Genomic DNA, 56,571 nt, shown 5'->3' with positions numbered 1-56,571 from the left:
CCCGCCGGACCTGAAACACGTGCGAGCCAGGCGTCAAGCCGCCGTTCGGGGTGGTGCTGCCTCGGCCGCGCATCGGATCAACGACAAATCGACCATGGCCTTCGCGGTGTAACCGCGGCGGAACATCGGCTCCCTACCCTCGGAGGATGGACACCCCGCCGCTTCCGCCCGAGCCCCCTCCGCCGCCCCCGGTGGCGGCCAGCGCGCAGCGTGCCGTGGCCGCCGCCCTCGACCTCATCGCGACCGCCGACCGGCCCGGGCTGTGGGCCACCCTCCGCGCGGGCGAGGACGTCCTCGTCGACGCCAAGGCCGTTGACGACCACGGCGGCCTCCCGCTCGCGGGGCTGCTCGCGGCCGCCGAGGACACCCTCTCACCCACCGCGGACCCGGTCCGGCGGCTGGCCGAGGCCGGCGCCGTCGTCCTCGGCACCGCCCGCGGCGCGCCGGCCGCGGCCGAGCTGGTGGCGCTCGGGCTGATCGACCTGGCCCTCACCACGCAGGTGCCCCGGCATCCGGACGTCGTGTGCCTCACGCCGACCGCCGGACTGCTCCCCGCGGCCGGCGCCGTCGTCGCCGGGACGCTCGCCGACGGCTGCCGCGCGCTGACCGCCATGACCGACCCCGGCGCCTGGCCCGCCGACGTCCGCCTCGCCGCCGGTGAACGTCCCCGGCTCACCGTCTCGCACCAGCACCGGACCGCGCTGCGCCACGCGGTGGGGGAGCTGCTCGTCGCCGGCGTTGAAGTGACCACTGTGGACACCGGAACCGCGATGGTCCCCATCGGACAGCGTCCCGGGACGTCCGACGGCCCGCAGGTCACCGCGCACGGCGTGCGCTTCCTCGGCCGTCCCTTCGACGACCAGGTGCTCCTCGACCTCGCCGCCCTGCTCACCGGCGAACAGCTGAAGAACCCTTACCCCGCAACGGGAACCGCTCTCATCGTGTTCGGGGCGCACCTGCGCGGTCAACCACGCAACGTCGAGCTGCGCGACCTCGGCGCCCGCTTCACCGGCGACGTCCGCACGGCGCCCCGTTACCGGATGCGAGCCCTCGACGGCCAAGCCGGCGTGCACCCGAGCGACGACGGCGCGGCGCTGCTCGGCGAACGGTGGCTGCTCGCCCCGGGCGGCCTCGCGCGGTTCCGGGCCGCGCTGCCGCCGCCGATGACGCTCGGCCCGGTCGAACTGGACGACGGCGAAACCGCCACCGCACTGCTCAACCACCTGGCACCAGGTCCCGACATCACGGAGTTCGGGGACTGGCGGGCCTACCTGCGTCATCGGACCGCGACCCGGCGAGGGCCCGGTTGATGCCGCGCACCAGCCCGGGCCCGTGCAGGGCGAACCCGGTGTAGAGCTGGATCAGGCTCGCGCCGGCGTCCAGCATCCGGCGCGCGTCGTCGCCGGTCGAGATCCCGCCGACGCCGATGATCGGCACCGTGCCTTCGGTGTGCCGGTGCACGAACTCCACGACCTCCCGCGCCCGCTCGGTGAGCGGCCTGCCGGACAGCCCGCCGGTCTCCGCGCCCACCGCGGCCTCGTCCGCGGCCAGCCCGTCCCGGCCCAGCGTGGTGTTGGTCGCGATGATTCCGGACACGCCGTGCTCGTCGCACACCTCGAGCACCTCGGCGAGCGCGTCGTCGGTCAGGTCGGGCGCGACCTTGACCAGCAGCGGCGTCGCCGGCTTCCCGGCCGCCGCGGCCAGCTCCTCACCGGTGCGGCCCAGCTCGGCGAGCAGCTCGGCCAGCGCCTCCCGGTCCTGCAGCGCCCGCAAGCCGGGGGTGTTGGGGGAGCTGACGTTGATCGCGAAGTAGTCCGCCCACGGGTACAGCGCCCGCAGCGACTCCTGGTAGTCGGCGACCGCCTCCTCCAGCGGGGTCACTTTGGACTTGCCGATCGACACGCCCAGCGGGATGTCCGGTTTCCCCTTGGCGGCCAGGCGTTGCGCGAGCGCGGCCGCGCCGGAGTTGTTGAACCCCATGCGGTTGATCACCGCGTCGCTGTGCGGCAGCGTGAACAGCCGCGGCTTCGGGTTGCCCGGCTGGGCGAGCCGCGTGACGGTGCCCACTTCGACGAACCCGAACCCGAGCGCGGGCCACGCGGCCAGCGCGCGCCCGTCCTTGTCCATCCCGGCGGCCAGGCCGACCCGGTTCGCGAACCGTAGCCCGAACAACGTCACCGGGTCCGAGACGGCGAACCGGCGCCGCGCCGCGGCCAGCGCGGGCGGGACGTCGGCGAGCCGGGACAGCACGCGGAGGGTGCGTTCGTGCACCTTCTCGGGGTCGTTGTCGTTGAGCCGGTAGAGCGCGGGACGGATCAGCCTGTCGAAGAGCACGTCCCCATCTTCGCTCAGCGCCGTTTCCACTCCGACGACAGCATGGCGTAGACGAGCTCGTCGGTCCATTCGCCCTTGACGAGCTCGTTCTCCCGCAGGTGCGCCTCGCGCCGCATGCCCAGCCCCTCCATCAGGGACGCCGAGGCCACGTTGCGGCTGTCGCAGCGGCCGTGGATGCGGTGCAGGCCCAGTTCGTCGAAGCCGAGCCGGAACAGCTCGGTGGCCGCCTCGGCGGCGTAGCCCTTGCCGTGGTGCTGGGGGTGGAACACGACCCCGATCTCGCCGCTGGCGTGTTCGCGGCTGGTCCACCACAGGGTGAGGTCGCCGATCAGCTCACCGGTGTCGATCAGCTCGACGGCGATGGCCAGGTACTCGCCGGGCTCGGTCAGTGTCGAGCGGGCGATCTTGTCCTCGAGGACGGCCGCGGTTTCGGCGCGCGTGCGCGGTTCCCAGTAGAGGTACCGCGTGACGTCCGGACGGGACTGGAAGGAGTGCAGCGCGTTCAGATCCGCCTTCTTGAACGGACGGAGGATCAGCCGTGCGGTCTTCAGCGGGTACGCGGGCTGCAGCACCGGCGAAGGATAGCGCGCCCCGGACGATCTTCGGGGGCGTTTCCCGGCGAATTAGGGGATTGGGGGGAACCCCCGGCGCGACTCCCGACCGTCGTCAGCCGTTCGGGCCCGAGCCGGACCAGTGCTCGGAAACGCCGGGGGGCGGTGGCTGTCTGGTATTCACCAGCAGTCCAGGGTGTGGCATCCGCTAGCGGACAGCCACCTCACGAGTCCCGTTGCTACACAACTTTGGACCACCTCCTTTCCCGTGTACCAGCAACGCTAGGCGTGCCGGTGCCCCTGCGGCAACTGCATTTCCGGGCAGGCGGGCGTGGTCGTTCTCACCCGCCCGGCGGGGCGCCGACGGGAATTTTCCTTCCGCCCCGCCTCGCCCACTGGATCGATCAATGCCGAGGTGCCGCGTTTCGAGCCACCCGGGCAGGTGTACCCGATCAGGTGACCGGGGGGCTGGTCGCACCAACGGGAGAGAATGCGATGTCCACGTCCGTGGTCGTTCTGATCGTCGTCGTCGCGATCGTGGTGATCCTCGGGATCGCCCTGCTGGCCCGCGCCCAGGTGCGGCGCAGGCGCCTGCAGGAGCGGTTCGGGCCCGAGTACGAGCGGGCCGTCGAGGGTGGCAAGAGCAAGCGGGCCGCCGAGCGCGACCTGGCCGAGCGGGAGAAGCGGCACAGCGAGCTGGACATCCGGCCGCTGCCGGAGACCGCCCGCCAGCGCTACCGGCAGCAGTGGTCGCTGGTGCAGCAGCAGTTCGTCGACCGGCCCGGCGGGGCCATCCTGGAGGCCGACCGCCTGCTCACCTCGCTGATGGCCGAGCGCGGCTACCCGACCGAGGGCTACGAGCAGCAGCACCGGGACCTGTCCGTCGAGCACGCCGGCACGATCGAGCACTACCGCCGCGCCCACGACATCACGCAGGGCCACCAGCAGACCGAGGCGTCCACCGAGGACCTGCGCAAGGCGATGGTCCACTACCGGCAGGTGTTCGAGGACCTGCTCGGCGACGCCGACGTGCGGCCGGAGGGGGACCGTCACCATGCGCGCTGAGGACCGCACCGCCGGCGGCCCGGCCACCGACGACCTGGTGGCGCCCCGCACCGGGGAACCGCGGCGGGAAAACCCAGTCGCGCAGCAGGATCCAGTCGCGCAGCAGGATCCAGCGTCGCAGGAGACGCCCGCGCAGCCGATGGCCGAACAGCCGGCCGGGCGCACCCTGCCGGCCGAGGCCGCGGCGAGTCAGGGCGTGACCGAGGAACCGGCCGCCCGGCACGACGATGGCGAGGAGCGGGTCGAGCTGTTCTGCCCCGAGCAGGTCAGCGCGTTCCGCGACCGCTGGCGCGAGGTGCAGACCTCGTTCGTCGACGATCCACAGCGGACGCTGCGGGACGCCGACCAGCTGGTGGCCGAGGTCATGCAGGCGCTCGCGCGGACCTTCGCCGACCACAAGCACGGGCTGGAGGCCCAGTGGCAGCGTGGTGAGGCCGCCACCGAGGACCTGCGGCTGGCGCTGCGGCGCTACCGCACGTTCTTCAACGAGCTGCTGCGCAGCTGAGGCGAGGGCCCGCGCTGGCAGCGCGGGCAGAACCAGGTGGGGCGCGCCTGGACGTCGTGAGGGTCCCGGCCCTGGTCTTCGACCCGGAGCCGGCCCCCGCACCGGAAGCAGCCCTGCCTGGTCCGCTCGTACACCCAGTTCCGGCGGCCGCGGGCGAGGTCGCCTGTGGTGCTCTGCTCGTGCCGCCAGGCGTTGGCCAGCAACAGCTTCCGCGCCAGCCGGACCACCTTCGCTGCGTCCAATTCGGACACCGGTGTCCACGGCGTCACGCCGAGCAGGAAGCAGATCTCGCACTTGTAGAGGTTGCCGACCCCGGCCATCACGCGCTGGTCGAGCAACGCGAGCCCGAGCTCCCGGCCCGGTTCGCTCGTCAGCGCCGCCACCGCGCGGGCCTCGTGCTCGTCGCTCCACTGTGGATCGAGCAGGTCCGGCCCGAGGTGGCCGACCAGGCGGGACTCCTCGGCGGTGGGCAGCAGTTCCAGGTCGTGCACGCGGAACCCGACGACCTGCACCCCCTCGGCCTCCAGCACGACCCGCGCGTGGTGCGCCGGGTGCCGCCAGCGGGAACCGGGCCGGGTGATCTCCCACGAGCCGTCCATCTTCAGGTGGCTGTGCAGGCTCAGGTCCGGCGAGAAGCGGAAGAACAGGTGCTTGCCCACCGTGCGCACGCCGAGCACCGTCGAGCCGGCCAGGTCGGTGGTGGCCAGCGCCGGGTGCCGGAAGTCGGTGCGCGTCAGCACCCGGCCGGCGAGGGCCTTCTCGACCTTCTTGCCGGCCAGGAAGACCGTGTCACCTTCGGGCATCGTCCGCTGTCCGGGCGATCCGGGGGATCGGGCCGGTGCTCTCGGCGGGCTGCTCCCGGTCGATGCGGTGCCGTCCGGCGCGGTTGGAGCGCAGGATCTTGGCCAGCACCATGTTGAAGGTCAGCGCGACCTCCTGGGCGCCGGGGGAGTGCCACTCGTGGATCGGGCTGCACGCGCCCTGCGCCTGCTGCACCGCGAGCCGGTCCGGGATCGCCGTGGGCATCACCAGGCCGCCGAAGGACTCGCGCAGCTCGGCGATGCGGAACTGGTGCTCGTGCGAGCGCGGCCGGAGCCGGTTCACCAGCACCCCGGCCGCCTTGAGGTCCGGGTTGTGCTCGTCGCGGATCCGCTCGATCGCCTCCAGCGCGCGCTGTGCCCCGCTGACCGCGTACATCGTCGGCTCGGTGACCAGGATCGCGCTGTCGGCGGCGACCAGGGCCGACTTCGTCAGCCGCCCCAGCGAGGGCGGGCAGTCCAGGATCGCCAGCTCGTACGGGCGGCCCCGCAGCGGGCGCTCGTGCAGCTCGTCCAGCGCCAGGGAGAGGTTGCCGACCTTGTCGTCGTGCGGCCCCGGCTCGTTGAGCAGTTCGAGTTCCTCCGCGCCGACCAGCACGTCGACCTCGGGGCTCCACGCGCTCGGCGCCACGGCCTGCCGCAGCACGTCGCGGACCGGGGTGGCGAGCACGTCGGCCAGCGTGGCCTCGGTGTAGGGCGGGTCGAGGGTGGCGGTGGCGTTGCCCTGCGGGTCGAGATCGGCCACCAGCGTGCGCGCTCCCCTACGGAGCGCAGCCGAGGCGATGCCCAGCGCGACCGTGGTTTTGCCGACACCACCCTTGAGGCTGAGTACGGCGACCGTGTGCACGGGGTCGAGCGTAGCCGGAGTGCCACGGCGAGCGCCCGGACCGGGCTCACTACGCTGTCCGCCATGCGAACGGACACCGGGACAGCACGCGGCTCCGGCACGGTCTGGCGGGCACTGCGGGCCGAGCTCGACCGGGCGCGGGAACGAGGCACGAGCGAACCCGCCGTCGTCGACGTCGGCGGAGGCAGCGGGGTCTGGGCGGTGCCGCTGGCCGCCGAGGGCTGCCGGGTGACGGTGGTCGAGCCGAGCCCGAACGCGCTCGCGACGCTGCGGCGGCGCGCCGAGGAGGCCGGCGTCGGCGGGGCGATCACCGTCGTCGCCGACGACACCGACGCGCTCGCCGCGCGGATCCCGGCCGGTTCCGCCGACCTGGTGCTGGCGCACGGGCTGCTCGAGGTCGTCGACGACCCGGCCGCGGTGGCCGGTGCGCTGGCCGGGATCGTCGCGCCGGGCGGCGCGGTGTCCGTGCTGGCCGCGAACCGGCACGCCGCGGCGCTGCACCGCGCGCTCGGCGGCCGCGTGCGTGAGGCGCACGCGCTGCTGACCAGCTCCGACGGCGTGCTCGCGGACGACGGGGAGACGCTGCTGCGCCGCTTCGACGCCGACGGCCTGCGCGGCCTGCTGGCGGGCGCGGGCCTGCGCGTCGAGCTGATCCAGGGCGACGGCGTGGTGTCGGACGTGCTGGGGGAGGTCGAGTCGGAGCAGTACACCGCCGACGACCTCGCCGACTTCGAGGCCGCCGCGGGCGCGATCCCGCCGCTGCGCGACCTCGCCAGCCGCCTGCACCTGCTCGCCCGGCTCTGACCGGAATTGTCGGACCCCCTGCGTAGGCTCGTCCGCGATGGGTAGGAACGCGGCCCTGCCGGCCGGATACGAGCGGTTCCGGGTGAGCGCGGGGCACACGCCGGACGACACCGGGTGCGGTCTGCTGCACGTCGACATGGACGCGTTCTTCGCGGCCGTCGAGCTGCGCACGCGGCCGGAGCTGGTCGACAAGCCGGTGATCGTGGCGGGCGCGGGCCCGCGCTCGGTGGTGACGTCGGCGAACTACCCGGCGCGTGAGTACGGCGTGCGCGCGGCCATGCCGGTCGCGGTGGCGCGCCGGCTGTGCCCGCACGGGGTGTTCCTGCCGCCGACGCACGGGCTCTACGGCGAGGTGTCCAAGGGTGTGATGGCGATCTTCCGCGAGCTGACGCCGCTCGTGGAGCCGCTGAGCCTGGACGAGGCGTTCCTGGACGTCAGCGGCGCGCTGCGGCGGCTGGGGGAGACGCCGGCGGGCATCGCCGCGCTCATCCGCCGCCGGGTCCGGGACGAGCACGGCATCACCTGCTCGGTCGGGGTGGCTTCGGTGAAGTTCGTGGCGAAACTGGCCTCGGGCATGGCGAAGCCGGACGGCGTGGTGGTTGTGCCCGCCGGGCAGACCCTGTCGTTCCTGCACCCGCTGCCGATCTCCGCGCTGTGGGGCGTGGGGAAGAAGACCGAGGAGAACCTGCGGCGGCTCGGGCTGGCCACGATCGCCGACATCGCGGCGGCCCCGCCGGCGCGGCTGCGCAAGGCGGTCGGCAACGCCGCGGCCGAGCACCTGCACGCGCTGGCGCACGGGCGCGACGAGCGGGGCGTGGTGGTCGACTCGCCCGAGAAGTCGCTGGGCGCCGAGCACACCTTCGACACCGACCAGCGCGATCCGCGGGTGCTGGAGCGCGAGCTGCTGCGGCTGTCCGAGCGCGTCGCGGAGAGCCTGCGGCGGCGCGGGCTGCGCGGCCGCACCGTGTCGATCAAGGTGCGGTTCGCCGACTTCCGCACGATCACGCGGGCGCGCACCCTGCCCGCGGCCACCGACGTGGCGCGGGTGATCCACTCGACGGCCGTGGCGCTGCTGGCGGAAGCGGTCGCCGGGGCCGATGTCCGCCTGCTCGGGGTGCGGGTGGAGGGGCTGACCGGGGAGGCCGAGCCGGAGCAGCTGACCTTCGACCAGCCCGCGCCGCGCTGGCGGGACGCCGAGCTGGCGGCGGACGTGGCGCGGTCGAAGTTCGGCTCTGCCGCGGTGCGTCCGGCGTCACTGCTCGTGCCGGACCCTGACCCTCCTCGGGGGGAACCCTGAGCCGTGTGAAACGTTGAGCACAGGGACGACGACAGCCCAGCAAGACCACCAGCGCCCAGGCCGGCGGGGAGATTTGAGCCAAACGGGGCACAGGTTGGAGCGGGATCGGGTAGTCCTGATCGCGAAGGACTCGTATCCTGGAGAGTGACACCACTAGGGGTGTCTGTTGGGTCCAGGACGTTGCGCGGCCCGGCGCCCGCGACAGCTGTGCCGGAGGAGGAAAGATGCCACTCTCCGAGCATGAGCAGCGGCTGCTCGACCAGATCGAGCGCGAGCTCTATGCCGAGGACCCCAAGTTCGCGTCTACGGTGCGCGGTGCCCGGTTCCGCCGGCCCGCCCGCCGCCGCCGAATCCAGGGGATCGCGCTGTTCGTCGTCGGTGTCGCCCTGCTCGTACTGGGTGTGATGGTGCGGGCTCTGTGGGTCGCCGACGTGCCGTTGATGAGCGTGTTCGGTTTCGTCGTGATGTTCGCGGGCGTCCTGCTCGCGGTCATGTCCGGACGTGGTGGGGGCGACGGCAAGCAGGGCGGTGCCAAGGCCGCCAAGGCCAAGAGCTCCTTCACACAGCGGATGGAAGAGCGCTTCCGCCAGCGGTTCGAAGAGCAGTAGTTCGTCTCCGCGAGGTGCCTACGCCCGGACGGGCGTAGGCACTTTCGCATGGTCGCCCTCAGCGTGACGCGGGACGGCGCCGCCGGTGCGCGACCGCGGCGCCGAGCACGCCCGGGGTGGCTCCGGGTGGAGGCTGGTCTTTCGCGGCGCGGCCGGGAGTGCGGCGCTCAAGACCGCGCGCGGGTGCTGGTCCGAACCGTCAGGCGCCAAGTCCCGCTGTCCTGCGCGTCCGCGCCGAGGGCGATCAGCGCGCACGCCCGGCCCTGGTCGTGCAGCGACTGGGTGATCGTCGTCAGGCCTTCCCGGTCCGCCTCCGGTCCGTCGTCCCACCCGCCCACCGCCACGTCCGCCGGCACGCGCAGCCCGCGGCGGCGTGCCGCGTCGAGGACGGCGAACGCGAGCTGGTCGCTCATCGCCACCACCGCGTCGGCGCCGGTGTCCAGCAGCGCGTCGGCCTGCGCGGCCGCTTCCGCCCGGTCGTTGCGGGCCACCACGGCCACCGGCAGCGCGCGGATGTCCAGGCCCGCGTCCCGGCAATGCTCGACGACGCCGCGGAGCCGGTCGCGCGTCACCGGGAACTCCACGCCCTCCGGGTCCGGCCCGGTTGCCATCCGCGCGGTGCGGTCGCGGCCGAAGGGGAAGCTCAGCACCGCGGGCCGTGCCGCGCCGGCGAAGACGTGCGCGGCCAGTTTCCGCGCCGAGGCCCGGTTGTCGATCGTGACCACCCGCGCGCCGTCCACGGCCGGGCCGCCGTGCACCGCCACCGGCTTGCCCCGGCCGGTCACCACGGGGAGCACCGGATCGCTGTCGGCGGTGGTCCAGAGGATGTAGCCGTCCACCGACGCCGACGTCACGCGCTCGACGTCGGTGTCCTCGCCGGTGGTCGGGATCAGGTTCAGCCCCGTCCCGCGCTCCCGGCAGACCTCGGCGACCCCGGTCAGGAAGCTGCGGGCCTGCGGGTCCTCGAAGGCGTAGGCGAGGTGCTCGCCCAGCACCACCCCGATCGTGCCGGTGCGACGTCGCCGCAGTGACCGCGCCGTCGGGTCGGGGCCGCGGTAGCCCAGCTCGGCGGCGACCGCGCGCACCCGGCGCAGCGTCTCCGGCGCGACGCGGTCCGGCTGGTTGTAGCAGTACGACACCGTCATCGGCGAGACGCCGCTGCGGCGCGCCACCTCGGCCATGGTGACTCGGGACGTTCCCGGGCTGGACATGCCCCAAGCCTATCTGTGTATCGTTACACAATGCGAGCCGGAAGGACGAGCGTGGCGCTCTCGACGCTCAGCGCCGCGTGCTTCGTGTCCGTGACCTCGGAAAACCTGCCGGTCGCCCTGCTACCGCAGCTGGCGGCGGGGTTCGGCGTGCCCGGCTCTGCCGTCGGGCTGCTCATGACCGGCTACGCGGTGGTGGTCGCGGTGTCGGTCGTCCCGCTGGTCGCGCTGACGACCCGCTGGGACCGCCGCACGGCCGTGCTGGTCACGGTCGGGGCGATCGCGGTGTCGAACCTGTTGCTGGCGCTCGCGCCCGGGTACGCCGTCGCGGTGCTCGCCCGGGTGGTCGCGGCGGCCGGGCACGGGGTGTTCTGGTCGGTGGTCGCGCCGATGGCCGCCCGGCTGCTCGGGCCGGACCGGGCAGGCCGCGCCACCGCGGTGGTCTTCGCCGGGAACTCGCTGGCGTTCCTCTTCGGGCTGCCGCTGACCTCCTGGCTGGCGGGAACGATCGGCTGGCGGGCCACGGTCCTCGCGGTGGCCGCCGCGGCGGCGCTGTCGGCGGTGGTGATCCGCGCGACGGTCGAACCGATGCCTGCCGGGCCGCGGACGTCGCCGCGCGGGTCGCTGAACCGTGCCCTCCTGCCGGTCAACCTGACCACGCCGGTGGTGGTGACCGGGCACTTCGCCGTGTTCACCTACATCACCGCGATCATCGCGGAATCCGTTCACCTCACCGGCCCGGCGATCTCGGGCCTGCTGTTCGCGCACGGTGTGGCGGGCCTGCTCGGCCTGGTCCTGTTCGGCAGGCGGGTGGACAGCCACCCGCGCGGCACCGCGCTGCTCGTCACGGCCGGTCTCGCGGCGACCATGCTCCTGCTGCTGTGCGCCGGATCCGGGGTGGTCGCGGCCGCCGCGGTCGTGTTGTGGGCGGTGCCCGCCGGCGGTATCGGCGTGGTGCTGCAGGCCGCCGTGCTGCGCGTGGCGGACCGGCCGGACCTGGCGTCCGCGGTCTACATCGTCGCCTTCCAGGCCGGCATCGCCGGGGGCGCCGCGGTGGGCGGCGCCGCCCTCGACCACGGCGCCCTGCCCGCCGCGACGGCGCTGGCCGCGGGGTGCGGGCTCGCCGCCACCCTCGTCGTCCGCCGGACCGCCGCGTTCCGGCGAACGTGACGAGCCGTCAGCGCCTGCGGAAGACCGACCGCGGGAAGAGCCGCCCGCGCCAAGACATCGGCGCGTTGCGCTGCAGGCTGCGGCGCAGGCCCTCGAACGCCGCGGCGAAGTCGTCGCCGGTGGACTGGCTGGGGGAGTACCACGAGCGCTCCACCGCGCCGACCACCGTGCGCAGGTCGTTCTTCCCGGCGTCGTCCAGGTTGTGCTGCACGGCCACCTTCTGCGCCGCCGAGCGCACCGTGTCGCTCGCCGGGATCGGAATGCCACGGTCGGCGCACTCGTCCATCAGCTCCGCCCACGCCGCGTCCGCCGCGCCCGGCTGGTGGGACGTGATCGCGGCCAGGCGGCGGCGCCGGTGGATCTCCCGCAGCACCGCGGGGGCCAGCCCGGCCACCGCGACCAGCAGCAGCACCAGCGCCAGCACCCAGTGCACCAGCCACGCGGTGAGCACCACGGCGACCAGCCACGCCGCGGCCGCGGCCAGCGGCAGCCAGGACGCCGTCCGCCCGCGGAGCCTGCGGATCGCGACGAACGCGCCGACCGTCAGTGCCACCGCGATCAGCACCAGCACCAGCGCGATCCACCCGGTCCAGCCAGGCGCCGAGCCCGCGGGAGCGGCCTGCGTGCCGCCCGGGTTGGCGGCGCTGCCCTGGGTCTCGGGCGCCCCGGTCGGCGCGACCCGCGTGGTCGACACGCTCGGCACGTCCTGCTCCTCCGAGTCCGAGGACCCGCTGGAGGTGGTGCCGGACTGCAGGTAGGGCGGGACGTAGCCGCGGCCGTCGGAGCGCGGCGTCGGGTCGAAGCTGACCCAGCCCAGGTCGCCGAAGTACACCTCGACCCAGGCGTGCGCGTCCTGCGAGGTGATCATGCGCGAGTCGCCGTCGGCGTAGCCGGAGGTGAAACCCACCGCGACCCGGGACGGGATGTTCAGCACCCGCAGCATCACGGCCATCGCGGAGGCGAACTGCTCGCAGAAGCCGCGCTTGCCGTTCAGCAGGAAGTCGGCCAGCGCGTCGCTGTCGGTCGCGGCCGCTGTCTCGGTGTCGTAGGTGAACCCGTTCTCGGCGCTGAAGTACCGCCAGATCGCGCTCGCCCGGTCGAAGTCGGTGGTCGCGCCGGCCGACAGGTTGTGCGCGAGGCTGACCACGCGCGGGTCGACGCCGGTGATCTGGCTGTAGCTCGCCGGGATGTCGGCGCCGCGGGCGGTGGCCGACTCCAGCTGGTCCTTCGTCGGCTCGGCCAGCGACGCGGTCTCCACGTAGGCCGGGATCCGCTGCTTGCGCTCGCTGAACACGGCGCCGCTGGTCGGGTCGTAGTACCAGCCCTGGCCGACGCCCTGCAGGCCGCGCAGCTGCCCGTACACCGGCATCCACACGTCGACCCAGTTCAGCGGCTCGATCTGGATCTGGCGGGCCTCGCCCGCGCCGTCGTCGCCGGGCGCGGCGGGCAGCGGCTGGTTCGCCGGGAAACCGGCGGGCATGGGACCGTCCGGCAGGCTCCAGCCGCGGTTGGGCCGGTACGTGTCGAGCGTGAACGCGCGCAGGAGGCGCTTGTCGTTGCCGAGGCCGCGGACGCGGAACAGGTCCACCGTGCTGCCCTGGTCGAGCATGCCGCGCAGCGAGGTGAACGGGTTGACGCCCAGCCCGCCGGAGCCGGCGCCCGCGCCGCTGCGGCCGCTGCCGGGCAGGCGCCCGACGGTGCCGACGGCGGTGAGCGCGGTGCCCGCGACCAGGCCCAGCACCAGGGCGACCGCGACGACGGCCACCGGCGCGGACGCGGCGGCAGGGGCGTTGCCGAGGCCGGGGGCGTCGCGGTTGCGCCAGCGGCGGTGGCGGTGGTTGCCGTCGACGGCGAGCAGGCCCGCGAAGGCCGCCGCGCCGAGCAGGAACGTCCACCACGGGAGCATGTCGTCGGCCAGCGAGGCGGGCACCGCGTAGACGCACAGCAGCACCAGGCCGGTGGCGGCGGGCGCGGAGGCGGCGACCGCGAGGGTGTCGACGAGCACCGCGACCAGGCCGATCGCGATGGTCACCAGGCAGAGGATCGGCGGGGTCGACTCGACCGGCGGCAGGCCTGTGCGGATCTGCTCGAACGCCGCGGTGAGCACGCCGTTGATCTCGCCGAACGCGGCGGGGCCCGGGATGACGCCGAGGATGCCGCTGCTGGTGAACACGCCGGTGATCAGCAGCAACAGCACGACGAGCTGGGCCAGCCCGACGACGGCGGTCGGGGTGCGGATGGCCCGCAGCGCGAGCCCGGTGGCGGCGACGAGCACGACGGCGACCGTGACGTACCCGAGCCAGCCCACCCCGCCGACGACGCCGGTCAGCGAGGTGGAGGCGCACAGGGTGGCCACCCCGGCGGCGATCGGCGCGAGGACGGAGCCCCGCCACTGCGGGGGCGGCTCGACGACGCGCTGCGTGGGCCGGTGCAGCTCCGGCTGCCCCGGCGGCGGGGCGTCGGGCTGCTGATCGGGCCGCGGCGGGCGGCCGGTCAGGGTGGTCACAGCGTTCCCCCGAAGATGCGGTGTGCTGGAGCGGAGCGCTCCGGCCGTGCGGAAGCAGGCGCCCGGCGCGCCGGACGGAGAACTCGCGCGCTTGGGCGTGGGATTCGCGGCGCTGGGTGTGGGATTCGCGCGCGGAGGGCGCTCGCAGGGCACCTCCGATCAAGGAGTCCCGCCCGGCGGGCCGAACGGGGAACTCGCGCGTTTGAGCGCAGAACTCGCGCACCTGAGTGTGGGATTCGCGGCGCTGGGTGTGGGATTCGCGCGGGCAGGGTGCTCACAGCGCACCTCCGACCGAGAAGTCCCGCCCGGCGGGCCGAACGGGGAACTCGCGCGTTTGAGCGCAGAACTCGCGCACCTGAGTGTGGGATTCGCGGCGCTGGGTGTGGGATTCGCGCGGGCAGGGTGCTCACAGCGCACCTCCGACCGAGAAGTCCCGCCCGGCGGGCCGAACGGAGAACTCGCGCGTTTGAGCGCAGAACCGCGGCGCTGAGCGTGGGACTCGCGCGCGGAGGGCGCTCACAGCGCACCTCCGATCAGCGAGCCTCGCCCGGCGGCCGTGCGGCACAGGTCGGCCCACACCTGCGGCATCGAGGTGTTCGGGCCGGCCACCACGACTCCCCAGCCCGCCGCGCGCAGCAGTGCCGCCGATTCCTCCGTCGCCGCCGCGCGGTGCTCGGGCGCGCTCACCCCGCCGGACCACGCCGGGGTGTCCAGCAGGACCGCCAGGCTCCGGATGCCACGCGGCCGGAACCGCGCCAGCTCGGTCACCGCCTGGTTCGACACGGTCCCCAGGATCGCGATCAGCTCCTGCCCCTCGGCCGGGTCGTGGCCTGTCGTCAGGTCGCGCTGGTGCGCCGGCTGCAGCGCGGCGAGCGCGTCGAGCAGGACGTTGTCGTAGCCCTCGCCGCCGTCGCCGGGCACGTCCGCCAGCGGTTTGCCGTGCTCGGTGACCAGGCGGACCCGGTGCCCGGCCCGCCGCACGTGCAGGCACACGCTCGCGGCGAACGAGATCGCCCACTCCAGGCTCGCGGCCGGGCCGGTGCCGTGGTGCGCGGCGGCCCGGTGGTCCAGCAGGACGGTGGTCCCGCCGCGCCACGGCCGCTCCTCGACCCGCACCATGATCTCGTCGCGCCGGGCGGTGGAGCGCCAGTGCACCTTGCGCAGGTCGTCGCCCTGGCGGTACTGCCGCACCACCACGTCGGTCTCGCCCTGGCCGGCGCGCAGCCGCACGCTGCCGTCGTCGCCCGCGCCGATCCCGGCGCCGCTGGGCAGCCCCCACAGGGACACCACCTTCGGCACCACGACCAGCCGCGAGTGCGCGATCAGCTCGCGGTCGAACTCGCACAGGCCGAACGGGTCGGTCAGCGTCGCGCGCAGCGGGCCGACCTGCTGGATCCCGCGCATCATCGGCTGGATCGGGTAGCGCAGCGCGATGACCCGCCCGTGCGGCAGCCGCTCCACGACGAACCGCGGCCGCGAACCCAGCGCGTAGGGCACGCCGTCCTCGAGCAGCACCTCACCGGCCGGCAGCTTGCCGTCGCGCCACAGCGCCAGCTCCACCTCGCCGGCCGAACCGGCCGAGACCCGCTCGGGCAGCAGCTGCGGGACGCGCCGATGCGCACCCGCGACGCCGCGATGAACAGGGCGACCAGCAGCGGCAGCGCGATCACGAACACGGCGACCCGCAACAGGTCCCGCTCGTTGAGCACCACCGCGCACACCGCGGCCGCCACGCCGGCGGCGAGCAGGCACCGCCCCCGCGTGGTCAGCCCGGACAGCGACCGGAACACGGCCGTCTACCGGCGGCCGGCGGTCTGCGGGTGACCGCCCTGGGGCACCGGGACCCGGTGCAGCACCGCGCGGACCACGTCGGTGGCGGAGCGGCGGGCCGCGTGCGCCTCCGTGGTCAGCACCAGCCGGTGCGCGAGCACCGGGACGGCGACCGCGTGCAGGTCGTCCGGGACGACGAAGTCGCGGCCGGACAACGCGGCCTGGGCGCGCGCCGAGCGGACCAGCTGCAGCGTGGCCCGCGGCGACGCGCCGAGCCGGATCTCCGGCACCTGCCGCGTGGCGGCCACCAGGTCGACGGCGTACTTGCGTACGTCCGGCGCGATGTGCACCCCGCGGACCTGCTGGATGAGGCGGTGCAGGGTGGCCGCGTCGGACACCGGCTGCAGGTCGGCCAGCGGGTCGTGACCGGAGTGCTCGTCGACCATGGCCAGCTCGGCCTGCTGGTCCGGGTAGCCGATCGACACGCGCGCGGTGAACCGGTCGCGCTGCGCCTCGGGCAGGGCGTAGGTGCCCTCCATCTCGATCGGGTTCTGGGTGGCGATCACCATGAAGGGGTCGTCCAGGCGGTAGGTCGTGGTGTCGACCGTGACCTGCTTCTCCTCCATGCACTCCAGCAGCGCCGACTGGGTCTTCGGCGACGCGCGGTTGATCTCGTCGCCCACCACGATGTTGGCGAACACCGGGCCGGGCCGGAACTCGAAACCGCCGGTCTGCCGGTTGTAGATGGACACCCCGGTGACGTCGCTGGGCAGCAGGTCGGGCGTGAACTGGATGCGGCTGACCGTGCAGTCGATCGACCGGGCGAGCGCCTTGGCCAGCGAGGTCTTGCCGACGCCCGGCACGTCCTCGACCAGGAGGTGGCCCTCGGCCAGAAGCGTCACCAGCGCGACGCGCACCACCTCGGGCTTGCCGACGAGCACCCGCTCGACGTTGGCCGCGATCCGGCGCATGGTCTCGTGCAGCTCACCGTGCCCGTTGTGGCTGATGGGCAGGCCGTGCGCGGGGCTCGCGCCGCCGGGGTGGTACGGCGCTTGCCCGGGCGCCTGCTCGCCGGTGTACTCCCCGGGCGATGCAGGCTGTGTCCTCGACGTCACTCGACCTCCTGGTGCCGAAGCCCTTTTTCAAAACCGGAACACGGGTGCGGCCCGCCTGAACCGCGCCGCGGCGCGGAAGGATCTCACAGCCGGGGACGGAGGTGACGCCCGCGGTCGCCCGCCCCGGCACCCAGCCTGGCATCCAGTGTGTCAAACCCCGGCCAAGTCGGTCCAAGAACCCTGAAATCGATTCGGGCGCTATGCTGCGTTCCGGAACCGGTCGGCTACCGAGAGGTGCGAACAGAACCGATGACCGACACGCGCGGCGGCCTGAACGTGAACGCGGGGGCGTTCGCGGTCTCGCCCGAGCTGGCGGCCGGGGCCTACCAGCAGATCAGCCAGCTGCAGGACGTCGTCGGCGAAATGGTGCGCGAGGCCAGGGTGCTGGGCCGCACCGTGCCGCTGGGCGGCGGGTACGCCGGCGAGGTCGGCGAGTTCATGGCCCGCTACGGCCTGGGCGGTCCCGGTTCGGCCGCCGACTCGCTGATCCGGTTCGGCCAGGAGCTGGAGACGCTCAAGACGAACATCCGCCGCGCGCTGCAGCGGTACTCGGACAGCGACGACGACGCCGCCGAGGGCGTCGACTGCAGCGGTGGCTGAGCGGATGCGCGGTGTGGTGGTCGTGCTCGCCGGGGCCGGGCTGCTGCTCGCCGCGTGCGGGCAGCCGGCTTCGCAGCCCGCGGCGCCGCCGTCGTCCGCGTCCGTGCCTTCGTCGCCGAGCGCGCCGCCGTCGCCGCCCGGGCTGGCCGGGTTGAAACCGTGCGAGCTGCTGTCCGCGACCGACCGCTCCACCGCCGGGCTGACCTCGCTGGGCGAGGAGAAGACGATCGGCGCGGACCGGGCCTGCGACTGGACCGAGCCCGGCACGTTCGGCGTCACCGTCACGCTCGCCGAGAACGCCCCGCTGAACTCGCTGGAGATCGACAAGGGCACCGGCAAGCGCGTGACCGTCGGGGCGCACAAGGGTTTCCGGGTGTCCGACCGCAGCGCCGGGGACGGCACCTGCGCGGTCCTGCTCGGCGTGGGCCAGGAGGCCAGCGTGCAGGTGGACGTGACCAACACGGGCTTCGAGGACACCCCGCTCGCGTGCGAGCGGGCCGACACCGTGGCCCGGCTGATCGAGCCGAAACTGCCCTGAGGGAGCCAGCGTGAACCAGGTGCCCGAGCCGGCGCGGCGGTACGAGTCCTACAGCCACGAGGCGATGGCCGCCGAGGTCGCCGACGGCAACGACCCGGCCACGGCGGGCCGGATCGGCGAGCAGTGGGCGGGGCTGGCCGCGCGGCTGCGCGAGTCGGCGCAGGCGCTGGGCGCGATCTCGGCGCGGGCGGGCGAGGCGTTCGACGGGCCCGCCGGGGAGGCGCTGCGCCGGACCCTGGCCAAGGCCGAGAGCTGGTCCGGGCACGCCACCGAGCTGTCGCTGTGCCTGTCCGACGCGGTCGGGCGCCAGGCCGGGATAGCGGCGCGGGCGCGGGACGAGATGCCGCCGCCGGTGCCCTACGACCCGGCGGCCATGATCCGGGAGGCCGCGGCGAGCGGGAGTTTCGCGGCGCTCGCCGGGCTGTCGGACGCGATGGAGCAGCGGCGGGCGGCCGCCGAGGAGGCGCGCCAGAAGGCCATCGACGTCCTCAACGCCCGCGACGCCGCGCTGCGCGAGTCGGTGCCGGGCCGGTTCTTCGACGAGCCACCGGAGCTGGGGGAGCGGTGATCCGGGTCTCGGCGTCCGCGTTCGACATCCTGTGGCACGACCTCGGGCACGGCCGGGTGCCGTCGCCGCTGGAGGTCCGCAGCGTCGGCGTGACCGAGGCGGAGCGCGCCGAGATCCGCCGCGCGGTGCACGCGAACCTGGCCGAGCGGGGATTGCTGGAGGGCGGCCGGCTGGACGCCGCGCTGGAGTCGCGGCTGGCGACGCTGGCGTCCGCGGAGGTCTACGTCGAGTGCGAGGCGCTGCCCGAGCTGGACGCGGAGGCGCCGTTCCGGGCGGTGGCCGCGGCAGGCGCCAGGCGGGGGGTGCTGGCGGCGCAGCCGAGCCGGACGATCGGGCTGTCCGGGATCCGCGACACGGAGATCTTCACGGCGGTCGTCGACCTGCTGCCTCCGCTGGAGCCCGGGCCCGGCTACGGGGTCAGCCTGCCGGCCGACGCCCTCGCCGGGGAGGGCGGTTCGCGTGCCGCCGCACGCCAGTTGGCGGAGGTGCGGGCGATCCAGTCGCGGCCGGTGCTCGGGGCGGGCCAGTTCACGGTGCGGGCGCGCGCGGGTGGACGGCCGCGGCGGGTCGGCGGGGTGAGCTGGTTCCGCACCGATCAGGGGGCCTACCTGGGCACGGTGGAACCGGGCCGCGGGGGAGCCGCCTGGGTGAACGTGGTGCCCACCGACTCGGCCCGGCTCGCCGCCCGGCTGGCCGACCTGGTCGGCTGAGGCCGGTCGCGGCACCGGCTGCGCGGGCAGCACCCGCTGCGCTTGCCAACCGGGTGGCAGCGGGAAACCCGCGGGGCGAATCCGACCGCGCCCCCACCGCGTCCCCACCTCGCTCCACCACCCTCCCCACTTCCTCCCACCACGGCCCCCACTTCCTCCCACCGTCCGCCCCACCGGGCCCCACGACGGCCCGAAAACGCCCGCGACCGGACCCATGAGCTAACCGGCCCGGGGGAGGGGCGCCGGCGCCCCCCACCTTCTCCCCACTTCGCCCCCCACGCGTTGACCTGCGAAAACGCTGAAACGTTCGCCCGGTCGGGCCTCTCCGTGGCGTTGACTGTGGGGAAAAGTGGGGTACGGTGGTGCCCAGTGGGGCGGAAGGGAGGCCCCAGGGGCCGCATCCGGTGGAGCACCGGGGGCGGTGGGGAGGTGAGTGCCGGTGTTCCTCGGCACCCACACCCCCAAGCTGGACGACAAGGGGCGGCTCACGCTGCCCGCGAAGTTCCGCGACGCGCTGGCAGGTGGGCTGATGGTCACCAAGGGGCAAGATCACTGCCTCTTCGTCTTCCCGCGCGCGGAGTTCGAGCAGCTGGCCCGCAAGGTCGCGGAGGCGCCCTTCACGAACGAGGCGGTGCGGGCCTACCAGCGGTACCTGTTCGCGGGCACCGACGAGCAGCGTCCGGACGGCCAGGGGCGCATCGCGATCGCGCCCGAGCTGCGGCGCTACGCCGGGCTCAACAAGGAGTGCGTGGTCATCGGGGCGATCACGCGCTTGGAGATCTGGGACGCCCAGCGCTGGGAGTCCTACCTGGAGGAACACGAGGACAGCTACGCGCAGGCCCAGGAAGAGGTCCTGCCGGGGGTCTTCTAGTGACCCGCGCCGTCGGGGGGCGCGGGTGGCGAAACGCAAGTGGGGGCGGGATCCGGCGACGGATGTCGTGAGGCCTCTGTCCGCTCAGCGGCCCTGGTGCACCTTCCCCGGCACCAGGTCCGCAGCGGGCGGGCGGGGACCTGACGGCATCCGGACGACGGTGTAAGGGGGTGGGAGAAGTGGCAGCCGAGGCCGCGCACGTGCCGGTCATGACCGGGCGCGTGCTGGAGCTGTTCGCTCCCGCGCTGGAAGGCCGCCCGGCCGTGGTGGTCGACGCGACCACCGGGCTCGGCGGGCACTCCGAGGCGCTGCTCACCGCTTTCCCGCAGCTGAAGCTCATCGGCCTGGACCGGGATCCGCACGCGCTGGAACGCTCCGGCGCGCGGCTGGCGAAGTTCGGCGACCGGGTCGAGCTGGTGCACGCGGTCTACGACACCCTGCCGGACGTCCTCGCCCGGCTGGGACTGTCCCGTGTGGACGGCGTGATGTTCGACCTCGGCGTGTCCTCCATGCAGCTGGACGAGGAGGAGCGCGGGTTCGCCTACGCCCGCGACGCCCCGCTGGACATGCGGATGGACCCCACGACCGGGCAGACCGCGGCGGATGTCCTCAACACCTACGAGCCCGGCGAGCTGGTCCGGATCCTGCGCGAGTACGGCGAGGAGCGGTTCGCCCAGCGCATCGTCAAGGCGATCGTCGCGGAGCGGGCGCGGCAGCCGTTCGACCGCAGCGAGCGGCTGGTGCGGCTGCTCTACGACGCGGTGCCGGCGGCGAGCCGCCGCACCGGCGGGCACCCGGCCAAGCGCACGTTCCAGGCGCTGCGCATCGAGGTCAACGGCGAGCTGGAGGTGCTGCGACGGGCGATCCCCGCGGCGCTGTCCGCGCTGGCCGTCGGCGGCCGGATCGTCGTCGAGTCCTACCACTCGCTGGAGGACCGCATCGTCAAGCAGGCCTTCGCGGAGCTCGCGAAGTCGCGGACCCCGCCGGGCCTGCCCGTCGAACTCCCCGGCCACGGGCCGGAACTGAAGCTGATCACGCGCGGCGCCGAGAAGGCGAGCGAGGAAGAGATCGAACAGAACCCGAGGGCGGCGTCCGTGCGGCTGCGGGTGGCGGAACGGATCAAGGAGGCGGACGCATGACAGCGCCTACGCGGACACGCAGGCAGGCCGGTGCCGAGCCGCGACGGCGCCCGCGCCGTTCGGACACCCCCGCCGAGGAAGGCCTGGGCACACCGCTACCGGCCAAGCGCCGCCCCCGGCGGCAGCCGGCCCAGCGCACCACCGCCGCCGAGCGCGCCTACGCCCGGCGGGCGCAGCGCGCCGAGGGCCTCAAGCGCACCGCGCCCGAGCCGCAGCGCGAGAAGACCCGGCTCAAGCTGCGGGTGCCGCGGTCGCGCGCCACGTTCGTGCTGCTGGTGATGGTGCTGCTCGCCGCCGGTGTGGTGGTCACGCTGCTGCTGTCCACGCAGGCGATCGCCGACTCCTACCGGCTGGAGCAGCTGCGTGACGACAACGCCGCGCTGGCCGAGCGGGTCGAGCAGCTGCAGCAGGACGTCAGCGGCGCGGAGTCGCCGTCGTCGCTGGCCGAGCGGGCCAAGGCGCTGGGCATGGTGCCCGCGGAGGACCCCGCGCACCTGGTGCTGAACCCGGACGGGTCGGTGACCGTGGTCGGCGAGCCGAAGAAGGCCGAGGGCGCCCCGGTCGCCCAGGAGCAGACCGCGCCGGTGGTGCCGCAGGGCACCCCGGTGGGCGGCCGCCCGATCGAGGGTGACGTGCCGCAGGGCGACAGCCAGGTCGTCCAGCCGCAGGACCAGGCGCAGGTGCCGCCTGCCGGCGGGCAGACGCAGGCGCCGGGACAGCAGACCACGGGAGGGCAGTGATGGCCCGTCCGGGACGCCGCAGCTACGGCGCCCGCATGCGCCAGGTGGCCGGCCAGCCCAACGCCGCCACCGGCAAGGGGCGCTACGTCGGCGTGCGCATCGCGCTCGTCGCCGTGCTCGTCCTGGCCGGTCTCAAGCTCGTGCAGGTGCAGGGCTTCCAGGCCGCGGCCCTGTCCGCCAAGGCGGAGAGCCAGCGCAGCACCACCATCCCGATCCCGGCCAAGCGCGGGTCCATTGTGGACCGCAACAACGTCAAGCTGGCGTTCACCGTGGAAACCCGCGCGCTGTCGGTGAACCTGCGCGCGATGCGCAAGGCGTGGGACGAGGTCGCGGCGAAGAACCCGGCGGGGGGCCAGAACTACGAGACACGCGCGGCGGACGCGGCGAGGTTCATCGCCGCGAAGCTGCCCGGCCGGGTCACCGAGGCCGAGCTGCTCGCCGACTTCCGCAAGACCACGTCGTTCACCTACCTGGTCGACGGGGTCGAGCCGTCGATCGCCGAGGAGATCACCAAGGCCTTCCCGGAGATCGGCGCGGAGGTGCGTGCGGCCCGCGAATACCCGGGCGACACGCTGGCCTCGAACGTCGTCGGGCTGGCCAACTGGCGGATGGACGACCCCGACGTGTCCAAGCACAGCCTGCAGGGCCTGGCGGGGCTGGAGTACACGCTCAACGCCGACCTGGCGGGCCAGCCGGGCCGTTACGTCGCGGACACCAAGCAGGGCAACGACAACGTCATCATCCCCGGCACCGAGCGGGACGTGCAGCCGGCGACCCCGGGCAACGACGTCGTGCTCACGCTCGACTCGGACACGCAGTACTTCCTGCAGAACGCACTGGCCGACTACGTGCGGCAGTCGCACGCCAAGGGCGCCAGCGCGGTCGTGATGGACGCGAAGACCGGCGAGATCTACGCGATCGCCGACGACGCGACGTTCGACCCGTACGACAACAAGACCTACACGCAGTCGCTGATGGACCTGCAGGCCGTGTCCACGCCGTTCGAGCCGGGCTCGGTGAACAAGATCGTGACCGCCACCGCGGCGATCGACCAGGGCCTGGTGACGCCCGAGTCGGTGCTGCAGGTGCCCGGCTCGCTGAAGGTCGCCGACCACACCGTGCACGACGCGTGGGTGCACGGCACGCAGAACTTCTCGGTCACCGGCATCTTCGCCAAGTCGTCGAACGTCGGGACGCTGCTGCTGGCCCAGCAGCTCGGCCCGGACAAGTACCTGGACTACCTCAAGCGCTTCGGCATCGGGCAGAGCGCGGGCCTGGGCCTGTCCGGGGAGAGCCGCGGGTTCGTGCCGCCGCGCAACACCTGGACCGGCACCACGTTCGGCAACCTGCCGATCGGGCAGGGCCTGTCGATGACCGTGGTGCAGATGACGGCGATGTACCAGGCGATCGCGAACAACGGCCTGCGGGTGCAGCCGAGCATCGTCAAGCAGGAGATCCGCCCGGACGGCACCGTGGTGCCGAAGGCGGCGCCGGAGACGACGCAGGTGGTCAGCCCGGAGACCGCGACGACCGTGCGGAACATGATGCGCGCGGTCACCCAGACCGGGCGGAACGGCAACAGCGGGACGGCGCCGACGGCCGCGCTGGAGGGCTACCAGATCTCCGGCAAGACCGGCACCGGCCAGCAGGTCAACCCGGCCACCGGGGCGTACAGCGACACCCTCTACAACATCACCTTCGCCGGGATCCTGCCCGCGGACAACCCGCGGTTCGTCGTGGGCATCCGCCTGGACGCGCCGGACACCACGCTGCCCGCGGGCCACTCGGCGGCGCCGCTGTTCCACGACATCGCCTCGTACCTGACGCAGCGGTTCCAGATCCCGCTGTCCGACGGCACGGCGCCGTACGTGCCGCTCGTGCTGCCCTGAGGTCCGCCCATCAGCGGTGGAGCCGCCCCGCCACCACCCTCGCCCGGCGAGGCGTCGTGGGGATTCCCGTCGCTGTCCAATCGAGACACACGGCCTAGGAGTACCGGCCCGCAAGCGGGGAATCCCGGCTCGGTAACCTTCCGTGCTGTGTCGGTGGAAGCGTCTGGAAGCAGCACCATGTCGCAGGAAGCGAAGGGGCGGGTACCGGACAGCCCGGTGAAGGCGGCGGTGGCGCCGCCACGGCCGACCCGCATCGAGCCGGTCCCGCTCACCACGCTCGTCGCGCGCGCGGACGCGCGCCTGGTCGGCGAGCCGCACTGGCCGGGCGACACGGTCGTCACGGGGGCCACCCTGCGGGCCCAGCACGTCCTGCCCGGCGACCTGTTCGCCGCGCTGCCCGGCGCGCGGGCGCACGGGGCGGACTTCGCCGCGGAGGCCATCGCGGCCGGGGCGGCGGCGGTGCTCACCGACGAGGCGGGCGCGGACCGGCCGGCGCTGCGCGAGGCGGGCGTCCCGGTGCTGGTGCACCCGGACCCGCGCGGGGTGCTCGGCTCGATGGCCGCCTGGATCTACGGCGAGCCGTCGCTGGAGCTGGCCGTCCTCGGCATCACCGGCACGTCGGGCAAGACCACCACGACCTACCTGGTGGAGTCGGGCCTGCGCGCCGCCGGGCACGTGACCGGCCTGATCGGCACCATCGAGACCCGCATCGCCGGGGAGCGGCTGGCCAGCGCGTTCACCACGCCCGAGGCGCCGGACCTGCAGGCGCTGCTCGCGGTGATGGTCGAGCAGGGCGTCACGCACGTGCCGATGGAGGTGTCCAGCCACGCGCTCGCGCTGGGCCGCGTCAACGGCACCCGCTTCGCGGTCGGCGCGTTCACCAACCTCTCCCAGGACCACCTGGACTTCCACCGCGACATGGAGGAGTACTTCGCCGCCAAGTCGCTGCTGTTCGACGGCCGCTCCACCACCGAGGTGGTGTGCATCGACACCGCGTGGGGCCAGGCGCTGGTCACGCCGCACACGATCACCGTGACCACCGAGCCGGGGGTGGACGCCAGCTGGACCGCCACCGACTTCGCCACCACGCCGACCGGTGAGCAGAGCTTCACGCTGCACTCGCCTGCCGGCCGCACCGCGCGCGCCACGCTGCCGCTGCCGGGCACGTTCAACATCGCCAACGCGCTGCTGGCCGCGGCGATCCTGGAGACCTGCGGCGTGACGCTGGAGGAGACGGTCACCGGCCTGGCGCACGTGGAGGTCCCCGGCCGGATGGAGCGGGTGTACCTGGGCCAGGACTTCACAGCCGTCGTCGACTACGCGCACAAGCCGGCCGCGGTGGCGCAGGCGCTGGACGCCCTGCGCGCCCGCACCGAGGGCCGGATCATCACCGTCCTCGGCTGCGGTGGCGACCGGGACACCGCGAAGCGCCCGATGATGGGCGAGGCCGCCGCGAAGCGCAGCGAGGTCCTCATCGTCACCGACGACAACCCGCGGTCGGAGGACCCGGCCGCGATCCGCGCCGCGATGCTGACCGGGGCCCGCGCGGCCGGTCACGACGCGGGCGAGGTGCTGGAGATCGGCGACCGGCGCGAGGCGATCGTCAAGGCCGTCGAGCTGGCCGGGGCCGGGGACGTCGTGCTGATCGCGGGGAAGGGCCACGAGACCGGCCAGGAGGCCGCGGGCGTCGTGCACCCCTTCTCCGACCGCGACGAGCTGGCGGCGGCGATCCGGCGCCGGCTCGAAGAGAACCAGGAGACCCGTTGATCCCGCTGACCCTGGAGCAGATCGCCGCCGTCACCGGCGGGCGGCTGCACCGCACCGACGGACGCGAGACGGTCACCGGCAGCGTCGAGTTCGACTCGCGCCGCCTCACCCCGGGCGGGCTGTTCGTCGCCCTGCCCGGCGAGAAGGTCGACGGGCACGCCTTCGCCGCCAAGGCGGTCGAGAGCGGCGCCGCCGGTGTGCTGGCCGCGCGCGAGGTCGACGCCCCCGCGGTGATCGTGCCGCCGCTGCCACCCGGCCAGGCGCACGAGCGCGCGCTGGCGCTGACCGGCGACAAGGACGGCTCCGGCGCCGCCGTGCTGGCCGCGCTGGCCAAGCTCGCCCGGCACGTGGTGATCGAGCTTTCCCGCGGCGGCCTCACCGTCGTCGGGGTCACCGGCTCCTCCGGCAAGACCTCCACCAAGGACCTCATCGCGCAGCTGCTGGAGCCGATGGGCGAGACGGTCGCGCCGCCCGGATCGTTCAACAACGAGCTGGGCCACCCGTGGACCGCCCTGCGCGCCGACGAGCGCACCCGCCACCTGGTGCTGGAGATGTCCGCCCGCGGGCCCGGCCACATCGCGCACCTCGCGGAGGTCGCCCCGCCGCGCATCGGCGCGGTGCTCAACGTGGGCAGCGCACACGTCGGCGAGTTCGGCTCGCGCGAGGCCATCGCCAAGACCAAGGGCGAGCTGGTCGAGGCCCTGCCGTCGGCGGAGGAGGGCGGGGTCGCGGTCCTCAACCTGGACGATCCGCTGGTCGCGGCGATGGCGAGCCGCACGACGGCCCGCGTCGTCGGCGTCGGCGAGCACCCGGACGCGCAGGTGCGCGCCGAGGACATCACCCTCGACGAGCAGGCCCGCGCCTCCTTCCGGCTCATCACCCCCGCCGGGGAGGCGCCCGTGACGCTGTCGCTGTACGGCGAGCACCACGTCGGCAACGCGCTCACGGCCGCCGCGATCGCGCTCGAACTGGGCGCGACCGTCGAGGAGGTCGCGCAGCGCCTGTCGGCCGCCCAGCGCCGCTCCGCGCGCCGCATGGAGGTCACCACCAGGGCCGACGGCGTCGTAGTCATGAACGACTCCTACAACGCCAACCCGGAGTCGATGCGCGCCGCGCTCAAGACACTGGCCTCGGCCAGCCGCGGCAAGCGGTCTTGGGCGGTCCTCGGTGTGATGGGCGAACTCGGTGCCGATAGCGTGTCCGCGCACGACGAGATCGGCCGCCTCGCGGTCCGGCTCAACATCAGCAGGCTCGTGGTGGTCGGAGACGAGGCCGCCGCGATGCACCAGGGCGCCAGCCACGAAGGTTCGTGGGGTGAGGAGTCCGTGCTGGTGCCCGACGCCGCCGCCGCGATCGACCTCCTGCGCGAGCAGCTGGAACCCGGTGACGTCGTGCTCGTGAAGGCTTCGAAGGTCGCCGAGCTCTGGCTCGTCGCTGACGCACTGCTCAAGGAAGGTGTTGCGTGATCAGCATTCTGATCGCGGCCGCGATCGGTCTCCTGGTCTCCATCCTGCTCACGCCCTACCTCATCCGGGTGTTCTCCCGGCAGGGCTTCGGCCAGGAGATCCGCGAGGAGGGCCCGCAGGGCCACAAGTCCAAGCGCGGCACGCCCACGATGGGCGGGGTCGCGATCATCATCGCGATGGTGGTCGGCTACTTCGCCGCGCACCTGATGAACTGGATCGGCTCCGGCAGCTCCGCGAACGACGGCCCGTCCGCGTCCGGCCTGCTGGTGCTGTTCCTCGCGGTCGGCCTCGGCGTGGTGGGGTTCCTCGACGACTTCATCAAGATCCGCAAGCAGCGCAACCTGGGGCTGAACAAGACCGCGAAGCTGGTCGGCCAGCTCGTGGTCGCGGTCGCCTTCGGCATCCTGGCGCTGCAGTTCGCCGACCGCTACGGCCTCACCCCGGCCTCGCGGAACCTCAGCTACGTGCGTGACCTCGCGCTGATCACCTTCCCCGCGGTGATCTTCGTGATCTTCTGCTACGTGGTCATCTCCGGCTGGTCGAACGCGGTGAACTTCACCGACGGCCTGGACGGCCTGGCCGGCGGCACCTCGGCGATGGTGCTCGCCACCTACGTGGTGATCGCGTTCTGGCAGGCCCGCCTGTCCTGCGTGGTGACCCCGCAGGCCGCCTGCTACGACGTGCGCGACCCGCTGGACCTGGCCGTGGTCGCGGCCGCCGCGGCCGGCGCCTGCGTCGGCTTCCTGTGGTGGAACGCCGCGCCCGCGAAGATCTTCATGGGGGACACCGGTTCGCTGGCGCTGGGCGGCCTGGTCGCGGGCCTGTCCATCACCACCCGCACCGAGCTGCTCGCCATCGTCATCGGCGGCCTGTTCATGGTCGAGATGATCTCGGTGGTGCTGCAGATCGCGGTGTTCCGCACGACGCGCCGCCGCCTGTTCCGGATGGCCCCGTTCCACCACCACTTCGAGCTGGCGGGCTGGGCCGAAACGACGGTGATCATCCGGTTCTGGCTGCTCGCGGCCATCTGCTGCATGTTCGGCCTCGGCCTGTTCTACTCCGAACAGCTGGGCGCGGGAGGCTAGAGATGGTCCGAAGCGGCCTGCGAAGCGGTGCGGGTGGCGGAACCTCAGACGCCCCCTCGCTCCGGGATCGCCTCCTCATGAATGCCAATTCACCACGTCGGCGCTGTCCTCGCGAGGAGACGCCCGCCCGTCTCCCACCACCACCCTCAACCGACGCGCTCCGCGCGGCTGAGCCCGCTCAGAACCCGCGGCGGTGCGGGTTGACGGCCCACTCCGAGCGGCTCCGCCGCGCAGAAAGCGAGTGATGGTGTTCGCCGGACGCAACGTGCTCGTCGCCGGCGCCGGGGTCACCGGCAGGTCGGCCGTGCGGGCCCTGACCGAGCGCGGCGCCCGGGTCACGGTCACCGACGGCAACGCCGAGCGGCTGGCCGAGCTGGACGGCCTTGGCGCCGAACTGGCCCCGGGCCTCACCGAACCGCCCGCGGGCACCGACCTGGTGGTCACCAGCCCCGGCTGGCGGCCGACCGCGCCGCTGCTGGTCGCCTCGGCCGCCGCCGGCATCGAGGTGATCGGCGACGTCGAGCTGGCCTGGCGCGCCTCCCGCGACCTGCCGAACCCGGCCACCTGGCTCGCGGTCACCGGCACCAACGGCAAGACCACCACGGTCGGCATGCTGGAGTCGATGCTGCGCGCCGGCGGGGTGCACGCGCTGGCCTGCGGCAACATCGGCCTGCCGGTGCTGGACGCGGTGTTCGAGGGGTACGAGGTGCTGGCGGTGGAGCTGTCGAGCTTCCAGCTGCATTGGTCCTCGACGCTGGCGCCGCACGCGTCAGTGGTGCTCAACCTCGCCGAGGACCACCTGGACTGGCACGGCACGATGGAGTCCTACGCCGCCGCGAAGGGCACCATCCACGCCCACTCGAACGTCGTCGTGCACAACTCCGACGACCCGTGGTCGGTGCGGCTGGCCGGCGAGTACGCCCCCGCCGGGGCGAAGCGCGTCGGGTTCCGCCTGGACACCCCGCGGCCGGGTGAGCTGGGCCTGGTCGAGGACCTGCTGATCGACCGCGCCTACGGCCCGGACCCGCAGCACTCCGCCGACGAGCTGATCTCCGCGAGCGAGGTCCGCCCCGCCGGCCCGCACAACCTCGCCAACGCCCTCGCCGCGGCCGCGCTGGCCCGCGCGTACGGCATCGACCCCGCTGGGGTCGCCAAGGGCCTGCGCGAGTTCCAGCCGGGCGCGCACCGCGCCGTCGAGGTGGGCGAGTTCGGCGGGGTCCGCTACGTCAACGACTCCAAGGCCACCAACCCGCACGCCGCGGCCGGGTCGCTGCTCGCGCACTCCAGCGTGGTGTGGATCGCGGGCGGGCAGCTCAAGGGCGCCGCGGTCGACGAGCTGGTCGAGGTGGTCGCCGGGCGGCTGCGCGGGGTGGTGCTGATGGGCACCGACGCCCCGGTGATCGCCGCCGCTCTCGCGCGACACGCGCCGGATGTCCCCGTCCACCGGGTCGCCTCGGGTGACGATGGGGCCATGAACGAGGCGGTCTCGGTGGCCAGCGACCTGGCCCGGCCCGGTGACGTGGTGCTGCTGGCGCCCGCCGGGGCGTCCCTGGACATGTTCCGCAACTACGCCCATCGGGGTGACGCCTTCGCCGACGCGGTCCTGGCCCGTGCGACGGGGTCTGCCGATGACGGTCGTTGAGGACAAGGAGCAGGACAGCGCGCCGCGCAGACGGGACCGGGGGGACCGGCAGAGCCCGGCGCGCGCCACGTTCACCGCGCTGACCGCGTGGCTGTCGCGTCCGCTGGCCGACTTCCACCTGGTGCTGGCGCTGACCGGCCTGCTGACGTCGATCGGCATCGTGATGGTGCTGTCGGCGTCCTCGGTCGCCTCGGTCGACCCGGACACCGGCTCCGGCGTGTACGCGCTGTTCAAGAAGCACCTGATCTTCGTGCTCACCGGGTCGGTCGTGTTCTGGGTGGCGCTGCGGATGCCGCTGAAGCGGACCCGCGCGCTGTCCTCCATGGCCGTGGTGGTGTGCCTGGCGATGCTGGCGCTGGTGCTGACGCCGCTCGGTTCGGCGGGCGGCGGCGCCCAGCGGTGGTTCGTGGTGGGCGGCTTCTCGGTGCAGCCGGTCGAGTTCACCAAGGTCGCCTTCGCGCTGTGGGGCGCGCACGTGCTGGTCACCAAGTACCACGTGCTGCACCAGTGGCGGCACCTGATGGTGCCGGTCGTGCCGGTCGCGCTGCTGATGTTCGCGCTGGTCATGGCGCAGCCCAACCTGTCCGGCACGATCACGCTCGGCGTGGTGCTGCTGTCGCTGCTGTGGTTCGCCGGCGCGCCCAAGCGGCTGTTCGCGGTGATCCTGGCAGGCGGCGTCGCCGGTGCGGTGGTGCTGGCGCTGACCGCGTCCTACCGCATGTCGCGGGTCATGTCGTTCCTCTCGCCCGGCTCGGACACCAGCGGCGCCGCCTACCAGGCCACGCAGGCCAAGTACGCGCTCGCCGACGGCGGCCTGTTCGGCAAGGGCCTCGGGCAGGGGCCGTCGAAGTGGTCCTACCTGCCCAACGTGCAGAACGACTTCATCTTCGCGGTGATCGGCGAGGAACTCGGGTTCATCGGCTGCATCGTGGTCATCGGCCTGTTCGTCGGGCTCGCCATCGTGGGCCTGCGCATCGCCATGCGTAACCTGGACCCGTGGATCCGGATCACCGCCGGCACGCTGACGGTGTTCACGGTGTCGCAGGCCGGGATCAACATCGGCTACGTGGTCGGGCTGCTGCCCGTCACCGGCGTGACGCTGCCGCTGATCTCGGCGGGCGGCACGTCCATCTGGGTCACCATGTTCCTGATGGGCCTGCTGGCCAACGCTGCCCGGCACGAGCCGGAGTCGGTCGCGGCGCTGCGGTCGCAGGGTCCGGGCAAGTTCGGCCGTCTCCTGCGCCTGCCCGCCCCCGAGGTCTACCGGCCGCCGGCGCGGCGGCGGGGCAGCGGCCGTCCGGCACCCCGCGGTGACCGGCCCTCGGGCCGCGGGGCACGATCGGCGCAGGCGCCCGAGCGCCGGCGGTCGACGCCGGCCAGACGGGGAAGTTCAGTGCGGAGAGGGACGTAGGAGCAAGTGAGCAAGGCGGTTACCGGCGTGGCTCCCACCGTGGTGGTGGCGGGCGGCGGCACGGCCGGACACATCGAACCCGCGCTGGCGCTGGCCGACGCCGTGCGGCGGCTGCGGCCGGACGCCACGGTGGTCGCACTCGGCACGTCCCGCGGGCTGGAGAACAAGCTCGTCCCGGCGCGCGGCTACCCGCTGGAGCTGATCCCGCCGGTGCCGCTGCCGCGCAAGCCGACCACCGATCTGCTGCGGCTGCCGCTGAAGATCCGGGACTCGGTGAAGCAGACGCGCGAGGTGCTGGACCGGGTCGGCGCGGACGTCGTGGTCGGGTTCGGCGGTTACGTGTCGCTGCCGGCGTACTTCGCCGCGCGCGGCCGGGTGCCGATCGTGGTGCACGAGGCCAACCAGTCGCCGGGCCTGGCCAACCGGGTCGGCGCGCGCTTCGCGAAGCGGGTCGCGGTCGCGGTGCCGGGCACGCCGCTGCCGGGCGCGGAGGTGGTGGGCATCCCGCTGCGGCGGTCGATCACCTCGCTGGACCGGGCGGCGCTGCGGGCGGAGGCCCGCGCGCACTTCGGGCTCGACCCGGACGCGCCGACGCTGCTGGTGTTCGGCGGTTCGCAGGGCGCCCAGTCGATCAACAACGCGGTGTCCGGCGCGGCCAAGGAGCTGGCCGAGGCCGGGATCGGCGTGCTGCACGCGCACGGGCCGAAGAACAGCCTGGTCGTGCAGGAGTTCCCGGGCCGCCCGCCGTACGTGCCGGTGCCCTACCTGGAGCGGATGGACCTGGCCTACGCCGCCGCCGACGTGGTGCTGTGCCGGTCCGGCGCGATGACCGCGGCCGAGGTGTCCGCGGTCGGGCTGCCCGCGGTGTTCGTGCCGCTGCCGCACGGCAATGGCGAGCAGGCGATCAACGCCAGGCCCGCGGTGGACGCCGGCGCGGCGCTGCTGGTGCCCGACGCCGACCTGACCCCGGCGAAGGTGGCCGAGCTGGTCGTCCCGCTGGTCACCGACGCTGCCCGGGTCGCTCGGATGGGGTCGGCGGCGGTCGGGCTCGGCCACCGCGAGGCCGACGAGGTGCTGGCGCGGATCGTCCTGGAGGTGTGCGGAAAGTGAGCGACGTTCCCGCCGAGCTGAGCCGGGCCCACCTGATCGGGATCGGCGGCGCCGGCATGAGCGGCATCGCGCGGATCCTGCTGGCGCGCGGCGCCCGCGTGTCCGGCTCGGACGCCAAGGACTCTCGCGCGTTCCTGACGCTGCGCGCGCAGGGCGCCGAGATCGGCATCGGGCAGCGCCCGGAGAACCTGGACGCGCTGCCCGGCGGCCCGTCCGCGGTGGTGGTGTCGACCGCGATCAAGGAGAGCAACCCGGAGCTGGTGGCCGCCCGCGAGCGCGGCATCCCGGTGCTGCACCGGGCCCAGGCGCTGGCGCTGCTGATGGCCGGGCACCGGGTCGCCTGCATCGCGGGCACGCACGGCAAGACCTCGACCACGTCGATGCTCACGGTGGCGTTGCAGCACTGCCGGCTGGACCCGTCGTTCGCGATCGGCGGCGACCTCAACGAGTCCGGCGCGAACGCCCACCACGGCGAGGGCGGCCTGTTCGTCGCCGAGGCGGACGAGAGCGACGGGTCGTTCCTGAGCTACTCGCCGTCGGTCGCGGTCGTGACCAACGTCGAGCCGGACCACCTGGACCACCACGGCACCGCCGAGGCCTACACCGCCGTCTTCACGCAGTTCACGCGCCGGATCGAGCCGGGCGGCCTGCTGATCGTGTGCGCCGACGACGAGGCCGCCAACGCGCTGGGCGACCACGCGGCGGCCGCGGGCGTCCGGGTGCGCCGCTACGGCCGGTCGGTGACGGACCCGGGCGACGCGAAGGTGCTGGACTACCGGCCCGCCGACGGCGGCGGGATCATCCGGATCGCGCTGGACGGCCGGGAGACCGACGTGCGGGTCGCGGTGCCGGGTGAGCACATGGCCTTCAACGCCGTGGCCGCGCTGCTGGCCGGGCTGGAGCTGGGCGCGCCGCTGGACGGGCTGGCCGAGGGGCTGGCCGCGTTCGGCGGAGTGCGGCGGCGGTTCGAGTTCAAGGGCCGCGCCGGGGACGTGCGGGTCTATGACGACTACGCCCACCACCCCACGGAGGTCGCCGCGCAGCTGCGCGCGGTGCGGCACGCGGCCGGGAACGGCCGCGTGGTCGTGGTGTTCCAGCCGCACCTGTACTCGCGCACGAAGCTGTTCGCCGCGGAGTTCGCCGAGGCGCTGGGGCTGGCCGACGAGGTCGTGCTGCTGGACGTCTACGGCGCGCGGGAAGAGCCGGAGCCGGGCGTCAGCGGCGCGCTGATCGCGGAGCAGATCACCGGCGCCGGGGTGCACTACGAGCCCGCGTTCGACCGGGCCGTGGCGCTGGCCGCGGACCTGGTCAAGCCCGGCGACCTGCTGGTCACCATGGGCGCGGGCGACGTGACGCAGCTGGGGCCGGAGATCCTGGCGGAGCTGGACCGGCGGGCCGGGGGCTAGGTGGCGACGCGAGCGCGGAGCGAGGAGCGCAGCAGGCCGTCCACGCGGCGGTCGTCGTCGGCGGTGCGCAGCCGCCGGGGACGGCGCCCGCTGACGGCTCGGCGGCGCACCGGCACGGGCGTCTCGCGGCGCCGCGCGCTGCGGCGCCGCTGGGTGGCGCTGCTGACCGTGCTGACGGTCGCCGGCCTGACGTACGTCGTGTTGTTCACGTCGCTGCTGGGTGTGCGGTCGGTGGAGGTGCACGGCGCGAACAGCGTGCCGGGGGACCAGATCCTGGCGGCCGCCGCGGTGCCCGACCTGAAGCCGATGCTGTTGCTGGACACCGACGAGATCGCCGCGCGCGTGACGGCGATCCCCGGGGTGGCCACTGTGGACGTCTCCAGGTCGTGGCCGTCCACTGTGGACATCACGGTGACGGAGCGGACGCCGATCGGCTTCACCGCCGCGGCCGACGGGTTCCACTTGGTCGATTCCGGCGGTCTGGACTACAAGACGGTGCAGAACAAGCCGGAGGGCCTGCCGGAGGTGCAGGTGGCGGCGGTGGCCCCGGACGACCCGGTGACGCGCTCGGTGGTGGCGGTGCTCGCGACGGTGCCGGCGCCGCTGAAGGGGCAGATCACGGTCGTGCGGGCCAAGACCCCGGGCGGCGTGGAGTTCACGCTGGCCGGCGGCAAGACGGTCCGCTGGGGGAACGCGGAGAAGGCGGACCGCAAGGCGCAGGTGCTGAACGTGCTGCTGACCCGCGAGGGGCAGGTCTACGACGTCGCGAGCCCCGAGCTGCCGACCGTCTCCTGAGGACGGACTCGCGGTCGCACATCGTCGAGGATGTGCGACCGCGGGGCCACTGCCTTTCGCGGGCTCAGTCGAGCGCCGCGTCCAGCGTGATCGTCGTGCCGGCCAGCGCCTTCGACACCGGGCAGGTCTGCTCGGCCGTCTTCGCCAGCTCGGCGAACTTCGCCGCGTCCACGCCGGGCACGCTGGCGCGCAGGGTGATCGCGATGCCGCTGATCTCGAAGCCGCCGCCCGCGGCGGGGCCGAGCGTGACCTCGGCGCTCACGTCGATGGACTCGGCGCGCAGGTTCTGCGACTCCAGCACGCCGGACAGGTTCATCGCGAGGCACGACGAGTGCGCGGCGGCGATGAGCTCCTCCGGGCTGGTCTGGCCCTCCGGGTTGCCCGCGCGGGTCGGGAACGACACGTCGAACTGGCCTGCGTTCGACGAGTCGAGCGTGACGTGGCCCTCGCCGTTCTGCAGGCCGCCTTCCCAGTGGGTGGTGGCGTCGCGACTGGGCATGGTGTTCCCCTTCCGTCGGGTGAAGATCCTTCCACCAACGAACATAGCGGGCAATTCAATTGTGCGCAACACATCCACTGTGGAAAGCTGGCGGTCGTGATCAGAACCGAGCCGGCCTTCGACGGCGGCGAGCGCGAGCAACTGGGCGCCTTCCTGGACTTCCTGCGCGAGGCCGTCGTGCTCAAGTGCGCGGGCCTGACCGACGAGCAGGCCCGCCGCAGCCTCGTGCCGAGCGAGCTGACCACGATCGCCGGCCTGGTGGGCCACCTGACCTATGTGGAGCACCACTGGTTCGAGGTGGTCCTCGCCGGCCGTCCCAGCCGGTGGGAGGAGAAGCTGGCCGCCGATCGCGACGCGGACTTCCGTGAGGCGCTCACGATCCCGCTCGCGGACCTGGTGGCGGCATACCGCGCGCAGTGCGCGGTCAGCCGCGAGATCGCCGCCGGGCTGGCGCCGGAGACCCTCGTGTCCTTCCGGGACGGCTCGATCAACCTGCGCTACGTGCTGATCCACATGGTGGAGGAGACCGGGCGGCACGCCGGGCACCTGGACCTGCTGCGTGAGCTGACCGACGGCGGGACCGGCGAATGACGCGTCCGGCGCGGTGATTTTGCAACGCCACGGCCGACACGCGGCGTGGCTACTGGATTCCGCTTCGCCGGATCCCTACCTTCGGCGGACGGAGCGGGGAGTTGACATAACTCTGAACCTTGAGTTTAGGTTGAGGGTTTTTTCGCTCCCGGTGAGCGGTACGAGGAATTCACGATAGGAAGGCGGACCCGATGACGCCCCCGCACAACTACCTCGCGGTGATCAAGGTCGTCGGCATCGGCGGAGGCGGCGTGAACGCCGTCAACCGCATGATCGAGGTCGGCCTCAAGGGTGTCGAGTTCATCGCGATCAACACGGACGCGCAGGCGCTGCTGATGTCCGACGCCGATGTCAAGCTCGACATCGGCCGCGAGCTGACCCGCGGCCTTGGCGCCGGCGCCAACCCCGAGGTGGGGCACAAGGCCGCCGAGGACCACCGCGAGGAGATCGAGGAGGTGCTCAAGGGCGCCGACATGGTCTTCGTGACCGCGGGCGAGGGTGGTGGCACCGGCACCGGCGGCGCGCCGGTGGTCGCCTCGATCGCGCGCAAACTCGGCGCGCTCACGATCGGCGTGGTGACCCGGCCGTTCACCTTCGAGGGCAAGCGCCGCGGCAAGCAGGCCGAGGACGGCATCCAGGCGCTGCGCAACGAGTGCGACACCCTCATCGTCATCCCCAACGACCGGTTGCTGCAGCTCGGCGACATCGGCGTCAGCCTGATGGACGCGTTCCGCTCCGCCGACGAGGTCCTGCTCTCCGGTGTCCAGGGCATCACCGACCTGATCACCACGCCGGGTCTGATCAACCTGGACTTCGCCGACGTGAAGAGTGTGATGTCCGGCGCGGGCAGCGCGCTGATGGGCATCGGCTCCGCCCGCGGCGAGGGCCGGGCGGTGCAGGCCGCGGAGAAGGCGATCAACTCACCGCTGCTGGAGGCCTCGATGGAGGGCGCGCACGGCGCGCTGCTGTCCATCGCGGGCGGCTCCGACCTCGGCCTGTTCGAGATCAACGAGGCCGCCTCGCTGGTGCAGGAGGCCGCGCACCCCGAGGCGAACATCATCTTCGGGACGATCATCGACGACTCCCTCGGCGACGAGGTGCGCGTGACGGTGATCGCGGCCGGGTTCGACTCCGGCTCGCCCACCCACAAGAAGCTCGAGCCGCCCGCCGTGGGCAACCGCTCGTCCACCGCCTCGGCCGAGGCCGGGCAGGTCCGCACACCGGCGCCCGCGGCGTCGGCGCAGCCCCCGGCCCCGCCGGCGGGTGGCGGCTTCCCGGTGACGCCGCCGCGGACGCCGCCGTCGGGCACCAACTACGGCACGCCGTCCAGCGGGCTCCCGCAGGCCGGCGGTGGCAGCCGCAGCTACCCGGCGCCGCGCACGAGCACCAGCCAGGGCAGCCTGCCCAGCCGGGCCGTCCCGGTGACCGACGACCCGTCCGACGACGACGTGGACGTCCCGCCGTTCATGCGGCGCTGAGCCGGCGCCGGGCCTGACGCGTGGTCAGGCCCGGTGGTACCGCTCGATCTCGTCGACGGCGAGCGCGAGCACCCGCAGCTCGTCGTCGTCCAGGGGCCACGGTGGGTTCGATTCGGCCGCTTCCAGGCGTTCGCGCGCCAGGATCGCCAGCAGGTCCGGCACCCCCGTGCCGAGCAGCATCTCGATGAGCGGGGCCGACCAGTGCGGGTAGGGGAACCGCGCGGCGTGCCGGCTCGCCTTGGCTTCCTGCCAGATCTTCCGCGCCGCCTCGGGCCCGTCGTGGTGCGCCGCGTCGTGCAGCAGGCGACACCAGCCGATGTCCGAGCGGTGCGCGGCGCCGCTGAACTCGCCCCACACGTCGGCCTCGGCGACCTCCCGGAACAGCCGCAGCGCCGCGTCGCGGTCGCCCGCCTCGTACCGCGCGTGCGCCTCCTCCAGTTTGATGTTCAGCCGCCGCTCGGCGGTGGCGCCGTGCTTGGCGACGTACTCCTCGTGGTCGCGGGCGAGGTGCGCGGCGTCCTGCACCCGGTACGTGAAGTCCCAGAGCTCCTGGACCTCCTCGTCCGGGACGCCGTGCTCCAGTGCTTCTTCGATGAGGGCGACCGCGCGGTCGTTGTGCTCGTGCATCTCGCCGGACTCGAGGAACTCGATGTCGTCCAGGTGGCCGTAGGCCCCGGCGAGCGCGAACGCGCCGCGCACCGCCGGGTCCACCTCGTCCAGGCGCTCGTCCACGGCTTCCGCGATGCGGGTCCACCGTTCCTGTCCGGGCGGGGTGAACAGCGCGGCCAGCTCCGGCGGCAGCTGCCCCGAGGTGGCCAGCGCGCGGACGCTCGGGGGCACGGGTGGCAGGTCCATGGCGGTGAGACCGGCCGAGCACCGCGTCCGGTTCCCAGTAGGCTCAGGGGAAACCAGGCGAGTGGAGGTAATGGGACTTGCGCATCCGTCGGGTGGTCACGACCAGGGCGGGTGGCGTTTCGGCGCCGCCGTACGACACGTTCAACCTCGGCGACCACGTCGGTGACGACCCGGCCGCGGTCGAGGCCAACCGCAAACGGCTGGGCACCGAGCTGGGTGTGGAGCGGGTGGCCTGGATGGAGCAGGTGCACGGCCGCACGGTCACCGTCGTCGACGGCAGCGAGACCGCGCCGGCCGAGGCCACCGACGCGCTCGTGACGAAGACCCCCGGCCTGCCCGTCGCCGTGCTCGTCGCGGACTGCGTGCCGGTGTTGCTCGGCGACCCGGAGACCGGTGTGGTGGCCGCGGTGCACGCCGGCCGCGTCGGCGCCCGCGTCGGGGTGCTGCCCGCCGCGCTGGAGGCGATGGTCGAGGCGGGCGCCGAGATGGGCCGCATCGAGGTGCTGCTCGGCCCGGCCATCTGCGGCGAGTGCTACGAGGTGCCCGCCGAGATGGCCGCCGACGTGGACAAGCACCTGCCCGGCAGCGCGACCCGCACCCGCGCCGGCAAGCCGGGGCTGGACCTGCGCGCCGGGCTGTGGCGCCAGCTCGCCGAGGCCGGCGTCGGCAAGGTCGGCGTCGACCCGCGCTGCACGGCCGAGGACCCGACCCTGTTCAGCTACCGGCGCGACGGCACCACTGGTCGCATCGCCGCGCTGACCTGGGCCGAGCCGGAATGAGCGACGAGCAGCGCCGGGAGGAGATCGCCAAGGCCCTCGCAGCCGTGGAGGCGCGTGTCGCCGACGCGTGCGCGGCCGCCGGACGGCCGCGCGCCGAGGTGCGCCTGCTCGCCGTCACCAAGACCTTCCCCGCGACCGACGCGGCCCTGCTCACCGACCTCGGCCAGACGGACCTCGGGGAGAACCGCGACCAGGAGGCCGGTCCCAAGGCGGCGGAGCTGCGCGCGCTGCGGCCGGACGCGCGGCCGCGCTGGCACATGATCGGGCGGTTGCAGCGCAACAAGGCGCGGTCGGTGGTGCGCTGGGCCGACGAGGTCCAGTCCGTCGACTCGGTCCGGCTCGCCGACGCGCTCGCCAAGGCGCTGCGCAACGCGCGCGAGGCGGGGGAGCGGTCGGCTCCGCTGGACGTCCTGATCCAGGCCAGCCTCGACGACGATCCGTCACGAGGCGGCTGTCCGCTCCCTCACCTGGGTGAGCTGGCCGATCACATCGCCACGCTGGACGGGCTGCGGCTGCGCGGGCTGATGGCGGTCGCGCCGCTGGGTGCGGACCCCGCCCCGGCCTTCGCGCGCCTGGCCGCCGCGGCCGCTGACCTCCGCCGGAGCCACCCGGACGCGGTGGAGCTGTCCGCGGGGATGAGTGGTGATCTTGAACCCGCCATCGCGCACGGTTCGACATGTGTGCGTGTCGGAACCGCGTTGCTCGGCGCGCGCGGTCTAGCCTCGCCGTAGCGAGATCACCCGGAAGTGAGCGATCGCGTCCGGGTAGTCAGGTGAGGGAGCGGCTAGGGAGAGGCATGAGCGCGCTGCAGAAGCTGAAGGCCTACTTCGGCATGATCCCGGCCGACAGTGACGGTTACGACGGCTACGACTCCTACGAGGCCGCCGACCGGTACGACGAGGACTACCGCCGCGACTACGCGGACGAAGCCTACGACGGCTTCGACGAGGAGCCGCTGCCGCGTGCCCGCCGACGGTACCGCGACGGTTCCGACTACGACGAGGAGGGCCCGCTCCGCGCGCGGCCGCGGTCGCCGGAGCCGTCGGTGCACGGCGCGCTCGCGGTCGAGCGGCAGCCGGAGCCGGTGGCGCGGCTTCGCCCGGTGCCGGAGCCCGCCAGGGCGTCGGCGCCGCGGGACGCGCTCGGGCGGATCACCACGCTGCACCCGACGAGTTACGTCGAGGCGCGGGGGATCGGCGAGGCCTACCGCGAGGGCATCCCGGTGATCATCAACCTGACCCAGATGGAGAACGCGGACGCCAAGCGCCTCGTGGACTTCGCGGCCGGGCTGGCGTTCGCGCTGCGCGGCTCGATGGACAAGATCACCAACAAGGTGTTCCTCCTCTCGCCGCCGGACGTGGAGGTGACCGCGGAGGAGCGCCGCCGGATCGCCGAGGGCGGGCTGTTCCTCCGTCACTGAGCGCGACCGCCTGTTCCGGGAAATGGGGTGGAACAGTGTGATGGCACAACTACAGGTCGTAACAATTTAGGCCGAACGGGTGAAACCGTTGGCTAAATCACAGTTCGATTACGTGACCCGGGCAGACCGGGCGTTCCGGGTGCTCCCGGGGTCACGGCGATGTGGCAGAGTGGTGTTCGTGGATGCGGTCCGGCTAGTCCTCTACTACGTGCTGTTCGTCTTTTGGCTGCTGCTCACAGCGCGTGTCGTGGTGGAGCTCGTGCGTGCGTTCGCACGGGATTGGCGCCCCGCCGGCGGGGTTGCGGTGACGCTGGAGACCATCTACACAGTGACCGATCCTCCGGTCCGCGTGGTGCGGAGGATCATTCCGATGGTTCGCATTGGCGGCGTCGGACTGGACTTATCGATTATGGTGCTGCTGTTGGTTGTGTTCATACTGATGCAACTGGCGCTTCCTGGGTGACTTCGGGGGAACCCAGGTGTCGGAGCAGGCCATGGAGTGCGTGAGGTGATCTGATGTCGTTGACCCCCGCTGACGTGCATAACGTTGCGTTCAGCAAGCCACCCATCGGCAAGCGGGGCTACAACGAGGACGAGGTGGACGCGTTCCTCGACCTGGTGGAGACCGAGCTCGCGCGGCTCATCGAGGACAACAACGAGCTGCGCCAGCAGGTCGAGCAGCTCGACGCCGAGCTCGAAGGCACCCGTGCCGACCTCGAAGCCGCCCGCGCAGGCGCCGGCCCGCAGGAGCGCCGCCTGGCGCCCGTGCCGCCGCCGTCGGCCGCCGAGCAGACCCAGGCCCACCCGATGTCGGACGGCGGCGAGCCGAACGTGCAGGCGGCGAAGGTCCTCGGTCTGGCCCAGGAGATGGCCGACCGGCTGACCGCTGAGGCCAAGACCGAGTCCGACGGCATGCTCGCCGAGGCTCGCGCGAAGTCCGAGCAGCTGCTCTCCGACGCCCGCACCAAGGCCGACTCGATGGTCAACGAGGCGCGCACGCGAGCGGAGAACATGCTCAACGACGCCCGCACCCGTGCCGAGACGCTGGAGCGCCAGGCGCGCGACAAGGCGACGACCATGGAGCGCGAGGCTCAGCGCAAGTACACCGAGACCATGAACACGATGAACAGCGAGAAGACCGCGCTGGGCAAGAAGATCGAGGAGCTGCGCACCATCGAGCGGGAGTACCGCACGCGGCTGCGCGGGTTCCTGGAGTCGCAGCTGCGCGAACTCGACGACCGCGGCTCGGCCGCACCGGCGTCGGCGTCCTCGAACTCGGGACAGGCGGGCGCCGGATCGGGCAGTGGCCAGGGCTACTCGTTCGGTCCGCGGGCCGAGGCGGGCTGAGCTTCCCGGTGACGGTTCCGGCACTCCGCGTGGGAGGGTCGGAACCGTTCCGGGCGTGGTTCGTGTTGTAATTCAGCGTGCTCTTCATCGTTCTGGTCCTGGTTCTGGCCGCGCTGGGGTTGCTGATCGCGGCCCTGATCACGGCGAACTCGCTGTGGGCGTGGATCTCGATCGGCCTGTCGGTCGCCGCCGGGCTGCTGCTGGTGGTCGACTTCGTGCGGCGCCGGGTGGCCCGTCGCCGCGCGTCCGCGGTGGCGGAGCAGGCCGAGGAGCCCGCGGCGGGAGCGTCGACGGACGACGACGAGCCGTCGACGCCGGAAGCCACGACGGTGGAGAAGCCGGCGGACGAGCCTGCCCCGGAGACCCCGGCCGCGGAGGTCGAGGACGCGCCGGCGGACCAGACCGCGCTGATCCCCACGGCGGGTGAGCTCGTCGGCACGGCCGAGGAGGGCGAGCCGGGCGAGGAGTCCACGGACCCGGCGGACGCGGAGATCGTGGACGAGCTGGACGTCGAGGTCGTGGTCGTGGACGAGCACCCGCGCTACCACCTGACGGACTGCGGCTGGCTGGCCGACCGCGACACCATCCCGATCTCCGTGAAGGAAGCCCGGGACCTCGGTTTCACGCCGTGCGCGCGCTGCACCCCGGACGCCCACCTGGCCGAGGCGCACCGCGCGAAGGCCTGATTTGTCGCCCGGCGGCGGGCGTGCTCGGCGGCCGGGTGTTCTGTCCGTGGCGGGCTGGACGCGCATTCGCGCCGTCTGTGCTGCGTGCCGACGCCCCCTCGCCGAGGCGCACCAAGACAAGGCGAGTCGTCGCGCGGATGTGGGCGTGCTCGGTAGCCCGACAGTCAGTCCGTGGTCCGGATGCCCAGCCGGTCTGCGAGGACGTCCGCACCGCTCTCCGTGAGTCTCAGCGCCCGGTGCCCGGGCCGGCGCCTCGTGACCCACCCCTGCTCCACGAACCGCTCGGCGAGCGCCGCGCCCAGGGCGCCTGCCAGGTGGTGCCGCTGTTCGGACCAGTCCAGGCAGAACTTCAGCATCGGCCGCCGCCCGCGGGCCGCCTCGACGGCCGTCACGTCCAGTCCGAGCGGCCCCAGCACCTCCGGCGCCGCGGGGCCGATCGCGTACGGGTGCTCGGCCAGCGGCTGCGACAGCCGGTCGTCCGGGCGCCGTCCGGTGCCGTCGACACCGTCCGTCGTGACCAGCGCCCCGCGCTCCACGAGCGCCGCCGTCACCTGCACACCCAGCCTGCCGGCGAGGTGGTCGTAGCAGGTCCGGGCGAAGCGCAGCGCCTGCGCCCGCGTCCCCGCCCGGAGCGAGGTGACCGGCTGGGCGGGGGAGTGCCGGGCGAGCGTCTCCAGGATCTCCACGGCGTCCGGCCGCAACCGGTAGAAGCGGTGCCGCCCGGATCGTTCCGCCTCGACCAGTCCCGCCTCCCGCAGCTTGGCCAGGTGCGCGCTGACGCCCGGCGCGGACAACCCGGCTTCCCCGGCCAGCACGGACGCCGCGAGCGCCCGCCCGTCGGCGAGCGCGGTGAGCACCCGGACCCGCGCCGGATCCGCGAAGAGCGCCGCGGTGCGCGCGATGTCGACGTCGCCTCCGCTCATGCCTCCATCATGCCCCGCGGACACTTCCGCCGCCGCCGAAGTGTCCTCTCCTTGATCGTCGCTTGTGGACACGCTGTCCGGTGAGTCGATCTCGTGGTGCACGGGGACCGGATTATTACTTGGCTGTCGGAAAACTCGTCGGTTCAAGGTCCACTGTGGATTGCCGTCCAGGTCTTGCGGGCGGCCCGGCCGACTTGCAGACTGGGGTGAGCGGGACCTCCCGGAGGCCTGGTTCGGTTCCACGGGAGTGATTCTTCCTTGTGCCGCAACTGGAAATCCGGACAAACAGGGTGATTCCATGGCGTTCACCGGTTTGCGGCGAGCGGTCCGTCACGCCACCAGCCGGCGCGACGAGCAGGCCGCCGCGCAGTACGCCGACCCCGACCTCGTGCGCGGCTACGCCGAGGCGTACGAGTCGGGGCGCGCCACCCGGTACTTCCAGTCGCGGCTGCATGCCGTGGACGAGGCGCTGCGCCCGGTGTCCGGTGCGCTGCTGGACGTCGGGTGCGGGCCGGGCATGCTGGTGCGCCACCTGCTCGACACCAGGCCGGGCGACTTCCGCATCACCGCATGCGACCGGTCGGCCGCGATGATCGAGGCCGTGGCCGAACGCGCGGGGACCAGCGACGTCGGGATCTTCGTCGCCCGCATCGAGGACATGCCGTTCCCGGACGCCAGTTTCGACGTGGTCGTCGCCATGGGCGTGCTGGAATACGCCCGCGCCCGCGAGGGTGTGCGCGAACTCGCCCGGGTCGTGCGCCCGGGCGGGCTGGCCGTGGTGAGCATGCTCAACCCGACCAGCCCCTACCGCCTCGTCGAATGGTGCCTCTACTGGCCGTTCCTGCGCCTGCTCGCGCAGGTGGAGCGCCTGGCGGGGGTTCCGCCGGGGCGGCGGCACACCGTGCCCAAGAGCGGCATCCGGGCGGTTCCGGCGCGCTGGCTGCGCCGCATGCTCCGCGGCGCCGGGTTCGAACCGGCCGACCTGCTGTACTACGACGTGACGCCGTTCGTGCCGCCGCTGGACAAGGTGATCCGCGAGCGGCGGCAGGGCTGGCGGGACCACATCGACCGGACGGTCAGCCGCGGGCCAGGGCGGTGGCTGGGCACCGGATACCTGATGACCGCCCGGCGAGCCGGGCACGCGCCGGGGCGTGCGGTCCGCCGGGCTAGCGTCGCGTCCGCATCGCGAGCCTGACCGGGCACGCCTGGCGGGGGAGCGCGACGAGCAGCCGCACCGCGGCGGCGAGGTCGTCGGGCCCGCCCGCGGACCCCGCCGCGTCGTCCCACCCGAGGTCGAGCGCGGACACCCGCACGCCGCGCGGTCCTTCCTCCTCCCGCAGCATGTCGGTCACCACCGACAGCGCGGCCTTGCTCGCGGCGTAGGCGCCCCGTTCACCGGGCGAATCCGCGACCCCGGGCGAGTTCACGACGATCACCAGCCCGCCCGCGGCGCGAAGGGCGGGCAGCGCGCGGGCGGTGAACCGCGCGACGTCGAACACGTTCGCCTCGAACAGTTCGCGCCACGTGTCCACCGGCGTTTCGGCGAGCGGTCCGGCCGCGTACTCGTCGATGCAGTGCACCAGGACGCCGATCCGCGCCGGACCCGGGCCCTCGTCCGGCCACGGTTTCGCCGGCGGGCAGGCCGCCGCAAGGCCGGCGGCGCTCCGACCGCCCGCGCCGGCGACCCAGACCTCATGGGTGTCGGCCAGCGCCCGGACGACCGCGGCGACGAGCGGTCCGGACTCACCGGCGACGACGGCGACGGGATCGGATTCCACCGCTGCCACCTCCACGGCACGCGAGAATGCTCGACCGTTCCCCCGATCGTAGTTCTGTGACGCGAGAATTGCGCGGCGCCGCAACACTTCCACGCCGGTGAAAGCGAATCCGCGGTCTCCTGGGGCGATGTCCGACAAGCGATCGACCGTGCTGTTCACCCAGTGCGCCGGGATGTTCCTGGTCCAGCTCGACGTCACGGTGGTGAACGTCGCGCTGCCGAGCATCGGCGCCGGGTTCCACGCCGATGTGCCCGCGTTGCAGTGGATCGTCGACGGCTACACCGTCGTGCTCGCCGCGCTGCTGCTGACCGGCGGGGCGCTCGGTGACGTGATCGGCCACCGCCGGGTCGTGCTCGCGGGCCTGGGAATCTTCGGGCTCGCGTCCGCCGGGTGCGCACTGGCGCCGGGCGCCACGGCCCTGGTCGCCGCCCGAGTCGCGCAGGGGGCCGGGGCCGCGCTGCTGCTCCCCGGGACCCTGGCGGTGATCACCCGCACCTTTCCCGGCCGCCGGGAACAGGCCAGGGCGCTCGGCGTCTGGGCCGGGGTCTCCGCGCTGGCGCTTGCCGCAGGCCCGCTGCTGGGCGGACTGCTCGTCACGGCGACCGGGTGGCGCTCGCTGTTCTGGATCAACGTGCCGCTGACCGCCCTCGCGGCCGCCGGCACCCTGCTCGTGCCCGCGGACCCGCCCGCCCGCGGCCGGGTGGACGTCATGGGCGCCCTGACCGGCGCCACCGCCCTCGGCGCGCTGGTCTACGCGGTCATCCAGTCCAGCGCGCCGGCCGTCGTGCTCGGCGTCGCCGCCGCCGTGGCGTTCCTGGTGATCGAACGCGGCGGCCGGGCGCCGATGCTGCCGCTCGAACTGCTGCGCTCGCGCACCTTCGCCGCGGCCAACGTCGTCGCGGGCGCGATGAACTTCGCAGGCCTCGGCACGATCCTGCTCGCCACCCTTTACCTGCAGGGCGTCCGCCACGCCACCCCGCTGACCGCCGCGCTGGCGATGCTGCCCGGGTTCCTGCCGCTGTCGCTGCTGGCCCCGGTCGCCGGGCGGCTCACCGCGCGCTTCGGCCCGCGCCCGGTGATGATCGCCGGGTTGCTGACCGGCGCGACCGGCCTGCTCGGCCTGCTGCGGATCACCGCGGACAGCACCGTGGCCGGTGCGTTCCTGCCCGCGTTCGCCCTGCTCGGCGTGGGGCTGGGCCTGCTGACCGCGGCCGTCGTGGCCGCGGCGGTCGGCGGCGTCCCGGCGGGCAAGGCGGGCGTGGCCGGCGGCGTCAACAACACCGCGCGGCAGGCGTGCGGCGCGCTCGGGATCGCCACGTTCGGGGCCATCGCAGGCAGCCCGGCCCACCCGGCCGCGTTCGTGCACGGGCTGCACGCCGCCGGTCTCCTGGGCGCCGGGATGTGGCTGGCCGCCGCCGTGCTCACCGCCGCCGCGGTCGGCCGACCCTGCGCGAAACCGGGTTGCGGGAGGCGGCTAACCTGGAAGGACACGGCGTAGATCCGGCCATCACCGGGGAGCCTCCGGAAGAACGGGACCAGGTGGTCCTCAGTAGAACCGGACGGGTGCGGCCCGTCACAGCCGTCAACGAAGGGGCCCGCTCGGTGAGCGGGCAAACGGGGTGGTACCGCGGAAGCGGCGCTCAGGTGGCGCCTTTTCGTCCCCGTGCTGGATCCCCGGCGGATCCGCCACGAGAGCGACGAGCACCCGCGAGGAGCGCACCGATGTACCCGAAGGCTCAGCTCGGCGACGGGCCGGCAGGCCAGGTCCCGTCCCAGCCGTCCTTCCCGGCGCTGGAGACCAGCGTGCTGGCCTACTGGGAGTCCGACCGGACCTTCCAGGCCACCATCGACGCGCGCGAACCGGGGACGAACGGCAGCAACGAGTACGTCTTCTACGACGGCCCGCCGTTCGCCAACGGCCTGCCGCACTACGGTCACCTCCTGACCGGTTACGTCAAGGACATCGTGCCGCGGTACCAGACCATGCGCGGCCGCCGCGTCGAGCGCCGCTTCGGCTGGGACACCCACGGCCTGCCCGCGGAGCTGGAGGCCGAGCGGCAGCTCGGGATCACCGACAAGTCGCAGATCGACGAGATGGGCATCGCCGCGTTCAACGACGCGTGCCGCGAGTCCGTCCTGCGCTACACGAACGAGTGGCGCGAGTACGTCACCCGCCAGGCCCGCTGGGTCGACTTCGACCACGACTACAAGACGCTCGACGTCACCTTCATGGAGTCGGTGATCTGGGCGTTCAAGCAGCTGTGGGACAAGGGCCTGGTCTACAAGGGCTACCGCGTGCTGCCCTACTGCTGGCGCGACGAGACCCCGCTGTCCAACCATGAGCTGCGGATGGACGACGACGTCTACGCCAGCCGCCAGGACCCGGCGCTGACCGTCGGGTTCCGCGCCGAGGGCAACGGCACCGACCTGGACGGCACCTACCTGCTGATCTGGACCACCACGCCGTGGACCCTGCCGTCGAACCAGGCGGTCGCGGTGCACCCGGACGTGGACTACGTCGTGGTCGAGCGGGACGGGAAGCGGTTCCTGCTCGCCGAGCCGCGCGTCGCCGCCTACGCCAAGGAACTCGGCGAGGAGCCGGCCGTGGTGGCCCGGTACCGGGGCGCCGACCTGGCCGGCGTGAAGTACGCGCCGCCGTTCCCGTACTTCCTCGGCAACGAGAACTCGCACCAGGTGCTGCTGGCGGACTTCGTCACCACCGACGACGGCACCGGCATCGTGCACATGGCCCCGGCCTACGGTGAGGACGACAAGGCCGCCGGCGACGCCGCGGGCATCACCCCGGTCACCCCGGTCGACGCGCGCGGCCGCTTCGACTCGACCGTGCCGGACTACGAGGGCCAGCAGGTCTTCGACGCCAACCCGGACATCATCAAGGACCTCAAGTACGGCACCGGTTCCGCGGCCCGGCAGGGCGCGGTGCTGCTGCGGCACGAGACCTACGAGCACTCCTACCCGCACTGCTGGCGCTGCCGGAACCCGCTGATCTACCGCGCGGTCTCGTCGTGGTTCGTCAAGGTGACCGCGTTCAAGGACCGCATGGTCGAGCTGAACCAGCAGATCACCTGGTACCCCGAGCACGTCAAGGACGGCCAGTTCGGCAAGTGGCTGGAGAACGCGCGCGACTGGTCGATCTCCCGCAACCGCTACTGGGGCACGCCGATCCCGGTGTGGATGTCCGACGACCCGGCGTACCCGCGGATCGACGTGTACGGCTCGCTGGACGAGCTGGAGCGCGACTTCGGCGTGCGGCCCACCGACCTGCACCGCCCGCACATCGACCAGCTGACCCGGCCCAACCCGGACGACCCGACCGGGAAGTCCACCATGCGCCGGGTGCCCGAGGTGCTGGACGTGTGGTTCGACTCGGGTTCGATGCCCTACGCGCAGGTGCACTACCCGTTCGAGAACGCCGAGTGGTTCGAGCACCACTACCCGGGTGACTTCATCGTCGAGTACATCGGGCAGACGCGCGGCTGGTTCTACACGCTGCACGTGCTCGCGACGGCGCTGTTCGACCGGCCGTCGTTCCGCACCTGCGTCTCGCACGGCATCGTGCTCGGCTCCGACGGGCAGAAGATGTCGAAGTCGCTGCGCAACTACCCGGACGTGACCGAGGTGTTCGACCGGGACGGCTCCGACGCGATGCGCTGGTACCTGATGGCCAGCCCGATCCTGCGCGGCGGCAACCTGATCGTCACCGAGAAGGGCATCCGTGACGCGGTGCGCCAGGCCGTGCTGCCGCTGTGGAACTCCTACTACTTCCTCGCGCTCTACGCCAACGCCGAGGGCGTGGAAGGCCGGTGGCGCACGGACTCCACGCACGTGCTGGACCGCTACATCCTGGCCAAGACCGGTGAGCTGGTCACCGACGTGCAGTCCGCTTTGGACATCTGCGACGTCGCGGGCGCCTGCGCCACCGCGCGGGACTTCCTGGAAGTGCTGACGAACTGGTACGTGCGCCGGTCGCGCGAGCGGTTCTGGGCCGGTGACCAGGACGCGATCGACACGCTGCACACGGTGCTGGAGGTCGTGTCGCGGACGATGGCGCCGCTGCTGCCGCTGACCACCGAGGTGGTGTGGCGCGGGCTCACCGGCGGCCGGTCGGTGCACCTGCAGGACTGGCCGCTGGTCGACGAGCTGCCCGCCGACGCGGCGCTGGTGACGGCGATGGACCGGGTGCGCCAGGTGTGCTCGTCGGCGCTGTCGCTGCGGAAGGCGAACAAGCTGCGCGTGCGGCTGCCGCTGGCGAAGATGCTGATCGCGGCCGACGACGCGGAGGCGCTCGCGGACTTCACCGACATCATCGCCGACGAGGTCAACGTCAAGTCGGTCGAGCTCAGCACGGACGTCGCCGCGCACGGCCGGTTCGAGGTCGCGGTCAACGCCCGCGCCGCCGGGCCGCGCCTCGGCCGGGACGTGCAGAAGGTGATCAAGGCCGTCAAGGCGGGCGACTGGACCACCTCGCCGTCCGGGGCCGTGGTGGCCGCCGGCATCGAACTGGCCGAGGGCGAGTACGAGCGGCGCCTGGTCGCCAAGGAGGAGGGCGCCACCGCGGAGCTGCCCGGCGGCTCCGGCCTGGTGCAGCTTGACACCGCGGTGACCCCGGAGCTGGCCGCCGAGGGCGTGGCGCGCGACCTGGTCCGCGTCGTGCAGCAGGCGCGCCGTGACGCCGGGCTGGACGTTGCCGACCGGATCGCGCTCACCGTGGACGCGCCGGCGGACGTGGTCGCCGCGGCCAAGGCCCACGAGGAGTTCGTGGCGGGCGAGACCCTGGCGAACTCGGTGTCCTACGGGCAGGTGGACGGCGGTTTCGGGGGCGCGGTCGGCGACGGCGACAAGATCACCGTGGCGGTAACGAAGGCCTCCTGATCACCGACAGACCGGGAAACACCAACAGGGGGTTTCGCCGGTGACTTGGCGCGGGTGGGTGCTGGCGGGTGGCGCGGCAGCGGTCGTCGCGATCGTCGTGGTGGCCGTTGTCGTCGTGTGGGGCGGGTCCTCGCCGGACAAGCCCCAGGCCAGCGGCTCCGGCGCCGAGGACTCGGGCACCGTGGCTTCGCGGTTCCTGCTCGCCTTCGCCGAGGGCAACGCCGACGCGGCGGCGGCGCTGACCGACGACCCGCGCGCGGCGAGCGTGCTGCTCGCCGACGCCCGCCGCGGCCTGGCCCCGGTGTCCGTTTCGGCGCGGCTGGGCCAGGTCACGCCCGCCGCCACCCGCGCCACCGCGACGTTCCAGGTCAGCTGGACGATCGCGGCCGGGCAGGTGTGGTCCTACGACAACAGCCTCGACCTGGTCGCCGCCGGCGGCCGCTGGCTCGTGCACTGGAGCCCCGCGGTGGTGCACCCGAAGCTGCGGGCCGGTCAGCAGCTGGCGGTGCGCACGCGCGCCGGCAAGAACGCCGTGGTCGACCGCAACGGCAGGCCGGTCCTGACCTGGCAGGCGGCGGGCACGCAGCCGGCGGAGCCGGGGGTGGCGCCGCTGCTGGTGCCCGCGTTGCAGCGGACGGTGTCCGGGCGGTCGCAGGGCGGCTGGTCGGTGGTCGCCACGGATGTCGACGGCGAGGTGCAGGAAACCCTGTTCGGCCAGGGCGACGTCGAGGTGGCGCCGCTGACCACGACCCTGAGCCTGCCCACGCAGGCAGCGGCGCAGCGGGCGGTCGACTCGGCCGCGTACCCGGCGATGCTGGTGGCGATCCAGCCCTCCACCGGCGACCTGCTCGCGGTGGCGCAGAACGCGGCGGCCGGGGCCGAGCCGAAGGCGCTGAACGGCCTGTACGCGCCGGGGTCGACCTTCAAGATCGCCACGGCGGCGGCGCTGCTGGAGTCGGGCGCGGCCACCGCGGACACGATCGCCGACTGCCCGGCCACCGCGCGCATCGGCCAGCGCACGATCCCCAACGACGACCAGTTCTCCTACCCGCCGCTGCCGCTGCACTCCGCGTTCGCGCACTCGTGCAACACCACCTTCGCGCAGCTCGCCTCGACGTTGCCGCCGGACGCGCTGGCCGACGCGGCCAGCGGGTTCGGCCTCAACGCCGACTTCACCATCCCGGGCATCACCACCGAGGCGGGCAAGGTGGTCCCCACCACCAGCGGCGCCGAGCAGGTCGAGTCCGCGATCGGGCAGGGCACCGTGCAGGCGAGCCCGTTCGGACTGGCCCTGATGGCGGCCACCGTCGCCCGTGGCGACGAGGTGACGCCGCGGCTGTGGCAGGAGCTGGCGACGTCGGTGAACACCGGCTACCGGGCGCCGTCCCGGGAAGTGATCGCCGCGCTGCGGACGATGATGCGCGAGGTCGTCACCGGCGGCACCGCGACCGGGCTGCGCGGCGACGGTGTCGTGTACGGCAAGACCGGCACGGCGCAGTTCGGCGACGGCAGCCGGGCGAACGGGTGGTTCGCCGGGTACCGCGACGACGTGGCGTTCGCGGTGCTGCTGCTCGGGTCGGACTCCTCCAAGCCCGCCGTCACGGTGTCCTCGGCCTTCCTCGGCGCGCTGAGCTGACGTTTCGGCCGCGGCCGAACGGTGCGGCCACTAGCGTGGCGGGTGTGGAGACGATCGCACTGGCCGAGGTGGCCGCGGTGCTCGCCGACCCGAGCCGGGCGGCCATGTGCCTCGCCCTGCTCGACGGGCGGGCGTGGACCGTCGGGGAGCTGGCCCGCACGGCGGGGATCGCGCCGTCGACGGCGAGCGAGCACGTCAGCCGCCTGAAGGAGGCGGGGTTCGTGGCGGGGGTGAAACAGGGGCGGCACGCCTACGTGCGGATCGCCGACCCGCGGGTGGCCGAGCTGATCGAGCACCTGGCGCAGCACGCCGGGCACCGGTCCGCCTCGGGCTTGCGCGAGTCCCTGCGCGTGCGGCGGCTGGCGTTCGCGCGCACCTGCTACGACCACCTGGCCGGCACGGTGGGCGTGGCCCTGCGTGACGGCATGATCCGGACGGGACTGGTGTCCGACGGGGACGGCCTCGCGCTGACCGAGCGCGGTCGTTCGGTGCTCGGCGAGCTGGGGGTGACGATCCCGGCCGGGCGGCGCCCGTTGCTGCGGGCGTGCCTGGACTGGACCGAGCGCCGCGATCACCTGGGCGGCGCGCTCCCGGCGGCGCTGTTCGAGCGCGGGGTGGAGGCGGGCTGGTTCGTGCGGCGGCCCGACCGGGCGGTGGTGGTGACCGAGGCCGCCGGGGAGCCGCTCGCGCTCCTGGGCGCGCAGCTGCCCGCCGACCGCCCCGGGGCGGCCTGACGCTTGGGTGCTCCTGCGGGGCTGCACTGGCCACTCGTCGTCATCGTGTGCGCACCTGCCGTCGAATCCACCCGCCCGCGTCCATGTTGCCGGGGAAGGGAAACGCGGGCGCGACAGCCCGTCGGGCTGCTGCGGGACCCACCGGGGCGCGGCAGGTCACCCCGCCTCCTTATCCTGAATGCCTGACAAACCGGGCAGGGGAGGTGCGGGTGGGCGAGCTGCCGGTCGTGCTGGGGCTGGGCTCGGCCGTCCTGCTCGCCGCCGTGCTCGCGGTCCGCTTCTCCACCCGTCTCGGCCTGCCGTCGCTGCTGCTCTACCTCGTGATCGGCGTGCTGCTCGGCGAAGCCGGGTTCGGCATCCAGTTCTCCGACCCGTTCCTCACCCAGGCGCTCGGCCTGGCCGCGCTGGTCATGATCCTCGCCGAGGGCGGGCTGACCACCCGGTGGTCGGCGGTGAAACCCGCGCTGGGGCAGGGAGTGGCACTGTCCACAGTGGCGGTCGGGCTGAGCATCGCGATCACGGGGCCCGCCCTGCACTGGCTGCTCGGCCTGGACTGGCGGATGGCGCTGCTGTGGGGCGCGGTGCTGTCCTCCACCGACTCGGCCGCGGTGTTCTCCGTGCTGCGCGGCGTCGGCGTGCCCCGGCGGATCGTCGGGGCGCTGGAACTGGAGTCCGGGATCAACGACGCCCCCGCCTACATCGCGGTCGTGGTGCTGGCCGAGGGGACCCGGATCGACTGGTCGCTGCCGCTGCTGGTGGTCTACGAACTCGGCGCGGGCCTCGTCCTCGGGCTGCTGCTCGGCCTGGCCGGGGCGTGGGCGCTGCGCCGCGCCGCGCTGCCCGCCACCGGCCTCTATCCACTCGCGACGGTCGCGGTGTGCGTGGTGGCCTACTCGTCCGGGCAGCTGCTGCACGCCTCCGGGCTGCTCGCCACGTACGTCGCGGCGGTCGTGCTGGGCAATTCCCGGCTGCCGCACCGCTCGGACACGCTGTCCTTCGCCGAGGGGCTCGGCTGGCTCGCCCAGATCGGGTTGTTCGTGTTGCTGGGCCTGTTCGCCTCGCCCGAACGGCTGCTGGAGTCGATCGTGCCGGGCCTGATCGCCGCCGCGGTGGTGCTGGTGTTCGCGCGGCCGGTGTCGGTGCTGGTGTCGCAGCTGCCGTTCAAGGTGCCGCTGCGCGAGCAGGTGTTCCTGTCCTGGGCGGGGTTGCGCGGCGCGGTGCCGATCGTGCTGGCGATGATCCCGCTCTCCCACGCGATGCCCGGCGCGCAACGGCTCGTGGACGCGGTGTTCGTGCTGGTGATCGTGCTCACCCTGGTGCAGGGCCTCACGCTCGGCCCGCTGGCCCGGGTGCTGCGGCTGAAGGCGGACACCGAGCCGAAGGAGATCGAGGTCGACGCCGCGCCGCTGGACGAGCTGCAGGCCGAGCTGCTGCAGGTCAAGATCCAGCCCGGCTCGCGCCTGCACGGCGTGTACCTGTCGGAGCTGCGGCTGCCCGCCGGGGCGTCGCTGAGCCTGATCGTCCGCGACGGCCGCAGTTTCACCCCGCAGCGCACCGACCGGCTGCAGCGTGGCGACCAGATCCTGATCGTGAGCACCGAGTCCGCGCGGGAGGCCGCCGAGCGGCGCATCCGCGCGGTGGACCGGGCCGGTCCGCTGGCGCGCTGGAAGGGCGAGTCCGGCACCTGAGACCCGCTGGCGCGCGGCGGGGGCGATCGGTTACTGTGTCCGCGTAGGTCATGAGTGCCAGCGCCAAGCCCCGGCTCGCTGGCCGGCAACCCTCCTTCCGCGGTGGGGTGCCCCGGGTGAGGACCTGGCTCGTCGCGAGGTGCGGCGGGCAAGCGCGGACCCCCTGGCGGGTCCCTGGACCCGAGGAGCCTTTCGATGACTCTCGCTCTCGAACGCGTCACCACCCCCGCCGTCACCGCCGCCGCGGCCGTCCCGCTGGTCACCGGCGGGGAGCTGGACTACGCCAACCTCGACCACGCGGCCAGCGCCCCATGCCTGGAGGACGTGCGCCGCGCGGTGGACGAGTTCCTGCCGCACTACGCGAGCGTGCACCGCGGGGCCGGGTTCGCCTCGCAGGTGTCCACAAAGGTCTACGAGCGTACCCGGGACGTGCTGCGCCGGTTCGTCGGCGCCCGGTCCTCGGACGCGGTCGTGTTCACCCGCAACACCACCGACGCGCTGAACCTGCTGGCCCGCAGCGTGCCGCGGCACACGTCGGTGGTCCTGTTCGACACCGAGCACCACGCCGCGCTGCTGCCCTGGCGCGGCCCGAACGTGCGCCGGATCCCGCTGCCGAACACGCGGCTGGCCGCGGTGTCCGCTGTGGACAGTGCGCTGGCGGGGTGCCCGGAGGGGCCGCGGCTGGTGGTCGTCACCGGTGCGTCGAACGTGACCGGGGAACTGCTGCCGGTGGCGGAGATCGCGGCGGTGGCTCGCCGGCACGGCGCGCGCGTCGCGCTGGACGGCGCCCAGCTCGCCCCGCACCGGCCGATCTCGGTGCGGGAGCTGGACGTCGACTACGTGGTGCTGTCCGGGCACAAGCTGTACGCGCCGTTCGGCGCGGGCGCGCTGATCGGGCGCGGCGACTGGCTGCGCGCGGCGGATCCGTACCTGGCCGGTGGCGGGGCCACGAAGCTGGTGCGCCGCGACGGCGACGGTCTCGGGGTGGCGTGGCAGAGCGGGGTGGAGCGGCACGAGGCCGGTTCGCCCAACACCGTCGGCGTGTACGCGCTGGGCGTGGCGTGCGAGCAGCTGGCGGCGTCGTGGGACGCGGTGGCCGCGCACGAGCGGGAGCTGCTGGAGCGGCTGACGCGGGGTCTCGCCGCGGTGCCGGGGCTGGCGGAGCTGCGCCTGTTCGACGGCGCGGCGGAGCGGGTCGGCACGGTGAGCTTCGTGCTCGACGGGTTCGAGCCGGGCTGGGTGGCGGCGGTCCTGTCGGCCGAGTACGGCATCGGCGTCCGCGACGGCGCGTTCTGCGCGCACATCGCGGTGCGGCGGCTGGTGGAGCGCAGCGGCGGGGAGGGCCAGCAGGCGCTGCGGGTGAGCCTCGGCCTCGGCACCACGACCGAGCACGTCGACCGGCTGGTGACCGCGTTGCGGCAGATCGTCGCGCGGGGCGCGCGGTGGACGTACGGCGTGGTCGACGGCCGGTGGGCGCCGTGCCCGGACCCGCGGCCGCTGCCGGACTTCCTGCGCTGAGCGGCGGGTGGCTGCGGGAAATCGGTGCGACCGCCGCCGCGGGCAGGGAGCGCGCGGCCGCTGGGAGTCCGGCGTGCGCGGTGGTGCGGGAGGCAGGCGCCCCGGGCTCACGGTGGCCTTCGCCCGCCCGGCCTCGCGCGGCGAGGCAGCGCGCTGGCCGGGTTTCCCGGCCTGCGCCGGGGCGGTCGCGGCAGGCGTGGACAATGGCGGGGTGAGCAGTGACCCCCAGCCCTCCCCGGAACCGGACACCGTGCCGGACGAGCAGCAGGCCGCCCCGCCCAAGCGGCGCGCCCTGCTGCTGGCCGTGATCGCGATCGTCGTGTTCGCGGCGGACGTCGTGACCAAGTCGGTCGTCGTGGCGACCCTGGAGGGGCACGAGCCGGTCCGGGTCCTCGGCGGGCTCGTCTACCTGCAGCTGATCCGCAACCCGTTCGCGGCGTTCGGCATGGGCGTCACGGGCATGACCTGGGTGTTCGCGATCGTCGCGTTCGGGGTGGTGATCGCGCTCATCTGGTTCGCCAAGCGGCTGCGGTCGGCGGGCTGGGCGATCGGCCTGGGGCTCATCCTCGCCGGCGCGCTCGGCAACCTGGCCGACCGCGTCTTCCGCGCGCCCGGCGTGCTGCGCGGCCACGTCGTCGACTTCGTGTCGTTGTTCGCGCCCAACGGGGACGTGTGGCCGGTCTTCAACGTGGCCGACTCGGCGATCTGCGTCGGCGGCGTGCTGATCGTGCTGCTGTCCCTGCTCGGCCGCGAGTACGACGGCACGGTCAAGAGGGCCAAGCGTTGAGCGCCCGGATGCTGCCCGTCCCGGACGGGCTCGACGGCATGCGCGTCGACGCCGGGCTGGCGAAGCTGCTCGGGCTGTCCCGCACGGTCGTCGCGGAGCTGGCCGAGTCCGGCGACGTCCTGCTCGACGGCCGCCCGGCAGGCAAGTCCGACCGGCTCTCCGCCGGTGTGCTGCTCGAGGTGACCCTGCCCGACCCGGACAACCCGGTCGAGGTGGTCGCCGAACCGGTCGACGGCCTGCGCATCCTCCACGACGACGACGACATCGTGGTCGTGTCCAAGCCGGTGGGCGTCGCCGTGCACCCGAGCCCCGGCTGGACCGGGCCCACGGTCGTCGGCGGGCTCGCCGCGGCCGGGCTGCGCATCTCGACCTCCGGCGCGGCGGAGCGCCAGGGCGTCGTGCACCGCCTCGACGCCGGCACCACGGGCGTGATGGTGGTGGCGAAGAGCGAGCACGCGTACACCGTCCTGAAGCGGGCGTTCAAGGAACGCACCGTCGACAAGGGCTACCACGCCGTCGTGCAGGGCCACCCGGACCCGACGCGCGGCACGATCGACGCCCCGATCGACCGGCACCCGCGGCACGACTACAAGTTCGCCGTGGTCGCGGGCGGCCGGCCGTCGG

At 73.5% G+C, this 56,571-nt stretch carries 51 protein-coding genes, 1 pseudogene and 1 riboswitch (1 of these 53 running past the window's edge); of the genes and pseudogenes, 40 read left to right on the top strand and 12 right to left on the bottom strand.

Annotated features, from left to right (window positions below):
* Positions 1–146 precede the first annotated feature (146 nt).
* Complete coding sequence (locus AMYTH_RS0114290) at positions 147–1,310, top strand: allophanate hydrolase-related protein (protein WP_027930900.1); 1,164 nt, start codon at positions 147–149, stop codon at positions 1,308–1,310.
* On the opposite strand, the gene AMYTH_RS0114285 is transcribed toward AMYTH_RS0114290, so the two are convergent.
* On the bottom strand, positions 1,243–2,334 hold the full coding sequence (locus AMYTH_RS0114285; RefSeq protein WP_037323727.1) for a quinone-dependent dihydroorotate dehydrogenase: 1,092 nt from the start codon (positions 2,332–2,334) through the stop codon (positions 1,243–1,245). The genes AMYTH_RS0114290 and AMYTH_RS0114285 overlap by 68 nt on opposite strands.
* A 14-nt stretch (positions 2,335–2,348) precedes the next feature.
* Entirely contained in the window at positions 2,349–2,906 is a 558-nt protein-coding gene (locus tag AMYTH_RS0114280) for a GNAT family N-acetyltransferase (RefSeq protein WP_027930898.1), read from the bottom strand.
* Between the two features lie 474 nt (positions 2,907–3,380).
* On the opposite strand from AMYTH_RS0114280, the gene AMYTH_RS0114275 reads away from it, so the two are divergent.
* Both AMYTH_RS0114275 and AMYTH_RS44810 read left to right on the top strand, forming a co-directional pair.
* Positions 3,381–3,950 (top strand): hypothetical protein, encoded by a 570-nt coding sequence (locus AMYTH_RS0114275; protein WP_027930897.1) that lies wholly within the window; start codon positions 3,381–3,383, stop codon positions 3,948–3,950.
* Entirely contained in the window at positions 3,940–4,455 is a 516-nt protein-coding gene (locus AMYTH_RS44810) for a hypothetical protein (RefSeq protein ID WP_027930896.1), read from the top strand. The genes AMYTH_RS0114275 and AMYTH_RS44810 overlap by 11 nt, the downstream gene beginning before the upstream one ends.
* On the opposite strand, the gene AMYTH_RS0114265 is transcribed toward AMYTH_RS44810, so the two are convergent.
* Both AMYTH_RS0114265 and AMYTH_RS0114260 read right to left on the bottom strand, forming a co-directional pair.
* Positions 4,419–5,258: a DNA-formamidopyrimidine glycosylase family protein gene (locus tag AMYTH_RS0114265; RefSeq protein WP_027930895.1), complete on the bottom strand. Its 840-nt coding sequence runs from the start codon at positions 5,256–5,258 to the stop codon at positions 4,419–4,421. The genes AMYTH_RS44810 and AMYTH_RS0114265 overlap by 37 nt on opposite strands.
* Positions 5,245–6,120, bottom strand: coding sequence for a ParA family protein (locus AMYTH_RS0114260; protein WP_027930894.1), 876 nt, complete (start codon positions 6,118–6,120; stop codon positions 5,245–5,247). The genes AMYTH_RS0114265 and AMYTH_RS0114260 overlap by 14 nt, the downstream gene beginning before the upstream one ends.
* Before the next feature lie 63 nt (positions 6,121–6,183).
* On the opposite strand from AMYTH_RS0114260, the gene AMYTH_RS0114255 reads away from it, so the two are divergent.
* The 3 genes from AMYTH_RS0114255 to AMYTH_RS0114245 all read left to right on the top strand — a co-directional run bounded on the left by AMYTH_RS0114255 (position 6,184) and on the right by AMYTH_RS0114245 (position 8,829).
* The gene (locus AMYTH_RS0114255) at positions 6,184–6,924 is read left to right on the top strand and encodes a class I SAM-dependent methyltransferase (RefSeq protein WP_027930893.1); all 741 of its coding nucleotides are present in this window, start codon (positions 6,184–6,186) and stop codon (positions 6,922–6,924) included.
* Between the two features lie 37 nt (positions 6,925–6,961).
* Positions 6,962–8,221, top strand: coding sequence for a DNA polymerase IV (dinB, locus tag AMYTH_RS0114250; protein WP_027930892.1), 1,260 nt, complete (start codon positions 6,962–6,964; stop codon positions 8,219–8,221).
* Between the two features lie 224 nt (positions 8,222–8,445).
* Positions 8,446–8,829 carry a DUF3040 domain-containing protein gene (locus tag AMYTH_RS0114245; RefSeq protein ID WP_020423361.1) on the top strand — a complete coding sequence of 128 codons (384 nt, stop codon included), beginning with the start codon at positions 8,446–8,448 and terminating at the stop codon, positions 8,827–8,829.
* Between the two features lie 167 nt (positions 8,830–8,996).
* Here AMYTH_RS0114245 and AMYTH_RS0114240 read toward each other — a convergent pair whose 3' ends face one another.
* Complete coding sequence (locus tag AMYTH_RS0114240; RefSeq protein ID WP_037322535.1) at positions 8,997–10,040, bottom strand: LacI family DNA-binding transcriptional regulator; 1,044 nt, start codon at positions 10,038–10,040, stop codon at positions 8,997–8,999.
* 30 nt (positions 10,041–10,070) lie between these two features.
* Between AMYTH_RS0114240 and AMYTH_RS0114235 the strand changes: the two genes are divergently transcribed.
* On the top strand, positions 10,071–11,207 hold the full coding sequence (locus AMYTH_RS0114235; RefSeq protein WP_037322534.1) for an MFS transporter: 1,137 nt from the start codon (positions 10,071–10,073) through the stop codon (positions 11,205–11,207).
* A gap of 7 nt (positions 11,208–11,214) precedes the next feature.
* Here AMYTH_RS0114235 and AMYTH_RS0114230 read toward each other — a convergent pair whose 3' ends face one another.
* The 3 genes and pseudogenes from AMYTH_RS0114230 to AMYTH_RS0114220 form a co-directional block, all read right to left on the bottom strand.
* A complete protein-coding gene (locus AMYTH_RS0114230; protein WP_027930889.1) occupies positions 11,215–13,713 on the bottom strand; it encodes a transglutaminase TgpA family protein in 2,499 nt (832 codons plus the stop codon).
* A gap of 516 nt (positions 13,714–14,229) precedes the next feature.
* Positions 14,230–15,503, bottom strand: a pseudogene (locus AMYTH_RS44805) (DUF58 domain-containing protein).
* Positions 15,504–15,509: 6 nt separating this feature from the next.
* The gene (locus tag AMYTH_RS0114220) at positions 15,510–16,598 is read right to left on the bottom strand and encodes an AAA family ATPase (RefSeq protein WP_017981825.1); all 1,089 of its coding nucleotides are present in this window, start codon (positions 16,596–16,598) and stop codon (positions 15,510–15,512) included.
* Positions 16,599–16,847: 249 nt separating this feature from the next.
* Between AMYTH_RS0114220 and AMYTH_RS0114215 the strand changes: the two genes are divergently transcribed.
* The 16 genes from AMYTH_RS0114215 (at position 16,848) to AMYTH_RS0114140 (ending at position 34,335) form a co-directional block, all read left to right on the top strand.
* Positions 16,848–17,198 carry a hypothetical protein gene (locus AMYTH_RS0114215; protein WP_020423131.1) on the top strand — a complete coding sequence of 117 codons (351 nt, stop codon included), beginning with the start codon at positions 16,848–16,850 and terminating at the stop codon, positions 17,196–17,198.
* A 4-nt stretch (positions 17,199–17,202) separates the two neighbouring features.
* Positions 17,203–17,736 (top strand): DUF3558 family protein, encoded by a 534-nt coding sequence (locus tag AMYTH_RS0114210; RefSeq protein WP_027930888.1) that lies wholly within the window; start codon positions 17,203–17,205, stop codon positions 17,734–17,736.
* Between the two features lie 10 nt (positions 17,737–17,746).
* Positions 17,747–18,304 carry a hypothetical protein gene (locus tag AMYTH_RS0114205; protein ID WP_027930887.1) on the top strand — a complete coding sequence of 186 codons (558 nt, stop codon included), beginning with the start codon at positions 17,747–17,749 and terminating at the stop codon, positions 18,302–18,304.
* Positions 18,301–19,014, top strand: a complete 714-nt coding sequence (locus AMYTH_RS0114200; protein WP_027930886.1) for an ESX secretion-associated protein EspG — start codon at positions 18,301–18,303, stop codon at positions 19,012–19,014. Before AMYTH_RS0114205 ends, AMYTH_RS0114200 begins: the two co-directional genes overlap by 4 nt.
* A gap of 439 nt (positions 19,015–19,453) precedes the next feature.
* On the top strand, positions 19,454–19,885 hold the full coding sequence (gene mraZ / locus AMYTH_RS0114195; protein WP_026153053.1) for a division/cell wall cluster transcriptional repressor MraZ: 432 nt from the start codon (positions 19,454–19,456) through the stop codon (positions 19,883–19,885).
* A gap of 179 nt (positions 19,886–20,064) precedes the next feature.
* Complete coding sequence (gene rsmH, locus AMYTH_RS0114190; protein WP_027930885.1) at positions 20,065–21,024, top strand: 16S rRNA (cytosine(1402)-N(4))-methyltransferase RsmH; 960 nt, start codon at positions 20,065–20,067, stop codon at positions 21,022–21,024.
* Positions 21,021–21,764 carry a hypothetical protein gene (locus AMYTH_RS0114185; RefSeq protein WP_027930884.1) on the top strand — a complete coding sequence of 248 codons (744 nt, stop codon included), beginning with the start codon at positions 21,021–21,023 and terminating at the stop codon, positions 21,762–21,764. The genes rsmH and AMYTH_RS0114185 overlap by 4 nt, the downstream gene beginning before the upstream one ends.
* Positions 21,764–23,653, top strand: a complete 1,890-nt coding sequence (locus AMYTH_RS0114180; RefSeq protein ID WP_051362668.1) for a peptidoglycan D,D-transpeptidase FtsI family protein — start codon at positions 21,764–21,766, stop codon at positions 23,651–23,653. Before AMYTH_RS0114185 ends, AMYTH_RS0114180 begins: the two co-directional genes overlap by 1 nt.
* 177 nt (positions 23,654–23,830) lie before the next feature.
* Positions 23,831–25,420, top strand: coding sequence for a UDP-N-acetylmuramoyl-L-alanyl-D-glutamate--2,6-diaminopimelate ligase (locus AMYTH_RS0114175; RefSeq protein WP_037322533.1), 1,590 nt, complete (start codon positions 23,831–23,833; stop codon positions 25,418–25,420).
* Positions 25,417–26,886: a UDP-N-acetylmuramoyl-tripeptide--D-alanyl-D-alanine ligase gene (locus AMYTH_RS0114170; protein ID WP_027930881.1), complete on the top strand. Its 1,470-nt coding sequence runs from the start codon at positions 25,417–25,419 to the stop codon at positions 26,884–26,886. The genes AMYTH_RS0114175 and AMYTH_RS0114170 overlap by 4 nt, the downstream gene beginning before the upstream one ends.
* A complete protein-coding gene (gene mraY / locus AMYTH_RS0114165) occupies positions 26,883–27,971 on the top strand; it encodes a phospho-N-acetylmuramoyl-pentapeptide-transferase (protein WP_017981836.1) in 1,089 nt (362 codons plus the stop codon). Before AMYTH_RS0114170 ends, mraY begins: the two co-directional genes overlap by 4 nt.
* Before the next feature lie 244 nt (positions 27,972–28,215).
* Complete coding sequence (gene murD / locus AMYTH_RS0114160; protein ID WP_027930880.1) at positions 28,216–29,613, top strand: UDP-N-acetylmuramoyl-L-alanine--D-glutamate ligase; 1,398 nt, start codon at positions 28,216–28,218, stop codon at positions 29,611–29,613.
* Positions 29,600–31,024, top strand: a complete 1,425-nt coding sequence (ftsW, locus tag AMYTH_RS0114155; protein WP_027930879.1) for a putative lipid II flippase FtsW — start codon at positions 29,600–29,602, stop codon at positions 31,022–31,024. Before murD ends, ftsW begins: the two co-directional genes overlap by 14 nt.
* Before the next feature lie 6 nt (positions 31,025–31,030).
* On the top strand, positions 31,031–32,134 hold the full coding sequence (murG, locus tag AMYTH_RS0114150; RefSeq protein ID WP_027930878.1) for an undecaprenyldiphospho-muramoylpentapeptide beta-N-acetylglucosaminyltransferase: 1,104 nt from the start codon (positions 31,031–31,033) through the stop codon (positions 32,132–32,134).
* A complete protein-coding gene (gene murC, locus AMYTH_RS0114145) occupies positions 32,131–33,540 on the top strand; it encodes a UDP-N-acetylmuramate--L-alanine ligase (RefSeq protein ID WP_027930877.1) in 1,410 nt (469 codons plus the stop codon). The genes murG and murC overlap by 4 nt, the downstream gene beginning before the upstream one ends.
* Positions 33,541–34,335 carry a cell division protein FtsQ/DivIB gene (locus AMYTH_RS0114140; protein WP_027930876.1) on the top strand — a complete coding sequence of 265 codons (795 nt, stop codon included), beginning with the start codon at positions 33,541–33,543 and terminating at the stop codon, positions 34,333–34,335.
* Between the two features lie 64 nt (positions 34,336–34,399).
* Here AMYTH_RS0114140 and AMYTH_RS0114135 read toward each other — a convergent pair whose 3' ends face one another.
* Complete coding sequence (locus AMYTH_RS0114135; RefSeq protein ID WP_027930875.1) at positions 34,400–34,834, bottom strand: OsmC family peroxiredoxin; 435 nt, start codon at positions 34,832–34,834, stop codon at positions 34,400–34,402.
* A 96-nt stretch (positions 34,835–34,930) separates the two neighbouring features.
* On the opposite strand from AMYTH_RS0114135, the gene AMYTH_RS0114130 reads away from it, so the two are divergent.
* Both AMYTH_RS0114130 and ftsZ read left to right on the top strand, forming a co-directional pair.
* The gene (locus tag AMYTH_RS0114130) at positions 34,931–35,425 is read left to right on the top strand and encodes a DinB family protein (protein ID WP_027930874.1); all 495 of its coding nucleotides are present in this window, start codon (positions 34,931–34,933) and stop codon (positions 35,423–35,425) included.
* A 191-nt stretch (positions 35,426–35,616) separates the two neighbouring features.
* The gene (ftsZ, locus tag AMYTH_RS0114125) at positions 35,617–36,903 is read left to right on the top strand and encodes a cell division protein FtsZ (protein ID WP_027930873.1); all 1,287 of its coding nucleotides are present in this window, start codon (positions 35,617–35,619) and stop codon (positions 36,901–36,903) included.
* A 24-nt stretch (positions 36,904–36,927) separates the two neighbouring features.
* On the opposite strand, the gene AMYTH_RS0114120 is transcribed toward ftsZ, so the two are convergent.
* Positions 36,928–37,758 carry a hypothetical protein gene (locus AMYTH_RS0114120; protein WP_027930872.1) on the bottom strand — a complete coding sequence of 277 codons (831 nt, stop codon included), beginning with the start codon at positions 37,756–37,758 and terminating at the stop codon, positions 36,928–36,930.
* Positions 37,759–37,835: 77 nt separating this feature from the next.
* Here AMYTH_RS0114120 and pgeF point away from each other — a divergent pair, with 77 nt between their 5' ends.
* The 6 genes from pgeF (at position 37,836) to AMYTH_RS0114090 (ending at position 41,990) form a co-directional block, all read left to right on the top strand.
* Positions 37,836–38,537 (top strand): peptidoglycan editing factor PgeF, encoded by a 702-nt coding sequence (pgeF, locus tag AMYTH_RS0114115; protein ID WP_027930871.1) that lies wholly within the window; start codon positions 37,836–37,838, stop codon positions 38,535–38,537.
* Positions 38,534–39,268: a YggS family pyridoxal phosphate-dependent enzyme gene (locus AMYTH_RS0114110; RefSeq protein WP_027930870.1), complete on the top strand. Its 735-nt coding sequence runs from the start codon at positions 38,534–38,536 to the stop codon at positions 39,266–39,268. Before pgeF ends, AMYTH_RS0114110 begins: the two co-directional genes overlap by 4 nt.
* Before the next feature lie 65 nt (positions 39,269–39,333).
* A complete protein-coding gene (locus AMYTH_RS0114105; RefSeq protein ID WP_027930869.1) occupies positions 39,334–39,957 on the top strand; it encodes a cell division protein SepF in 624 nt (207 codons plus the stop codon).
* 178 nt (positions 39,958–40,135) lie between these two features.
* Positions 40,136–40,420 (top strand): YggT family protein, encoded by a 285-nt coding sequence (locus tag AMYTH_RS0114100; protein ID WP_026153057.1) that lies wholly within the window; start codon positions 40,136–40,138, stop codon positions 40,418–40,420.
* 53 nt (positions 40,421–40,473) lie between these two features.
* The gene (wag31, locus tag AMYTH_RS0114095) at positions 40,474–41,304 is read left to right on the top strand and encodes a DivIVA-like cell division protein Wag31 (protein WP_020423154.1); all 831 of its coding nucleotides are present in this window, start codon (positions 40,474–40,476) and stop codon (positions 41,302–41,304) included.
* A 77-nt stretch (positions 41,305–41,381) separates the two neighbouring features.
* Positions 41,382–41,990, top strand: a complete 609-nt coding sequence (locus AMYTH_RS0114090; RefSeq protein WP_027930868.1) for a hypothetical protein — start codon at positions 41,382–41,384, stop codon at positions 41,988–41,990.
* 164 nt (positions 41,991–42,154) lie between these two features.
* Here AMYTH_RS0114090 and AMYTH_RS0114085 read toward each other — a convergent pair whose 3' ends face one another.
* Positions 42,155–42,913: an ArsR/SmtB family transcription factor gene (locus AMYTH_RS0114085; RefSeq protein WP_027930867.1), complete on the bottom strand. Its 759-nt coding sequence runs from the start codon at positions 42,911–42,913 to the stop codon at positions 42,155–42,157.
* A 298-nt stretch (positions 42,914–43,211) separates the two neighbouring features.
* Here AMYTH_RS0114085 and AMYTH_RS0114080 point away from each other — a divergent pair, with 298 nt between their 5' ends.
* Positions 43,212–44,108, top strand: coding sequence for a class I SAM-dependent methyltransferase (locus AMYTH_RS0114080; RefSeq protein WP_051362667.1), 897 nt, complete (start codon positions 43,212–43,214; stop codon positions 44,106–44,108).
* On the opposite strand, the gene AMYTH_RS44800 is transcribed toward AMYTH_RS0114080, so the two are convergent.
* A complete protein-coding gene (locus tag AMYTH_RS44800; protein WP_167344587.1) occupies positions 44,080–44,691 on the bottom strand; it encodes an SDR family NAD(P)-dependent oxidoreductase in 612 nt (203 codons plus the stop codon). The two genes, AMYTH_RS0114080 and AMYTH_RS44800, sit on opposite strands and share 29 nt — an antisense overlap.
* Before the next feature lie 127 nt (positions 44,692–44,818).
* Here AMYTH_RS44800 and AMYTH_RS44795 point away from each other — a divergent pair, with 127 nt between their 5' ends.
* From AMYTH_RS44795 to AMYTH_RS0114035, 8 genes are all read left to right on the top strand, one after another.
* Positions 44,819–46,189: an MFS transporter gene (locus AMYTH_RS44795; protein WP_051362665.1), complete on the top strand. Its 1,371-nt coding sequence runs from the start codon at positions 44,819–44,821 to the stop codon at positions 46,187–46,189.
* Positions 46,190–46,413: 224 nt separating this feature from the next.
* Positions 46,414–49,584, top strand: a complete 3,171-nt coding sequence (ileS, locus tag AMYTH_RS0114065; RefSeq protein WP_027930865.1) for an isoleucine--tRNA ligase — start codon at positions 46,414–46,416, stop codon at positions 49,582–49,584.
* A 58-nt stretch (positions 49,585–49,642) separates the two neighbouring features.
* On the top strand, positions 49,643–51,220 hold the full coding sequence (locus AMYTH_RS0114060) for a penicillin-binding transpeptidase domain-containing protein (protein ID WP_027930864.1): 1,578 nt from the start codon (positions 49,643–49,645) through the stop codon (positions 51,218–51,220).
* A 44-nt stretch (positions 51,221–51,264) separates the two neighbouring features.
* Positions 51,265–51,954, top strand: a complete 690-nt coding sequence (locus AMYTH_RS0114055) for an ArsR/SmtB family transcription factor (protein WP_027930863.1) — start codon at positions 51,265–51,267, stop codon at positions 51,952–51,954.
* A gap of 209 nt (positions 51,955–52,163) precedes the next feature.
* The gene (locus AMYTH_RS0114050) at positions 52,164–53,642 is read left to right on the top strand and encodes a potassium/proton antiporter (RefSeq protein WP_027930862.1); all 1,479 of its coding nucleotides are present in this window, start codon (positions 52,164–52,166) and stop codon (positions 53,640–53,642) included.
* A gap of 46 nt (positions 53,643–53,688) precedes the next feature.
* A riboswitch (SAM riboswitch) is annotated at positions 53,689–53,803 on the top strand.
* A 34-nt stretch (positions 53,804–53,837) separates the two neighbouring features.
* Positions 53,838–55,160, top strand: a complete 1,323-nt coding sequence (locus AMYTH_RS0114045; RefSeq protein WP_027930861.1) for an aminotransferase class V-fold PLP-dependent enzyme — start codon at positions 53,838–53,840, stop codon at positions 55,158–55,160.
* Positions 55,161–55,371: 211 nt separating this feature from the next.
* Entirely contained in the window at positions 55,372–55,947 is a 576-nt protein-coding gene (gene lspA, locus AMYTH_RS44790) for a signal peptidase II (protein WP_027930860.1), read from the top strand.
* Positions 55,944–56,571, top strand: the 5' portion of a protein-coding gene (locus AMYTH_RS0114035) for an RluA family pseudouridine synthase (protein ID WP_026153058.1). Its footprint extends 299 nt past the window's final position; only the first 628 of its 927 coding nucleotides appear in the window; its start codon is at positions 55,944–55,946; its stop codon lies beyond the right edge, outside the window. Before lspA ends, AMYTH_RS0114035 begins: the two co-directional genes overlap by 4 nt.

The sequence above is a fragment of the Amycolatopsis thermoflava N1165 genome (genome assembly GCF_000473265.1).
Taxonomy (GTDB): Bacteria; Actinomycetota; Actinomycetes; order Mycobacteriales; family Pseudonocardiaceae; genus Amycolatopsis_E; species Amycolatopsis_E thermoflava.
Note: the sequence above shows the minus strand (reverse complement) of the source record. Positions and strands in the feature narration are given on the sequence as shown.

What these genes read in the sequence shown, in the direction of transcription:
- AMYTH_RS0114290 (WP_027930900.1), top strand. Translation starts at nt 147, where the DNA reads ATGGACACCCCGCCGCTTCCGCCCGAGCCCCCTCCGCCGCCCCCGGTG.
- AMYTH_RS0114275 (WP_027930897.1), top strand. Translation starts at nt 3,381, where the DNA reads ATGTCCACGTCCGTGGTCGTTCTGATCGTCGTCGTCGCGATCGTGGTG.
- AMYTH_RS44810 (WP_027930896.1), top strand. Translation starts at nt 3,940, where the DNA reads ATGCGCGCTGAGGACCGCACCGCCGGCGGCCCGGCCACCGACGACCTG.
- AMYTH_RS0114265 (WP_027930895.1), bottom strand. Translation starts at nt 5,258, where the DNA reads ATGCCCGAAGGTGACACGGTCTTCCTGGCCGGCAAGAAGGTCGAGAAG.
- AMYTH_RS0114255 (WP_027930893.1), top strand. Translation starts at nt 6,184, where the DNA reads ATGCGAACGGACACCGGGACAGCACGCGGCTCCGGCACGGTCTGGCGG.
- dinB (WP_027930892.1), top strand. Translation starts at nt 6,962, where the DNA reads ATGGGTAGGAACGCGGCCCTGCCGGCCGGATACGAGCGGTTCCGGGTG.
- AMYTH_RS0114245 (WP_020423361.1), top strand. Translation starts at nt 8,446, where the DNA reads ATGCCACTCTCCGAGCATGAGCAGCGGCTGCTCGACCAGATCGAGCGC.
- AMYTH_RS0114240 (WP_037322535.1), bottom strand. Translation starts at nt 10,040, where the DNA reads ATGTCCAGCCCGGGAACGTCCCGAGTCACCATGGCCGAGGTGGCGCGC.
- AMYTH_RS0114235 (WP_037322534.1), top strand. Translation starts at nt 10,071, where the DNA reads ATGCGAGCCGGAAGGACGAGCGTGGCGCTCTCGACGCTCAGCGCCGCG.
- AMYTH_RS0114215 (WP_020423131.1), top strand. Translation starts at nt 16,848, where the DNA reads ATGACCGACACGCGCGGCGGCCTGAACGTGAACGCGGGGGCGTTCGCG.
- AMYTH_RS0114210 (WP_027930888.1), top strand. Translation starts at nt 17,203, where the DNA reads ATGCGCGGTGTGGTGGTCGTGCTCGCCGGGGCCGGGCTGCTGCTCGCC.
- AMYTH_RS0114185 (WP_027930884.1), top strand. Translation starts at nt 21,021, where the DNA reads ATGACAGCGCCTACGCGGACACGCAGGCAGGCCGGTGCCGAGCCGCGA.
- AMYTH_RS0114180 (WP_051362668.1), top strand. Translation starts at nt 21,764, where the DNA reads ATGGCCCGTCCGGGACGCCGCAGCTACGGCGCCCGCATGCGCCAGGTG.
- AMYTH_RS0114175 (WP_037322533.1), top strand. Translation starts at nt 23,831, where the DNA reads ATGTCGCAGGAAGCGAAGGGGCGGGTACCGGACAGCCCGGTGAAGGCG.
- murD (WP_027930880.1), top strand. Translation starts at nt 28,216, where the DNA reads ATGGTGTTCGCCGGACGCAACGTGCTCGTCGCCGGCGCCGGGGTCACC.
- ftsW (WP_027930879.1), top strand. Translation starts at nt 29,600, where the DNA reads ATGACGGTCGTTGAGGACAAGGAGCAGGACAGCGCGCCGCGCAGACGG.
- AMYTH_RS0114135 (WP_027930875.1), bottom strand. Translation starts at nt 34,834, where the DNA reads ATGCCCAGTCGCGACGCCACCACCCACTGGGAAGGCGGCCTGCAGAAC.
- ftsZ (WP_027930873.1), top strand. Translation starts at nt 35,617, where the DNA reads ATGACGCCCCCGCACAACTACCTCGCGGTGATCAAGGTCGTCGGCATC.
- AMYTH_RS0114120 (WP_027930872.1), bottom strand. Translation starts at nt 37,758, where the DNA reads ATGGACCTGCCACCCGTGCCCCCGAGCGTCCGCGCGCTGGCCACCTCG.
- AMYTH_RS0114110 (WP_027930870.1), top strand. Translation starts at nt 38,534, where the DNA reads ATGAGCGACGAGCAGCGCCGGGAGGAGATCGCCAAGGCCCTCGCAGCC.
- AMYTH_RS0114105 (WP_027930869.1), top strand. Translation starts at nt 39,334, where the DNA reads ATGAGCGCGCTGCAGAAGCTGAAGGCCTACTTCGGCATGATCCCGGCC.
- wag31 (WP_020423154.1), top strand. Translation starts at nt 40,474, where the DNA reads ATGTCGTTGACCCCCGCTGACGTGCATAACGTTGCGTTCAGCAAGCCA.
- AMYTH_RS0114085 (WP_027930867.1), bottom strand. Translation starts at nt 42,913, where the DNA reads ATGAGCGGAGGCGACGTCGACATCGCGCGCACCGCGGCGCTCTTCGCG.
- AMYTH_RS0114080 (WP_051362667.1), top strand. Translation starts at nt 43,212, where the DNA reads ATGGCGTTCACCGGTTTGCGGCGAGCGGTCCGTCACGCCACCAGCCGG.
- AMYTH_RS44795 (WP_051362665.1), top strand. Translation starts at nt 44,819, where the DNA reads ATGTCCGACAAGCGATCGACCGTGCTGTTCACCCAGTGCGCCGGGATG.
- ileS (WP_027930865.1), top strand. Translation starts at nt 46,414, where the DNA reads ATGTACCCGAAGGCTCAGCTCGGCGACGGGCCGGCAGGCCAGGTCCCG.
- AMYTH_RS0114045 (WP_027930861.1), top strand. Translation starts at nt 53,838, where the DNA reads ATGACTCTCGCTCTCGAACGCGTCACCACCCCCGCCGTCACCGCCGCC.